This is a genomic window from Amycolatopsis sp. NPDC004772 (assembly GCF_053601215.1).
The window spans coordinates 1-49,352 of record NZ_JBSGBK010000068.1 but is presented as its reverse complement, the minus strand read 5'-3'; the positions used below and the strand labels follow the sequence as shown (position 1 = coordinate 49,352).

Sequence of the window (49,352 nt, the reverse complement as noted above, 5' to 3'; positions counted from 1 at the left end):
CGGCCCAGGCGGCCTGGCTGGCCGCGGCGGCGGCTTCGCGGGCCGCGTTGGTCGCCTCGATGGCCGGCCGGGCCGCTTCGAACGCCCGCAACGCGGCCGCCGCCGCGGCCACCGACCGGGGCCAGGCCGACCGGGCGACGCAGGCCGCGAAGGACGCGCGGGACGCCGCCAACGGTGCGCAGAGCGCCGCCGACGCGCTGACCCACGCCATCGACGCCGTGCACGCCGTCGCCGTGACCGTGCAGGCGGCCGCCGCCGCGGCCAACGACGCCGCCGCGGCCGCTGCGGCTTCGTCCGAAGCCGGTGGCTACGCGCAGCAGGCCGGGGCCAGCGCCGCCGAGGCGAAGAACGCCGCCGCCCGGGCGCAGCGCAACGCCAACGAAGCCAGCCGCGCGGCCGCCGCCGCGCTGTCGCTGGCCAACGACGCCGCCGCCTGGGCCGGCCAGGCGCGGCAGGCCGCGCTGGACGCCGTCGCCCACGCCAACGCCGCGGCCGCCGCGGCCGACGACGCGGCGAAGCACGCCGGTGAGGCGGCCGGGGCCGCGCAGCGCGCCAAGGACGCCTCGATCGAGGCGAAGAACGCCGCCGACGCCGCGCAGGGGGCCGCCGACCAGGCCGAGAACACCGCGAGCCTGGCCCGCCGCGCCGACGCGGAGCGGCTCGCCCAGCAGCAGTCCCAGGCCATGCGCGACGCGCAGGACGCCAAGCAGGCCGAGGACTCCCGGACGGTGGCGGCGCACTGGAGCGCCGGCCAGCCCGAGCAGCTGAGCCAGCAGGCGGCGACCCTGCTGGCCGCGGCCAAGGACCCGGCGGCTCCGCCGGCGACGGCGATCGCCAGCGGCCGGAAACTGGCCGCCGAGCTCATGCACACCGGCGGCCCGAAGCTGTTCGCCGCGGCGAGCACCGCGCTCGCGGGCACGGACGCCGAACTGACCGCCTTCGTCCAAAGCGGCCTGAACGGGGCGCTGGAGCAGGACGACCGGCTGAGCCTCAGCATCGTGGGCGGCGCCTCCCTGGTACCGGCCCAGCGCACCGCGGCCGTTACCGCCGCCGCGGGCAGCCACGACCAGGTCAAGCAGTTCCTGACGACCCGCGACTACCAGGGCAAGGTGACCAACGACCGGCTCGAGGCGCAGCGCATCTCCTCGCTCGGCGGGCCGGCCACCAAGGACGCGGCCAACCGCGCGCTCTCGGGGACCCCGGCCGACGTCGCCGCGTTCCTGAAGACCGGGCAGTACACCGCGGCGAAGAACGACGACCGGATCGCCGCCCAGAAGATCCTCGACAAGGGCGGCCCGGAGGTGAAGGCCGCGGCCAACGCCGCGCTGTCGGGGCCGTGGACCTATGTCCGCCAGTTCCTGCAGTCCGGGCAGTACAGCGCCGCATGGCGGGACGCCGACGCCGCGCAGCACGTCGCCCAGATCAACGGTTATGTCGCCAACGCGAAGGAATCCGCGGCGCTGGCGCATCAGCAGGCGGCGCTGGCCGCCGAGTACGCGGCCAACGCGGCGGGCTCGGCCGCCGAAGCCGCCGCGGCGGCCCAGGCGGCGAAGGATTCCGCGGCCGAGGCGCAGCAACACGCCGAAGCCGCGAAGGCCTCCGCCGACCAGGCCGAGAAGTCCGCAGCCCAGGCGGCGCAGTCGGCCGAGACCGCCCGGTGGGCGGCGGCGAACGCCCAGGCGGCGGCGCAGGCCGCGCAGCGCTCGGCGGCCCAGGCGGCGCAGTCGGCCGCGCTGGCCAACGAGTACGCCGCGGAGGCCCGTGAGGCGGCGGCCCGGGCGCAGGCCGACGCGGACGCGGCGGGCAAGGACGTGCTCGAAGCCAGCCAGGCGGCCGCGGACGCGTACAACGCCGTCAGCGTCAAGCAGTCCGAGGAAAACGCCAAGCAGCAAGTCATGGACATGCGGGGCACCGTCCAGCAGGTCCGGGACGCGGTGGCGCAGATCATCCAGGACCACCCGGAGCTGCAGGGGCTCTTGGACACGGCGAACCAGCTGCTGTCCATGATCGACACGATGGCCGGCGCCACCCTCGACTACGTGCGCGACCACGCGGGCGAGCTGCTCGCGCTGATCCAGCACCTGGCCGAGGTGGCCGGGGGTGTCGGAGCCGCGCTCGGCGGTGCGTCGGTCGCCGGTGGCGCGATCGCGGCGTGCGCCGAAGAGGTCGGTGCGGGTGCGGCGATCGGCGCCGGTGGTGGCGCCGCGTTCGCCGGCATCGGCGCGGTGCCCGGCGGCATCGGCGGCGCGCTCGTCGGGGCGATCGCGTGCATCTTCACCTCGGGCCCGGCGGTCTACGCCGGGATCGCCGAGATGATCGGTGGCCTGGCCATGGCCATGCACGGCATGGAGGGCATGGCCGACGACATCAAGAACCTCGCCGAGAACCCGGGCAACAAGCTCGGCAACGAGCGGGAGGCGAAGGTCGCGGACATCGTCGGGGGCAAGCGCACCAAGGAACTCACCAACAACGGCCAGGACTTCGAGATCGTGATGCCGGGTGTCAACCGGACCGGGGTGGATGTGTTCGGGCCGAACGGCGAGTACATCGCGGTCGGCGGGCCGGGCAAGTCGCTGAAGATGAACAAGCTGGGCGAGCAGATGAAGATTCTCAAGTGGGGCGCCGACCAGGCAGGCGTGCGGGCCATCGCGTACTTTGAGGAAGGCACTCCGCAGGAGGCGCTCGACCTCGCCCGGAAGTGGCTCGGCGACGGCAACGTCCTCACCTTCCCGAAGTAGGCACCGAATGTCCGACGGATTCGTCCGGCTGTACCGGCGCGACTGGTCACCCGAGCAGGCGCGCCGGCGGGTCGACTCGCTGGCGGAGAGGGGGATGGTGCTGCGCCATCCCCGCACCGGCCGGATCACCGCGATCAGCGGCGAGTGGGAGACCCAGGGCGAGCAGGTCGAGATGGATCGCGAGGGCCTGCTCGCCGCCATGGCCGCGCTGCCCGAGCGCAAGCAGTTCACGTTCCAGTACTGGGTGACCGACGACGAGGACGCCGGCGTCACCTGCACGCTGGGCCGGGTCGGCGCCGACGTGGTCGTCGAGGACTACGACCTCGACGGCTTCGGCGGTCCGGTCTACCGGAAGGGACAGGACACGGTGATCCGCCGGATCCTGGCCGAGTTCCGGGCGACCGGGCCGGCCGCGGTCGGCCTGGTCGTCGACCGCTGGGGGCCGTCACTGGACATCGATCTCGACGACATCGTGACCGGTGGCCCGACGCCGGTGACGATCACCCCGGAACTGATGGTGCTGCGGCCCGAGGTCGCCGGCCGGCACCCGGAACTGCGGAACCTGGTCCCGTTCGGCGACTTCCTCGCCCGCGACACGGACGGGATCCTCGCGCTGGTCCCGGACTAACCGAGCGAGCGGCCGCCGTCGACGAGCAGACGTTGCCCGGTGATGAAGCCGGCTTCCTCCGAGGCGAAGAAACTCACCGCGGCGGCCACCTCCTCCGGCGTGCCCAGCCGCCCGGCCGGGACCGAGGCCCGGTACTCCTCGCGCTCGGCTTCCGGGACCTCCGCGTGCCGCTCCACCGGGATGAACCCGGGCGCGACCGTGTTGACCGTGATGCCGTCCGGGGCCAGCTCGCGGGCCCACGCCCGGGCCAGGCCGATCTGGGCGCTCTTGGCCGTCGCGTACGCCGAGCGGCCGGGTGGCGGGCGGTCCGCCACTTCCGAGTCGACGTGCACGATGCGGCCGTGGCCGCGGGCCCGCATGCCCGGCAGCACGGCGTGGCCCAGCAGCACCGGCGACCGGACGAAGAAGTCCAGCTGGGCCAGGTGGTCCGGCCAGTCGACGCCCGCCACCGGCGCTTCCGGCTGCGGTCCGGTTGCGTTGAGCACCAGCACCCCGATCGGGCCGAGCACCGCCGTGACCGCGTCGACCAGCTCGCCGGCCTGGCGCCGGTCCGTCACGTCCGCGGCGAACGCCGCCGCGCGGCCGCCTTCGGCGAGGATGCTCTCCGCGGCCGTCTTCAGATCCGCGTTGTCGTGGCGGCCGTTGACCGCGACGGCGAACCCGTCTCTGGCCAGCCGGCGAGCGATCACGCGGCCGAGACCCCGGGAACTGCCGGTCACCAGTGCAACACCCATACGCCCGACGCTAGGGGACACCTCCGGACACGACAAGGCCCCCGGGACAGGTCCCGGGGGCCTCGAACGGGTGACTCAGGCCGACGCGGCCGCGAGGTTTTCGGTCGCGGCGGGCGGTACGGCCACGACCTTCTTGTTGCGGCGGTTGCGTCGCTCCAGGTACGTCGCCAGCGCCGTCAGCAGCAGGCACATCACGACGTAGATGGCGGTCGCCACGATCGTCGACGGCACGATCGGCCGCCCGAAGGCGCCCTGGGAACCGATGTAGCGCGCGTAGTACAGCAGCTCCTGGTAGGTGATGATGAACCCGAGCGCGGTGTCCTTCAGCAGCACGACCAGCTGGCTGATGATCGTCGGCAGCATCGCCCGGATCGCCTGCGGCAGCAGCACCAGGAACATCACCTGCGTCTTGCGCATGCCCAGCGCGTACGCGGCTTCGCTCTGGCCCTTCGGCAGCGACTGGATGCCGGCGCGGAAGACCTCCGCGAGCACCGAGCCGTTGTACAGCGTCAGGCCGAACACCACGCCGAGGAACGGCGTCATCGGCACGCCCAGCGTCGGCAGGCCGAAGTAGAACAGGAACATCAGGATCAGCGCCGGGATGGCCCGGAAGAACTCGACGACGAACCCGGAGATCCGGCGGATCCACCCGTGGTCGGACAGCCGGCCCGCCGCGAAGATCGCGCCGAAGATCACCGCGAGCACCGCGGCGGCGGCGAACGCCTCGACCGTCGCGAGAACCGCGTCGGCCAGGTCGCGCTGCACCTGCGCGTACTGCAGCCACTCCCACTTGCGGGCGGTGAACTGGCCGCTGTCGTAGAACCGCCAGCCGATGTACCCGACGAAGGCGAGGACCACGAGCGTGCCGATCACCGCGTACGTGCGGTACCGGAGCCGGGCCTTCGGGCCCGGGACGTCGAACAGGACGTTGCTCATCGGGCCACGCTCCAGCGCTTCTCCAGGCTGCGTTGGACGAACGACAGCACGGCGACCAGGATGATGAAGCCGAGCGCGACCCACAGCAGGCCGACCAGCTGGTTCTCCCCGCGTTCGGACAGGTACTGGCGGATCGCGCCGGCCTCGGCGACGGAGAAACCGGCCGCGATGGTGGTGTTCTTCAGCAGTGCGATCAAGGTGCTGATCAGCGGCGGCACGACCGAGCGCAGCGCCTGCGGCAGCACGACCTGGCCGAGGATCTGGCCGAAGGTCAGCCCCAGCGCCCGGCCCGCCTCGGCCTGGCCGACCGGCACGGTGTTGATGCCCGAGCGCACGACCTCGCAGATGAACGCCGAGGTGTACACGGTCAGCGCCGTCACCGCGGCCGGGAAGTAGTCGAGCTTGACGATGTCGAGCAGCGGGTAGGCGAACACGAAGAACGCGAACACCAGGGTGAGCGGCGTGTTCCGGGCGATCGTCACGTACGCCGCGCCGACGGCGCGGAAGACGGGGACCGGACTCACCCGCAGCATCGCCAGGATCGTGCCCCAGATCAGGCTGCCGACGGCGGAGAGCACGAACAGTTCGATCGTGCGCAGGAAGAACGGACCGAACAGGTCCAGGTTGTTGAGCAGGACGTCCATGGAGCCTTCCCCGCGTCCGTGGTCAAGGAGTGGATGTGAGAGGGCCGGTGAACCGGGAAACCCGATCCACCGGCCCCGGTGTCACGTCAGTACTTCTCGAGGGTCGGCTTGGTCGCGGTCGAGCCCGACTTGCCGAGGGTGGCGTCGTAGATCTTCTGCCAGGTGCCGTCGTCCAGCGCCTTCTGCAGGATCTCGTTGACCTTGTCGCGCAGCACCTTGTCGTCCTTGTTGAGGCCGATGCCGTACTTCTCGGTCGAGAACGTCTTGCCGACGACCTTCAGGGTGTCCGGCTCCTGGGCCGCGTAGCCCTTGAGGATCGCGTCGTCGGTCGTGACCGCGTCGACGTCCTTCGACTGCAGCTTCTCGACGCACTGCGAGTACTTCTGGAACTCGACGATGTTGGCCGGCTCGGTCAGGTTCTGCTGCCGGACCTTCTGGATCGGGGTCGAGCCGGTGACCGAGCAGACCTTCTTGCCCTTGAGGGTCTCCGGGCCGGTGATCGAGGTGTCGTCCTTGCGGACGAGCAGGTCCTGGCCGGCGACGAAGTACGGGCCGGCGAAGGAGACCAGCGCCTTGCGCTTGTCGGTGATCGAGTAGGTGCCGACGTAGTAGTTCACGTCGCCGTTCGCGATCGTCTGCTCACGCGCGCCGGAGTCGACCGTGCGGAAGGTGATCTTCTCCGGGTCGAAACCGAGGCCGGCCGAGACGAGCTTCGCGATCTCGATGTCGAAGCCGCCGAACTTGCCCGTCGTCGGGTCCTTCTGGCCGAGGCCCGGCTGGTCGTCCTTGGCGCCGACGGTCAGTGCGCCCGCCGACTTCATCTTGGCGTACACCGGCGAGCCGGCCAGGTCGACGCCCTGCGCGACCGGGTAGCTCAGCGCCGCGGGGGCGTTCGTGCCGCTCTGGTCACCGGAACCCGGCGAGGTCGGCGTGCCTTCCTTGCCACAGGCGGTCAGCGTGGTCAACGCCAGGCCACCGGCGAGCAGTCCCACCGCGAGGGTGCGGATCCTCATGTGAATCTCTCCTGTGTGTCGTCACCCGGACGCCGACGGCGCCGCGGAACGTTTGTTCTCAGTGGGTCAGGATCTTGCCGAGGAAGTCCTTCGCGCGCTCGCTCTTCGGCGCGGTGAAGAACTCTTCCGGCGTCGTGTCCTCGACGATCTCGCCGTCGGCCATGAAGATCACCCGATCGGCTGCCCGCCGGGCGAAGCCCATCTCGTGGGTGACGACGAGCATCGTCATGCCGTCCTTGGCCAGGCCCGTCATCACGTCGAGGACCTCCTGGACCATTTCCGGGTCCAGCGCCGAGGTCGGCTCGTCGAACAGCATGACCTTGGGCCGCATGGCCAGCGCCCGCGCGATGGCGACGCGCTGCTGCTGGCCACCCGAAAGCTGCGCCGGGTACTTGTCGGCCTGGTTGGCGATGCCGACGCGCTCCAGCAGCTCCATCGCCGTCTTGCGCGCTTCGGCCTGCGAGGTCTTGCGGACCTTGACCGGCGCGAGCATGACGTTCTCGACGATGGTCTTGTGCGCGAACAGGTTGAACGACTGGAACACCATGCCGACGTCGGCCCGCAGCGCGGCCAGCGCCTTGCCCTCGGCGGGCAGCGGGACGCCGTCGACGGCGATCTCGCCCGAGTTGATCGGCTCCAGCCGGTTGATCGCCCGGCACAGGGTCGACTTGCCCGAGCCCGACGGGCCGAGCACCACGACGACCTGGCCGCGAGGCACCTCGAGCGTGATCTCCCTGAGCACGTGCAGGTCGCCGAAGTACTTGTTCACGGCGGACGCCTTGATCATCGGCGCCGCCACCTCCGCGGTCATCTGGCCTCCCGGATCGTTCGTGCAAATCGGGCATGGGTCACCACGCGATGGCGAGAACCTACCGTTGCTTCCCCGGCTGGCAAGGCCGCTTGAGCAATACTTAGGGTTTCAACTGAGTATCGATGTCCCTTTTGGGGGGTGTCCACCCGGAGTCACGGAGTGTGACCGTCCGGGTGGCCGGTGCGGGAGCCGCCGGGACGTCCTAGAGTTCGCCGTACCGGCCGGTGAAGCAGGTCACCATGGGAGGCGGACGGGTGCGGGTGCTGCTGGTGGAGGACGACGACCGGGTCGCGGGCGCGCTCATCCCGGCGCTGACCCGCCGCGGCCTGGCGATCGCCCGGCTCGCCACCGGCGCCGGCGTGCTCGACCGGGTGCACGAGGTCGACGTCATCCTGCTCGACCTCGGCCTGCCGGACATCGACGGCGTGACGCTGTGCCGCCAGATCCGCGCGGTGAGCGACGTCGCGATCATCGTCGTCTCGGCGCGCGGCGAGGTCGACGACCGGATCCAGGGCCTGCGCGCGGGCGCCGACGACTACCTGGTCAAGCCCTACGACGTCGAGGAGCTGCTCGCCCGGGTCGAGGCCGTGCGCCGCCGCCGCGGGGAGCACCCCGCCGCCGAGCCGGTGGTCATCCGGGTCGGGGACGTCACCGTCGACGTCTCCCGGCACGAGGTGCTGGTCGACGGCAAGGCGGTCGCGCTGTCGCGCAAGGAGTTCCAGGTGCTGGCGCTGGTGGCGGGCGCCCGCGGCGCGGTGTGCTCGCGCGAGCACGTGCTCACCGAGGTGTGGGGCCACCGCGGCGCGGCGGAGAGCCGGTCGCTGGACGTCCACGTCGCGACGCTGCGGACGAAGCTGGGCCGCCCGGCGCTGATCGAGACCGTCCGCGGGGTCGGGTACCGGCTCGGCGGCCAGGTCGCCCGGAGCTGAGGCGGCGTGCGCGTCCGGCTGCAGGGCATCGTGCTGACGCTGGTGGCGTTGCTGGTGTTCGGCCTGGGCATCCCGCTGGCCAGGAGCATCGCCGCGGGCGCGCAGCAGGACCTGTTCCTGGACCGGCTGACCGACACGGCCCGGTTCGCGTCGCTGGCGCAGCGGCCGCTGCTGGACAACAAGCCGGGGCTGATCGAGCCCGACCTGATCCGCTACACCGACGTCTACGGCGTCCAGGCGCTGGTCGTCAACCAGGACGGCAAGCTGTTCGCCTCGTCGCTCGGGCAACCCGCGCGGATCGACCTGAAAGACGACCGGATCAGCGGGCCGGTCCACGAGGCGCTCGCCGGCCGCCGGTCCCAGCCCACCGGCGTGCTGATGCCGTGGGATTCGACGCCGCTGGTGCTCGCCGAACCGGTGCTCGCGGACGGTGAGGTGCACGGCGCGGTGCTCACCGTGTCCGACACCGGCGCCGAGCGGGCGGACGTGCTGTGGTGGTGGCTGCTGCTCGCCGCGGGCGGGATCCTTGCGTTCACGCTCGCGCTGGCCGTGGCGATCCCGGTGGTCCGCTGGATCCTGCGGCCGGTGCACCGGCTGGACGACGCGACGGGCGCGCTGGTGGCGTCGGTGGTCAGCGGCCGGGAAGCCGAGCCGGTGGGGGAGAGCGGCGGGCCGCCGGAGCTGCGGCAGCTGGGCCGCTCGTTCGACCGGATGGCGTCCAGCGTGTCGGGCGCGCTGGCGGCGCAGCGGGCGTTCGTCGCCGACGCGTCCCACCAGCTGCGCAACCCGCTGACGGCGTTGAAGATCCGGCTCGGCAACCTCGAAGGCCACGTCGACGACGAGCCGGCGGCCGCCGACCTGGAAGCGGCGCGGGTGGACGCGGGCCGCCTGCACCAGATCCTGGACGGGCTGCTGTCGATGGCCCGCGCCGAGGCCTCGGGCGGCGAGCTGGACCCGGTGGTGCTGGACGAGGTCGTGGCGGACCGGGTCGCGGACTGGTCGGTGGTCGGCGAGGCCCGCGACGTCCGCTTGGTGGTCGAGACGTCCGGCGACGGTGCGCGCGTGTGCATGCCGCCGCGGGGTGCGGAGACGATCCTGGACGCGTTGCTGGACAACGCTTTGAAGTTCACGGCGGCGGGGACGGAGATCCTGGTCGCGGTGGCGCGATCGGGCGACCGGGTGCGGTTGTCGGTGCGGGATCACGGGCCGGGCCTGCCACCGGAGGAGCTCGACCGGGCGCTGGACCGGTTCTGGCGGAGCCCGGCGCACCAGAACGTGCCGGGGTCCGGGCTGGGGCTGGCGATCGTGAGTGAGATCGTCGCGCATTCGGACGGGGAGCTGGTGCTGGAGCTGCCCGACGGGGGCGGGCTCCGGATCTCGATGGTGTTCCCGGTGGCCTAGGTCTTCTGCGACCGGTAGTACCGCAGCGCGCCCGGGTGCAGCGGGATCGGCTGGGTCTCGATGCCCGGGTGGACGTCGATCGACAGGGCCGCCGAGTTGGCGTTCGCCAGCTCGCGGCGGGCGTCGAAGAGGCCGCGGACCAGGGCCTCCGCCACGTCGTCCGGCATGGACTCCGGGACCACCAGGAAGTTCGGCACCACCAGGGTCGTCACCGGGAAAGCCTGGTTGTACGTGCTCGCCGGGATCGTCGCGGTGCTGTAGACCTGGCTGCTCGCCTGCACCCTCGGCATGACGTCGGCGAGGTCGAGCAGGTGCAGCTTGCCCCGGTTCTCCGGCTCCAGCAGCTTCGGCGTGGGCAGGCCGCCGGACCAGAAGAACGCGTCGACCTCGTGGTTCAGCAGCGCGGTGACGGACTGGTCGAGGCCGCGGGTGCTGGTGCTGACCGAGTCGCGCAGCCCGATCGTCTTGAGCAGCCAGTTGGCGATGAACTCGACGCCGGACTGCGGTGAGCCGATCGCGATCCGGTGGCCGCTCAGCTGCGACACCGACCGGATGTCGGAATCGGCCCGGACGACGATGTGCAGGTAGTCGTCGTGGATCCGGGCGAGCGCGGCGAACTTCGACTTGGCCTGGTACTGGGCCGCGGCGACGTCGGCCGCGACGAAGGCGACGTCGGCCTGGCCGGCGAGGACCTTGTCGACGTTGTCGGGCGAGCCCTGCGTCTCGAGCACCTGGGGCCGGTCGATGCCCAGGCCGCCCTGCCAGGCCGTGGCGAGGGTCTGGGCGAGCTTGTAGTAGACGCCGCTGGAGGTGCCCGCGGCGATCCGCAGTTCGAGGCCGCCGAAGCCGCTGGTGCAGGCGGCGAGCACCAGCAGGAGGGCGGCCGCGATCGCGAGTCCGCGGGTCCTCCTCCAGCCGGTCACCGCCTGATCGTGCCAGACGGCGGGCGCCGGAGGGAATTCCGGGACCCGCCGATTCCGCGGGGAATCCGGAAAGATCGGTTTCGGCCCGGTTTGTAACAGGCCGCTTCGCGCGACGGACTTCAAAGCCATGAGCTCCTGCGCGGTGTGCGAACGAGAACTCGAACCCCAGGCCCGATTCTGCGGAACCTGCGGGACGCCGGTCGACACTCTTTCCCCGGCGCCGTCCGGTTCGTCGTCGCGGAAGCCGCTTCCGTTGCTGGCCGCGGGATCGCTGGTGGCGCTGGCCGCCGCCGGAGCGGTGATCTTCGCGGTTTCCCGTTCGCCCGGCCCCGCCGCGCCCGCTGCTCAGCCCGGAACCGGACCGGTGGAGGCGCCCACCCAGCCGTGGGCGCCCGCGACGAGTCCGGACCTCCGCACGACCTGGTCGCCGCCGTCCGCGGCCACGTCGAGCACGACGGTCACCGAAGCCGACCTGCGCGACCAGGTTTCCCGCGACCACGACGTCGCGGAAAGCCTGATCGGGCGCTGGCTCCCGCAGTTGTCGTCGAAAGCCGCCGGTCTCGTGGTGAACGGCGTGACCTACGACGACGCCGCCGTGCTGGCCGATTTCCGGCGGTTGCGGGAAAAGTACCCGGACGCTTTCATGGTCGATTCCGGTGATTACCGGAACTTCAGCCGCAGCGGCTACTGGGTCACCCTGGAAGGGCAGGCTTTCCCCAGCGCCGACGACGCCAACGCGTGGTGCGGGCAGCAGGGGTTCGCCCGGCAGGACTGCCACGCGAGCCGGCTCACCCACACGGGTGGGCCGAGCGGCAACTCCAAGCCGCGGTGACGAGGTCTCGTCACCCGAAGAGCTTGAGGACGAGCTCGGTGATCTTCGTGAGCGGTGCGCTCAGGTCACCGATCAGCGTGGTGACGGTTTCCCAGCGGTTTCGCACCACCTTGCCGCGCGGCTCCTCCTTCTTCAGCTCCTCCTCGATCTTGTCCACTTCCGCCTGCACTTCGGCGCGGTCGGCCGCGGGGGCGGCGGCGACGATGTCCGGCCGCACCCGGGCGAGTGCCTCGAGCAGGTCCTCGACCGGCACCGCCGGGCCGGACGTGTAGTGGTTCACGCTGGCGTGGGAGCCGACGGCGCTGCCTTTGAAGTGTGCGCCGCGCAGGTCGAACCGGTCGCCCATGATCACTTCTCCTTTGCGGGCTTGGCGCCCTTGTTGACGCTGCTGTGCGAGCCGACCGCCGAATCGACGAAGGTGCTGCCGCGCAGGTCGTAGGTGTTGTAGACGGGATCGGCCAGTTTCGTGAACTCGACGACGGAGTAGCCGCGCTCCTGCAGGTAGGCGCCGACCGCGCGGAACAGCGTCGAATCCATGATCCGGACGTACCGCTCCACGTCGACGTCCTGGAAGTAGCTCTGCACCAGCTCGGCCTGCGCCAGTTCGCGCAGGCTCCGGCCGGCCCCGTACTTGGCCGGCTCGATCTTGTCGGGGCGCTGCTGCAACGCCTTGAAGCCGCGGAACACGGTCTTGGCGCGCCGGAGGATCGTCGCCGGCAGCAGGCACCACTCCACGGCCGCGGCCCGCAGCGGCGCGAGCACGGGGGACCGGTGCCGGTCGATGGTCCGGTAGCGCGGATCGATCGGCAGCAGGGCCAGGAACTGCCATTCGAGGAACAGCATCCGCTGGTTCGTCCCGACGTGGAGGTAGCACGACGTGGTCAGGTCGCGGTCCCACGACTCGATGCGGTAGCAGCGGTAGTACCGCGCCCACTCCACCGAAGCGTCGGCGAGGTGGCGGGCCGCTTCGGGGTCCAGCTGCGGAGCCGGGCGCCCGGCCAGGCTCGGCAGGACGCCGGGCACCGCCGCCCGGTCGGCCACCAGCCGGTCCGCCGGGATGAGCACCTGCTCGCGCAGCACCAGGTCCTCGAGGCGCCGGCCGGGGCCCAGCGACGACGTCCCGCGCAGCCGCGCCATCGCCGCGCTGACCTGGTCCTGCAACCCGGTGACGTTGATCGTCTCCGGTTCGGCGTCGTCGTCGGCCGGTTCGAGCGGCAGGGTGATCACCTGCTGGTGCAGCGGGATCCCGGCGCCCACGAACGGGGAGAACCCCCGGTGCACGACCACGTCCACCTTGTCGGGGTGGCGCGCCAGTTCCTGCTCCACCCGGGCCAGATCGCCCAGCGGCCCGGCGAACTGGTCCAGGCCGAGCCCGCGCAGCCGCCGCTCCTGTTCGTCGGCGCTCATCTCCCGGTTGGGGACGAAGGTGCCGGTGCGGAACCGGTCGAAGACCAGGAAGTGCACGGCGAACTCGTCGGCGCCGAGGACGACGGCCATCATGACGATCAGGACGAAGGGAACGACGATGACGCCCACGCCCAGGCCGGCGCTCACGCTCGAAGCCGCCGTGCCCAGCTCGGACCCCGATGACCCGGACCCGAGGCCGAACACCGTCCCCAGTGCGTAGCCGATGACGCTGATCCCGGCCAGCGGCAGGACGACGGCGACCGCGAGGACCGTCCCGATCGCCGCGCCCCGCTTGGTGGGCGTGAGCTTGCCGGTGACGAAGGCCAGGACGGTGGCGGCCACCAGCCACGCGATGAACCACAGAGGGTTGAGGACCAGCATCACCAGCAGCAACCCCAGCAGCACCCCGTCGCGGATGCGCCGCCGCGCGCGGGCGGCCACCGCCTCGCGCAGCACGGCGGTGGTGTCCACGCCGGGTGTCTGCGGAACGGCGCGGAACGGTTCGACGAGGAATTCCTTGATCGCCTCGTCGGCGAATTTCTCGTCGAGCTGCGCCGCGGCACAGAGGTATCGCGTGGTGATGTCCCGCCTCGCCAGGGAAGCGCCACACTGCTGGCAGTATTTGTCCCCGGTTCGGTTGACCGACCGGCAACGCCGGCACCGTCTGCTCTGTTCGGTTTCGACACCGACAGCCATGGATTTCCCTTTCCGGTCCGATCCCACCCGGGAGTCGTCCGGCCGGCCGTGCGGTGTTACAGGACCGGAACCGCGTGCACCGGTTCCGGCCGTCGGGAAGTCAAGGTCGTGCCGTCAATCGCAAGATCGGTTCCCCGGCCGCGTCACCCGCGGGATCGCCGACGACCACCGAGAATTGCGGCGAATCGATCACCAATCCCGCCGCCGATGCACGCACCTCGACCGTAAAAGGGACATCGCCCTGCGGCCCGTACCGCACGGCGAAAACCGACGAGCCCGGCGCCGACACCAGCGGCGACGGCGTGCCCGTCTTCGTGCTCAACACGCTGTCCTGGACGCGCGCCGCGATCACCTCGGTGACCGTGACCTCGGCGGCCACCGGCGTGCGGGTGGCCGACCCGGACGGCCGTCCGGTCCCCGCCGTCACCGACTCGGTCGTGCGCAACCCCGACGGCTCCCTGGAAGAAATCACGCTGACCTTCCTCGCCACGGCGGTGCCCGCACTCGGCTACCGGGTCTACCGGGTGCTCGACGCAGCGGACGTCCCACCCGGGTGGACCGAGAAGCCGGGCCCGCTCACGATCGAGAACGACGTCTTCGCGGTCGAAGCCGACTCGGCGCGCGGGGGCGCCCTCAAGCGCGTCCGGGACCGGCGAAGCGGCCGGGACCTGCTGAAGGACGGCGGGCTCGCCGCCGGGCTGGTGGTCCAGGACGAGCACGCCGAGCACCCGGTCTGGGGCGAAGGCCCGTGGCACCTGCTGCCGAAGGGACCCGGCCACGGCTCGGGCGCGGCGGAAGTCGTCGTCGAGACCAGCCCGGTGGGGGAGCGGCTCGTCGCGACGACGGCACTGGACGACCTGCGGATCACCCAGCGCACGACGCTGTGGCGCGGAGTGTCCCGAGTGGACGTGCACACCGACGTCGACGGGTCGCTCGGGCAGGACCGGCTGCTGCGGGCCCGCTTCGACTTCGCCGTGCCCGGCGCGTTGCCGGTGGCGGAGGTCGGGTTCGGCGCGATCGGCCGGTCGTTCGGCTTCCCGGACGTCGACGCGGCCGAACACCTCTGGACGCTCGACACGCCGGCCCACACCTGGGCCGGGCTGTCGGCGACCGCCCGCGTCGCGCTCGTCCGCGACGACGGCACGCGGACCGCGCACGCCATCGGTGTCGCCGAAGTGGTCGAGCCGCTCACGTCCGGGCTCGAGGTCCGGGCGCTGGTCGCGGCCCTGGCCGCAAAGGGCGTGACGGCGACCTGCACCCGCCCCGGCGGCCCGCGCTACGGCGCCCTCGACGCCGATTCGAACCTGCCCGACGTCCGGTTCGTCGTCGGCGCGGACAACCCCTGTGCCGCCGAAGTCCTCGCCTCCGCCGACCCCGGTTACCGGGACGCTCTGAAACGGCACGGCCGGGTGTTCGTCCCGGCCACCCGGACCCGGCGCGAAGCCTGGGTGCCCGACGCCGACCTGCGCGGCCTCCGCGACCTGCCGGTGGTGATCATCGACGACGTCAAGGCGGCCATCGCCGAACTGCGTGCGGCGGCCGCCCTCGACGTGCGGGTGCCCGACGGGCTGGCCGGGACGGCCGAACCCGCCGACAGCTACTCCGTCGCGGTCGTCAACCACGGCACGCCCGGATTCGTCGTCGACCCGGGCGGCACGCTGCACCTGTCGCTGATGCGCTCGTGCAGCGGCTGGCCCAGCGGCGGGTGGATCGACGGCGAGCGCCGGACCGCACCCGACGGCTCGAGTTTCGCCTGGCAGCACTGGACCCACACGTTCGGCTTCTCGATCGTCGCCGGAGACGGGGACTGGCGGGACGCCGGCTTCCCGCGGCACGCGCAGGAAGCCGCCCATCCGCTCCGGACCCGTCCGGTGCCGGCCACCGAAGGCGCGTTGCCGCCCGCGCTGAGCTTGATCACGGTCGAACCCGCCGAAGTCGTGCTGACCGCGGCAAAACCGGCGGGCAACCCGCTGGCGTCGGGCTCGGTGATCCCGCCCGCGGACGCGATCACGCTGCGGGTGTACGAATCGACCGGGTCCGCGGCCACGGCGGCCATCGCGCTGCACGGCGGGATCCGCTCGGCCTGGCGCACCGATCTGCTCGAAGAACGCGGCGAGCCGGTCGACGTCGACGCCGGACGCGCGCGCGTCGAACTGGGCGCCGCGGACGTGGCCACCGTGCGGCTGGAACCCGTCATGCGGATGGGAACCGGGCAGGAAATCGCCACGGAACCCGTGCAGCCGTTCCCCACGCGGTACTGGCTGCACAACGAAGGCCCGGCGCCGGCCGGCAACCTGCCGGTGAGCGTGCACGTGACGCCGACCCGGCTGAACCTCGGCGACGGACCGGCCCGCTTGGACGTCACCGTGAGCTGCAGCGGGCGCCCGGCCCGCGGGCGCGTCGAGTTCGCCCTGCCGCCGGGGTGGCGCACGGAAGGGGAGCCGGACTTCGAATACGACCTCGCGCCGGGGGGTCACGCGAAAGCCACGGTCGAAGTGCGGGGGCCGGACACACCCGGCCGGTACCTGCTCGCCGCCCGGATCACCGACGACCGCGGGCACCTCCTCGAGGACACGGCCGAAATCCTCGTCGGGCCCCCACCACCCCGCGACGACCTCGTCGCGGTCGGCTTCACGGGCGCGGTCGTCGTGCGACCGGGCGGGTGCGCCGAGCTGCCGGTGTCGCTGGAAAACCTGGCCCAGAGCGAGATCCGGGGCGCGGTCGCGGCGATCAGCCCGTTCGGCACCTGGGGCACCGACGTGACGATCGGCCCGCGGCTGCAGCCCTTCCGGCTCGCTGCCGGCGAAACGGCGACGGTGCCGGTCACCGTCCGGGCGAGTCACCGCGCCCGGCCGGGCGCGCACTGGTGGGTGCTGGTCCGCGTGGCCGCCCACGAACGGCTCGTCTACAGCCCCGCCGTCGAAGTCCGGATCGAGTGAATTCGTCGAATTCGCAGGAGCTCCGCAAAAGATCAGGTTACTGACGGGCGAATTACTCCGGACGCTGCTTGACCCGGATCTCCCCGGCGCTGATCATTCCCGCAGCGATTCCCCGCGCGCATTTCCCGCGCGCCTTCCCAGGAGAACCCATTGAGCCTCGCGCCCTTGGACCGGCGGGCCTTCCTGCGCCTGTCCGCGCTCGTCCCTGCCGTCGCCGTCCTGCCCACCGTGCTCAGCGTGCCCGCCTGGGCGGAGGCGACGACGGCCTTCGTCGACTCCTACCGCACGAACATCCCGGCCAACCACACCGCGGAAACCAACGCGGCGGTGCGGATCCTGAGCGGGATGCAGCGGGTCTGGCGCACCGGGTCCACTTGGGACAGTGGGGTCGTGCTCGACGCCGCACTGCTGCGCGCGAACGTCCGGCACTGCGTCGCCGTCACCCGCGCCCGGACCGGCGCCGAAGCCAAGCGCTCCTTCGTCTACGACCGCCAGCACCAGTCCTACGCCGCCATCGGCGGCCTGGGCCCCCTCGCGGACCTCTACCGCCGTGGCGCCAAGGCGGTCACCAGCATCACCAGCGCCCCGGACGGCACGCCGCCGGCGAAGATCGACGACGCCGTCCCGGCGGACGCCCCGGCGGGCTCGGCGCTCGGCGCCGGTTCGCACGACTCGGAACTGGGCCTGGTGGCCACCCTCGTGGACACCGTCCGCGGCACCTGGGCCTCGGGCAACCCGAGCAAGGCCGCCTACCAGTACCCGCGGCCGTGGCGGATGACCGCCGACAGCCGGGTCGAGGACACCGGCCGGGTCGACGCGCTCGGCTTCCCGGTCTACCGGTCCGACGTGGTCGTCGCGCCGCAGCTGCTGCGCCAGCGCAGCACGACCCCGGCCGAGGACGGCGGCTTCCCCAGCGGCCACACCAACGCGTTCCACCTCGCCTGCCTCGCGCTGGCCTACGCGGTCCCGGAACGGTTCCAGGAGCTGGTGGCGCGGGCCTACGACCTGGCCGACACGCGGATCGTCGCCGGGATGCACTCGCCGGTGGACGTGATCGGCGGCCGCACCCTGGCCACCGCGCTCACCGCCGCGACCCTCGCGGACCCGGAGAACGCGGCGCTCAAGGCGGCGGCCCGTGAGCAGGCGCTGAAGTACTTCACCGCGAAGACCGGTACAACCCCCGACACGCTCTTCGCCCGGGCGCACACCGGCGCCGACGAGTACGGCGACCGCCGCGCCAACGCCGCGATGGTCGCCCGCCGGGCCACCTACGGCCTGCCGGACCGCGGGGCCCGCACCGCGATGCGCGTCCCGAAGGGCGCCGAGGTGCTCCTCGAAACCCGCCTGCCGTACTTGGACGCGGCGCAGCGGCGGGAAGTCCTGCGCACGACGGCGTTCCCGGGCGGCAACCCGCTGCTCGACGGCCCGGAGCTGTGGGGACGGCTGAACCTCTTCGCCGCGGCCGACGGCTTCGGCGCGTTCGACACGGGCGTCCGCGTCACGATGGACGCCACCCGCGGCGGGTTTTCCGCGAACGACAGCTGGCGCAACGACATCGGCGGTGACGGCGGGCTCGTCAAGGCGGGCACCGGGACGCTGACGCTGGCCGGGGCCAACCACTACCGCGGCGGCACCCGCGTCGAGGCGGGCACGCTGGTCGCGGCGACGGCCGGCGCACTCGGCACCGGCACCGTCGAACTGGCCGGCGGGGTGCTGCGCGCGGCCGGCCTCCGGATCGGCGCCTACCACCAGACCGGCGGCACGCTGTCCGCCGCCGCCGGGCCGGCGCTGGTCGTGCGCGGCGAGGCCACCCTCGACCGCGGCAGCGTCCTGGAGCTGCGGATCGACGGCTCCTGCCCGGGGCACGAAGTCGACGTGCTGTGCGCGCGGCGGCTGCGTGGCCGGTTCGCCGCCGTCCGCGCCGACCGCCCGGGGTACCGGGTGGTCCCGCGCTACACCTCCACCGGTTTGTCCGTCCGAATCCAGCGGGAGTTCTCGTGAGAAAACGCATCGCCGCGGTGGCACTCGCCGTCATGGTGTCCACAGTGGTCAGTCCGGCGGCCGCGCGGGCCGCCGACGGCGGCAGCTTCTCGGTGCTGGCCTACAACGTCGCCGGCCTGCCCGAGAGCATCTCGAGCGCGCCGACCCCGCGTGACCCCGCCACGACGGCGATCGGGCAGCGGCTCGGCCCCTACGACGTCGTGCACGTCGAGGAGGACTTCAACTACCACGCGAAGCTCTACGCGGCCGACCAGCACCCGTACCGCACGCCGACCAGCGGTGGCGCGGGGATCGGCAGCGGGCTGAACACGCTGTCCTCGCTGCCGTACGACGCCGACGACTTCGAGCGCGTCCGCTGGACGTCCTGCCAGCTCGACTCCGGCGACTGCCTGACCCCGAAGGGCTTCACCTTCATGCGGGTGCGGCTGGCCGAAGGCGTGTACGTCGACTTCTACAACGCGCACACCAACGCCGGGACGAACGACGGCGACGAAGCCTCGCGCGCGTCCAACCTGGCGCAGCTGACCGCGTTCATCCGGTCGCACTCGGCGGGCAACGCGGTGGTCGTCATGGGCGACACCAACACGCGCTACACCCGCGCGGCCGACACGATCGCGCAGTTCGGCGCGGACAACGGCCTCACCGACGCGTGGGTCAAGCTCGTGCGCGGAGGTGTCGCGCCGGCTCCGGGCAGCCCCGACCTCGTGTGCGACAAGCAGGCGCCCACCAACGACTGCGAGGTCGTCGACAAGGTGCTCTACCGCAGCAGCAAACTCGTCTCGCTCGATGCGACCTTCTACAACAACGAGCACTCGAAGTTCCTGTACACCGACGGCAACATGCTGTCCGACCACGACCCGATCACCGTGCGCTTCAGCTGGCAGCGCAACCCCGCGCTGCAGCTGTCGGACCAGTTCGGCGGCCCGCACGGCGACTACTTCACCGACGTCCCGGCGGTGCCCGCGAACGCCCGGGTGCGGACCTGGTCGCTGCGCAGCGGCAACCGCGTCGACCAGGTCGGCGTGACCCTGGAGAACGGCACCACGCTGACCCACGGCGGCACCGGCGGCACGGCGGCGTCGCTCACGCTCGGCACCGGCGAGTACGTCACGACGGCGACCCTCTGCCAGGGCAAGTACAGCAACACGACCCGGATCTTCTCGGCCCGGTTCACCACCAACCTCGGCCGCGTCCTCGCCGGCGGCTCGACGACCGGCGACTGCGTCACCCGCACGGCCCCGGACGGCTGGCAGCTCGCCGGCTTCCACGGCCGCACCGGTGCCGAGGTCGACAAGGTGGGCTTCGTCTACACGCAGCGGTAGTCGCCGGCGAGCCCCCGAGGCGCCCCGCGGTCCGGAGCAGGTTCCGGACGGCGGGGCGTCACGCTGTTCAGCAGCTCTTCGGCGACGGCCATGGTGGGCCGGGCCGCGGGGTCCGGGTGCAGCAGCCGCAGCACGGCTTCGGCGAGCGGGTGCCGGACCAGGCCGAGATCGCCGCCCAGCGCGGCGTAGAGGGTGGCGCCCAGGGAGTACACCTCCGCCGGGAAGTCGGGGAAGCCGCCGTCGAGCACCTCGGGGGCGAGGTAGCTGCGCAGCGGGCTCCCGCCGCCCACGATCGCGGCGCGACCCTGGGCGGAGACGACGACGTGGTCGGGATCGACGGCGGCGTGCAGCACGCCTTCGTCGTGCGCGGCGGCCAGCTGGGCGGCCAGCTGAAGCCCGAACCGGGCGACCAGCCCGGCGGCGAGCGGACCGTGCTCGCCGAGCAGTTCGGTCAGCGTCCGCGCCCCCGGGTACTCGAGCACGAGGTAGGTGGTGCTGTCCTCGTCGACGACGTCACAGATGGCCGCCCGCGGCGCGGGGATGGCAGGCACCGCGGGCGGCTCGTCGAACAGCGGTTTGACGGCGACGATCCGGTCGAGCCGTTCGTCCTGGGCGTGCCAGACCACGGTGCCCGCCCCGGCCGGGCCGAGCAGGCGGTACCGGTCACCGATCAGTGTTCCTTCGCTCGCCACGTCGCTGTCCCTCCGCGTCGTCCACCGTCCTACCGGGAGATACGGCCGGAACGCGAATCCGGTTCGCTTGATCGACTCGATTCCCCGTTCGTGACAAAACAACGGCCGGTCACTGCGGCTTTTTCGACAACTTGTTCACCCCGGCGGGGGAGACCGGCCCGAGCGCGGGTGGGCGGTTGCCCGGCCAGGCTCGGGCCGGTTGGGGACGCCCACTTCCGGCGGGTCGGCGCGAAAGGCACGACCCCAGCCGACCCGGCCGAGCCCGGCCCGGCGGCTGCGCTGCCGCCCGGCCGGGCTCGGGTCCCGGTGCCTACCTCCGCTTGAGCGGCGGCACGCTCCCCAGCGTCGGCACCACCTTGGCGATCGTCCCGTCCGGGCCGAACCGCAGGCGGTCGATCGTCACCTCGCGGTGCGTTCCGTCGCCGCCCGGGATCGCGAAGCGGTGGTAGGCGATGTACCACTCGTCCTTGCCCGGGACCTGGACGATGCTGTGGTGCCCGGGGCCCAGGATCCCCAGCGACGGGTCCTTCTCCAGGATCACGCCCCGGTTCACCAGCCCCGCACCCAGCGGGCTCGTCGCCGTCGCGTAGCCGACGCGGTAGTTCTCGCTGCCCGTGTCGTCGATGGACCACGTGAGGTGGTACATGCCCGCGCGCTTGGTCATGAACAGCCCCTCGCGGAAGGTGTCGAGGCCGGTCAAGCGGGTGATCTTCGCCGGGTCGTACGACGTCAGGTCGGCGTTCAGCGGCACCACGTAGGCGTTGCCGTTGCCCCAGTACAGGTACGTCTGCCCGTCGTCGTCGGTGAACACCGCCGGGTCGATCGCCTGGCCACCCGCCGGGTTCGCCGCGATCAGGGGCTTGCCCAGTGCGTCGGTGAACGGCCCGGTCGGTGAAGCGGACACCGCGACGCCGATCTTGGCGTCCGCGCAGAAGTAGAAGTAGTACTTCCCGTTCTTCTCGGTGATCGTCGGCGCCCACGCCCGGCTGTCCGCCCAGGACACGTCCGGGCCGAGGTCGAGGATCTTCGGGTGCCGCGTCCAGGTGACCAGGTCCCTGCTCGACCACGCGTCGAACGTCGTCCCCGACCAGCCCGGGTAGCCGTCGGTCGTGGCGTAGATGTAGTACGTGTCGCCGAAGCGGACGATGTTCGGGTCGGCGTTGAAGCCGGGCAGGACCGGGCTGTTCATCACCACTGCGGTGACCGTCCACGTCCGCCGCTGCCGGCCGGCGCCGACGACCGAGTAGCCCACCGGGCCGGTGAAGTCCTGCCGCGAACCGTTGTGGGGGAACACCTGTGTGCCGTCGGCGACCTGCAGCACCGGCGCCAGCCGCCGCACGTCCGTGCCCGGCTTCACCGGCAGGACGATCGTGCCCTTCGCGCTGTCGACGATCGCCGGCACCCGCAGGGCATCGAGCGTCACCGAGCCGACGGCCGTCTCGTTGCCCGGCGCGCCGAGCACCTCCTTGGCCGTCAGGCCGCGGTTCCACACGGTGAACCGCCGCATCTTGCCCTGGAAGTACTCGTCCGCACCGTAGGCCGACCGCCCCAGGTAGTTCGATGTCGTGATGCCCGCGCCGAGGTCGCCGGGCTTCGCCGTGACACCGTCCACATGGGCCACTTCGACGCCGTTGTCGTACAGCCGCGCGGTTCCGTTCGCCAGGGTGTACGTCAGCGTGTGCCAGGCGCCGCGGGACAGCGCCCGCTTGCTGTCGGCGTTCTGCTCGGTCGACCAGTTGCCCGCGGCGATCGCGGCCCGGTAGGTGTCCCCGGTCGCGAACAGGTAGCCGTCCCCGGCGTTGTCCGTGCTGTTGCCCAGGTTCCACAGGAAGTACGGCGTCTGCTGGCCCGGATCGACCCACACCTGCGCCGACACCGTGATCCCGCTCAGGCCGCTCATCAGGTTGTTCGGCAGGGCGACGTAACCGTCCTTGCCCGCGAAGGCGAGCCCGTCCGCCGAGCGCGTGACACCGCCGTGCACCGTGGCGTCCCGCCCGTTCCCCGAGACGTCGGTGACGGTGTCGCCCCGGCCCGCCGCGGTGAGGTCGTAGTCGGCGACGACGCCCTTCTTGTCGGCCGTCACCGGCGGCGGCCCCTGCCGCAGCCGGGCCAGCTCGGCCTTGGTCACCGGCAGCACCGTGCCGTGGCGCGGGCTCTTCGGGAGCTGGTACTCCGCCGGGATCGTCCAGTTCGGCTTCGCCAGCGAATCGGTGACGAACGGGACGTACCCGCGCCGCGGCGTCTCGTCCATGAACGCGTAGACCTTGGTGCTGTCGTTCGCCTTGAACACCGTCGGGCCTTCCACCCAGTCGGTGCCGAGCTTGGTGCGGATGCAGTCGGAGACCAGCTCCCAGTTGCGCGGCTTGGTCGTCGGCAGGTCCACCGCACGCAGGTTCTTCGACCGCTCGAGCACGATGTCCCGTTCGCAGGACCCGATGACCTTGCCGTCGGTGGTGAGGCGGTAGTAGTAGTCGCCGTCCTTGAGCACGGTGGAGTCGATGACGCCCTCACCGGGGTCGTTCCACACCTGCGGCTTGCTGAACGTCCGGAAGTCCCGCGTGGTGGCGTACATCATCCGCGGGTACGTCGAGCCGGTGTGGTCGACGTCGGTGGGGGCGTAGGGGCTGGTGGCCCAGTAGACGACGTAGGCGCCGATCGCCGGGTCGTAGGTGGCCTCGGGCGCCCACGTCATGCCGGCCGTGTCGTCGGAAACCCGGACGTGCCGCTGGTTCGACCAGGTGACCAGGTCGGTCGACTCCCAGATCTCCAGGTACTGGCTGCCGTGGCGCTGCGCCTGGTCCCAGCCGCGGCCGTCGTTGATCTGCAGGTCGGTGGCGACGATGTAGAACCGGTCGCCTTCGGGGGAGCGGACGATGAACGGGTCGCGGACACCGGTTTCGCCGTAGTTCGAGCGCAGGACGGGCTTGCCGCCGTTGAGCTCGTCCCAGTGCAGCGGGTCGTTGCCGCGGCTGGCCGCGAAGTGGATCTGCTCGGTGTCCTGCGTCGCCTCGCCGGTGAAGTAGGCGAACATGTACCCCTCCAGCGCTTCCTTCTTCGGCAGCGGCAGGACGGTGAGCGTGAAGGAGCGTTCGGCCGTCGCGTGGCCCTTCGCCGCGCGGACCGTGAGCCGCGCCTTGGCCGGCCGCGCACCGGTCGCGGGCCGGGTGACCTCGCCGGTGGCGGTGACGACGCGGGGGTCCTGGCTGCGCCAGGTCAGCGTGACGTCGCGGGCGCCCTTGACCGGCAGCGTGATGTTGCCGCGGATCGCGTCCTGGTCCGGGATGACGAGGTCCTCGAGCGCGTTGTCGACCTTCTGCCGGTCGGTGATGTCCTGCAGCACGGTGACGGTGAAAGAGCGGCTCGCGCTCTGGCCGGCGTAGGAGACGGCCGCGGTCAAGGTCACCTTCGCGTTGCCGGCGCCGGGCGCGGGCCGCGTCACCACGCCCGCCGGGGACACCACGGCCGGGTTGCTCGACGTCCAGGCGATCGCCGAGCCGCCTGCGCCGGACTTGGGCAGCGTGAGGTTGTCCGTGACGGCCGAGGTGTCGCCGAGGTCGAGGGCGGCCGCGTCGGCCGTCGCCCGCCCGGCGGCGGTGCGCTCGCCGAGGGCACGGGCCTCGTCGGCGGTCACCGCGCGGTCGTAGACGCGGAAGTCGCGGACGTTCCCCTTGAGGTACTTGTCGGCGTCGTAGACCGACCGGCCCAGGTAGTCGGCGGTCGTGGTGCCGCCGCCGATCGAACCGGGCGTGATCGTGATGCCGGTGGTGCGGGCGACCTCGATCCCGTCCTCGTACAGGACCGCGGTCCCGCCGCCGAGGGCGTAGGTGATCGTGCGCCAGCTGCCGCGGGAGAGGTTGCGGCCCGCGCTCGCGTTCTGTTCGGTGGACCAGTTGCCGGAGGCGATCGAGCCGCGGAAGGCGTCACCGGTGGTGAACAGGTAGCCGTTCCCGGCGCCGCCGCTCGTGTTGCCGAGGCCCCACAGGAAGTACGGCGTGCCCTGGTCGGCCGCGATGTTCACCTGAACCGAAACCGTGATGTCCGTGAGACCCCGCATGAGGTTGTCGGGCAGGCGCACGTGCCCGTTGGTGCCACCCAGGCGCAGGCCTTCGTCACCTTGCCACGTGGCGTCACCGCTGACGCTCGCGGTGCGGCCGTGGCCCGAGGCGTCGGGCACCGTCGTGCCGGAGCCGCCGGTGAGGTCGTAGCGGACGACCAGACCGTCGTCCAGGGTTGCCGCGTGGCCGGACGTGGCCCACACGGTCGTGGACGCCGCGGCGATGGCGAGGGTGGCGAGGATCGCGGTCAGCGGGCGGGGCCGCCGGGAGAACTTCGGCGACGACGGCGTCGCCGAGAGTCGAACGGGCATACCGGCTCTCCAGGAAGTGGGCGCCGACGGCGCGGGAAGAAGGACCTCGCGCGGGGAGGGGTCCGGAGCCGCAACCTGGCTGCCGGGCGCGAAGTGAGCGCTAACATAGCTCCCGATCCGCACGGGGTCAATCGACTGTTTTGCCTGGTGGCGTCGAACCTCCCGCCGATCGGACCCTTGACACCTTGTGGCGCGGGTCACTTACACTACGACCGCTTGTTAGCGCTAACAATTTCTGCTGTGCCCGGCACTCGACGACGAGATGGGGACGAGACCATGATCAGTCGGCGTGGACTGATGGCGGGCACGGCGGGCGCCGTGGTCGCCGGCGTGCTCGGCAGCAGGGCCTCCGCCCAGGCCGCCTCCGGCGCCTACGTCATGGCGTACTTCACCGAGTCGCCGTCCATGACCGGCGCCGGCTACGGGCTGCACCTGGCGGTCAGCGCGGACGGCCTCGACTGGATGCCGCTCAACCAGAACAACCCCGTCGTGACGCCGACCGCCGGCACCGGCGGGCTGCGCGACCCCTTCGTGCTGCGCAAGCAGGACGGCCGGTTCGTCGTGCTGGCGACCGACCTCAAGGGCACCGACTGGTCGCTGCAGAACCAGTACGTGCACGTCTGGGATTCCGCCGACCTGCGCGGGTTCAGCGGGTACCGCCGGATCAAGCTGCACTCGATGGCCACGCACAGCTGGGCACCCGAGGCGTTCTGGGACCCTTCGCGCAGCCAGTACGCGATCATCTACTCGGCGGCCTCCGGCGGCCACGACGTCATCATGGTCAACTACACCACCGACTTCGTGACGGTCAGTGCCCCGCAGGTGTTCTTCGACCCCGGCCACGCCACGATCGACGGGACGATGGCCTCGATCGGCGGCGTCAACTACCTGTACGTCAAGAACAACACGAACAGCACCCTGGTCGGCCAGCGTTCCGGAGCACTGGCGCCGGGCGGTTTCACCACGTACAAGACCGGAATATCCCCCGGGCGGGGGGTGGAAGCGCCGCAGATCGTCCCGGCGCCGTCGGGGAGCCGCTGGTACCTCTGGGGCGACACCTGGAGCCCCAACGGCCGGTTCTTCTGCTGGGAGACCACCGATGTCGCCGCCGGGACCTGGACACTGCTGAACGATCGCGCCTACACCCAGCCGCTGAACTCCAAGCACCCCGGGATCACGCCGATCACGGCCGCCGAACGGTCCGCCCTCGTCGCGCAGTGGGGCGCCCCGGCGTGGCGGCGGCTCAAGTCCTACAACTTCCCGGACCGCTACGTCCGGCACGCCGACTCCGTGGGCCGCATCGACGCCTACCCGTTCGACCCGTACGCCGACCAGCTGTGGAAGCTGGTGCCCGGTTTGGCGGACGCGACCGGCGTCTCGTTCGAGTCCGTCAACTACCCGGGCCGGTACCTGCGGCACTACAACTACGAGCTGCGCCTCGCCGCCGACGACGGTTCCGCGAACTTCAAGGCGGACGCCACCTTCCACCAGACGGCCGGGCTCGCCGACGCGAGCTGGGCGTCCTTCCGTTCGCACAACTACCCCGACCGTTACCTCCGGCACCACGACTACGTGCTGCGGATCGACCCCCTGGGCAGCACGTCCTCCACTGTGGACAAGCAGGACGCGACTTTCCGCGTCGGCTACTGAACCGCTTCCGAAGGAGCCGCCATGCTACGACGACGTGGCCCGGTTTTGTCCTTGTTCGTGCTCGCCGCCCTGCTGCTCGGCGCGCCCGGTGCGCACGCCGCGCCGGTGACGGTGACCAGCGGGAGCCAGCTCACCGACACCTCCGGCGCCCTGGTGCACGCGCACGGCGGCGGGATGCTCAAGGTGGGGGCGTACTACTACTGGTTCGGCGAGAACCGCAACGCCGACGACACCTTCCGGGCCGTCTCGGCCTACCGCTCGACCGACCTGAAGACCTGGGAGTTCCGGGGCGACGTGCTGACGCAGTCGTCGGCGGCGGAACTGGGCCGGGCCAAGATCGAGCGGCCGAAGGTGATCTACAACAGCTCGACCGGCCAGTACGTGATGTGGATGCACAAGGAGAACGGCGACGACTACGCCGAAGCCCGCGCCGCTGTGGCCACTTCGTCGTCGGTCGACGGCAATTACAGCTACCGCGGCAGCTTCCGGCCGCTCGGTGCCCACATGTCGCGGGACATCACGCTGTTCAAGGACGACGACGGCACCGCGTACATGGCGTCGGCGGCCCGTGAGAACGCCGATCTCAACGTATACCGGCTCACCGCCGACTACACCGGTGTCTCGGCGCTGGTGCAGACGTTGTGGCCCGGCTCGTACCGCGAAGCGCCGGCGATGTTCAAGCGCAACGGCGTCTACTTCCTGCTCACTTCGGGCGCCACGGGCTGGCAGCCGAACCAGCAGAAGTACGCCACGGCCACGAGCGTCACGGGCACCTGGAGCGGCTTGGCCAACGTCGGGGACTCCACCGGTTTCGGCAGCCAGACCGCGTACGTCCTGCCCGTGCAGGGCTCGCAGGCGACTTCGTACCTCTACCTGGGTGACCGCTGGGCGGGCGCCTGGCAGCGTCCGGTCAACGAGTCCCGGTACGTCTGGCTGCCGCTCGGTTTTCCCAGCAGCAAGACGATGTCGCTGAGCTGGTACCCGAAGGTGAGCGTCGACACCGCGACCGGCGTGGTCGCCGGGGCCGGCTCCGGCAGCGCGTACGAGACGATGGTGGCGCGCCACAGCGGAAAGTGCGCCGACATCCCGAGTTCGTCCCGGACCGACGGCGTGGCGCTGACGCAGTACACCTGCAACAACGGCGCGAACCAGCAGTGGAGCGTGCTCGACCTCGGCGACGGATACGTCAACCTGATCGCCCGGCACAGCGGGAAGTGCCTCGGCATCGCGGGCGGTTCGACGGCGGACGGCGCGGCGGCGGTGCAAACGACGTGCACTGCAGGCACGAACCAGCAGTGGCAGGCCCAAGCCGTCAGTGGCGGGTACACCCGGTGGGTGGCGCGCCACAGCGGGAAGTGCCTGGACGTCGTTTCCGCGTCCACGGCCGACGGTGCCGCGGTGAAGCAGTACCCGTGCACCGGCGTGACGAACCAGCAATGGCAGCGGAAGGCGGCCTGAACGGCTCCGTTCGGCCCTTGACGACCGGGTGGCGGCTCGCTAGCTTTTGCGAAACTCCTTCATGTTTGGGGCCGCCATCATGCGCATGCTCGTGGCTTTGCTCACCGCCGTGGCGCTGACTTCCGGCGTCGTCGCTTCCGCTGTCGCCGAAGACGTTCCTGCCCACCGGCTGACCGTGCGCGGCTCGGCGTTCGTCGACGAGTACGGCCGCGAAGTGGTCTTGCGCGGCTTCAACGTCTCGGGCGAGGTGAAGCTGGCGGAAAACGGTTTCCTGCCGTTCGCCACCGCGGCCGACGCGCGTCGCTCGGCCCAGGCGATGAAAGCGCTCACCGGCGCGAACGCCGTGCGGATCCCGATCGCCTGGGCCGGGACGCAGCCGGTGCGGGGGCCGGTGAACACGCAGTACCTGGCGAAGCTGACCGAGCAGATGAAGGCGTTCCTGGACGAAGGTTTCACCGTCCTGCCCGACTTCCACCAGGACCTGTTCTCCCGCTACCTGTTCAACCGCGGCAGCTGGTACACCGGCGACGGCGCGCCGAAGTGGGTCGTCGACCTCGGCGGCTACCCGGCGGAGAGCTGTGGCATCTGCGCCCACTGGGGCCAGAACATCACCCAGAACGGCGCGGTCCAGGACGCCACGAAGGACTTCTGGCACAACGCCCGCGGCGTCCAGGACGAGTTCGTCGGCATGGCCGGCCAGACGATGACGTACTTGCGGACGAACCTGAGTGCCGCGCAGTTCGCGGGCATCGCGGGCATGGACCCGTACAACGAGCCGTTCGCCGGGCGGTACGACTCCGGCCAGGACAGCAAGGCGTGGGAGCAGAACGTCCTGTGGCCGTTCTTCAAGCGGTTCCGCGACGCGATGGATGCCGCCGGCTGGCAGGACAAGCCCGCGTTCGTCGAGCCGAACATGTTCTGGAACGCCAACATCTCCTTCCAGCTCCACCCCGGCGGCTTCCAGGACACCGGCGTCATGGGCCCGCGGTACGTGTTCAACACGCACTTCTACGACCAGCTCGCCCAGTCCGGCGTGTTCATGCCGGGCAAAGCGGGTGACGGCCAGTACAGCGGCGCCTTCGGCACGGTCCGGGACCGCGCGGCCGCGCTCGGCACGACGGCGATCGTCACCGAGTTCGGCCACCCGATGACCGGGTACACCTCGGACAAGACCCCGACCGTGGACAAGGCGATGTACCAGGCCCTGGACTCGCGGGTGCCCGGCGCGAACTGGTGGCGCAGGCCGGCGGACTCGGGCCCGGTGCTGTCGGCGACGCAGTGGCAGTGGGACATCTACAGCGGCCGCCACCACGAGCTGATGAACGACAACCCGGACAAGGTCAAGACGGACGGCGACGCCTGGAACGGCGAGGACTTCTCCTCGGCTCGTACGGCAGACGACGGAACGGTCCAGCTCCGCCAGGACGCCCGGCTCCTCGACCGCCTCTACCCGGCCGCGGTGGCGGGCCACACGCTGGCGTTCACCTACGAGGACCGCTCGCGAGATGGCAGCCGGACGCTGACGTGGAACCAGATCCCGTCGACGTTGCCGGCCACGGCGGCACTGACCGGCGCGGGCCGCTACGGCGTCCTGGTGTGGCAGGGAACCGACGCGGGCGCGCCGACCGAGCTGCACGTCCCGGCGGGGATGACGCCGACGGTGGTCACCGACGTGGCCTCGCCGACCCGGGTGGGCGACCGCCTGCGCCTCCCGGCGACACCGGGCCTGCACTACGCCCTGATCGCGGAACCGGCGTCGGCGCCGACCGCGGCCCAGGTGGCGGCGGTCCGGGCGGAGCTGGCGGCCTGGGCGCCGACGGCGGTCCGCTAGCCATGCCGGCGCCTACCCGGCCAGCATGGCGACCATGCCGTGCGGGGCGTCGTCGCCGAACATGAGTGCGTAGACGTCCTCGTCCGCCGCTTCCGCGGCCGCGCGCGTGAACATGGCCTGCTCGTATTCGGCCAGCGCCGTCTCGACGTCGTCGTGGGCGGCGAGGGCCCGGCCGAGTTCGGCGCCGTCCAGCATGGCCAGGTTCGCGCCTTCGCCGTTCGGGGGCATCAGGTGGGCCGCGTCGCCGAGCAGCGTCACGCCCGGCACGCGGTCCCAGCGGTGCCCGGCCGGCAGGGTGTGGAGGCGGCGCAGCACCGGCGGGACATCGCTTTCGGTGATCAGGGCGGTCAGTTCGGGCGCCCAGCCGGCGAACTCCTCGGCCGCCCCCGCCGTCACGGCCTCGGCGTCGGCCCCGGCGAGCCAGTCCTGCGGCTTGAACAGCTGCGCGTACGTGTGCAGTGTGCCGCCGCCTTCGCGGTGCGCGACGATCCCCTTGCCCGGCGCGAGCGCGTAGAGCGCCCCCGCCCCGACGACCTTCGCCGCGGCGGGGTGCCGGACGTCGCCGTCGAGGAGAAAGGTCTCGACGACCGACACGCCGACGTACTCCGGGACTGCGTCGGAAAGCAGCGGACGGACTTTCGACCACGCGCCGTCCGCCCCGACCAGCAGGCTCGTGGTGAAAGCGCTTCCGTCGGCCAGGCGGACTTCGTGGCGGCCGTCGCCGATGGCCCGCGCGCCGGCGACCTTGTGTCCCCAGTGGACGGTGCCGGGTGGCAGCGCGTCGAGCAGTAGCTGCCGCAGTTCGCCGCGCTGGACTTCGGGCCGTTCGCCGGTGCCGTCGTCGGGCCGGTCGAGCAGCACGGTGCCGTGGCGGTCGACGACGCGGGAGGACTCGCGGCCCGGCAGGACGAGCTCCCGGAAGCCGTCGGTCAGCCCGGCGGCCTCCAGCGCGGGCTGGCCGTTCCAGGGGTGGATGTCGAGCATCCCGCCCTGGCGGCGCGCGGACGGTGAAACTTCGGCCTCGTACACCTCGGCCGGGATGCCGTGCCGGTGCAGGACGCTGGCCAGGACGAGCCCGCCGAGGCCGGCGCCGATGATCGTGACAGTCATGGTTACCTCCGATTGGATTGCCGTTCCAATCGCCAGGCTAGCACGGGTTTGGATCGGCGTTCCAATCATGCGATGATCGACCCATGGCGAAACGGCGCACGGACGGGCTGTCCAAGGAAGTGATCGTGCAGGCGGCGGCCGCGATCCTGGACGACGGCGGCGAAGCCGCGCTGACCTTCCGCGCGCTCACCGCCCGTCTCTCGACCGGTTACGGCGCGATCTACCACCACGTCGCCAACAAGAGCGACCTCCTGGCCGCGGCGACCGACGCCGTCATCGCGCGTGTGATGGGTGACGCCGTGGTCGACGGCGAGCCGCGGGAGGCGCTGCGCACGGTTTCGCTCGGCCTGTTCGACGCGATCGACGCCCACCCGTGGGTCGGCGCCCAGCTGTCCCGCGAGCCGTGGCGGCCGGCGCTCCTGCAGGTCTACGAGCGCATCGGCGGGCTGCTCGTCGCGCTCGAAGTGCCCGAACGGGCGTTGTTCGACGCCGCGGGCGCGCTCGTCAACTACGTGCTCGGCGTCGCCGGGCAGAACGCCGCCAACGCCCGGCTCCTCGCCGCCGACCAGGGGGACCGCTCGGCGTTCCTCGCCACCGTGTCGGCGAAGTGGGCCTCGCTCGACCCGGGCGAGTACCCCTTCGTGCACCGGGCCGCGACCCAGCTGCGGGAGCACGACGACCGCGAGCAGTTCCTCGCGGGCGTCGACCTCTTCCTGGCCGGGATCGCGACCCTGCGCGGGTAGGGCCTACGCGCGGCCGATGCCCGCCGCGATGCCGTCGAGCAGGAAGTCCAGGCCGATCCGGAAGGTCTGGTCGGCGTCGAGGTGGGCGGCGTCGCGGACGACCGTCTCCAGCGCGGGGAAGCGGCCGGTGGCGAACATCCGCACCAGGTAGGGCCCGTGGGTGCGCTGCCACTGCCGCTGGTCCAGCCCGCTGGCGCGCTCGGCCCGCCGCTCGGCGATCTCCCGGCGGACCGCGCCGATCACGTAGGCGTCGACGGCGGCGGCCATCGGCATGACGGCGTCGACGTCGACCCCGTCCAGTGCGGCCAGCACCGCTTCGCCGCGGGCCAGCGCGTTCGGGCCGAGCTGGGGCCGGCCGCCGATCAGGTCGGCGAACCACTCGTGCCGGTGCGCGGCCTGCCGGGTGGCCTCGGCCACCGACGTCAGCACCGCCCGCCAGCCGTCCCCGGCCGGCCGGATCTCGCCGTGGACGGCGTCGACCATCAGGTCGAGCAGCTCGTCCTTGGTGTCGATGTAGCCGTAGAGCCGCATCGGCCCGACGTCCAGCGCGCCGGCGATCTTGCGCAGCGACACGGCTTCGAGGCCGGCTTCGTCGGCCAGTTCGACCGCGGTCCGGACGATCAGGTCCCGGCTCAGCGGAGCCGGCGCCGGTCGGTTCGCCGGCTCCGGCCGTTCCCACACCAACATGGGGGTGACAGTACAGCGCCCGCCGCGATACAGTGTATCGAGACGTACGGCGTATCGGAGGGGAGTCATGACCATCGCGATCGTGGGAGCCGGCATGGGCGGCCTGGCGCTCGCCCGCGTGTTGCACGTGCACGGCGTCGAGGCCGTCGTGTACGAACGCGATGCGGCGCGTGACGCCCGCCACCAGGGCGGCATGCTCGACATCCATTCCGGCCAGCGGGCGCTGCGCGAAGCGGGCCTGCTCGAGAAGTTCCTGTCCGTGGCCCGCGGGGAGGGGCAGGACATGCGCCTCCTGGAACCGGACGGCACGCTGCTGCTGCAGGAGGACACCCCGGACGACGCGCCACCCGTGCGGCCGGAGATCGACCGCACGGACCTGCGCAACCTCCTGCTCGACGCCCTCCCGCCGGGGATGGTCCGGTGGGGTCGCGCGTACGACCACGCGGAAGACGGTGTCGTGCATTTCGCGGACGGCACGAGTGCGGACTACGACCTGCTGGTGGGCGCGGACGGCGCGAACTCCCGCGTGAGGGCGTTGCTGACCGACGCCCGCCCGGTGCACCTCGGCCAGAACGCGGTCGAGCTGGCCATCCCGGACATCGACCGCACCTATCCGGACTTGGCGGCGATGGTCGGCCGAGGCAATTACTGGGTGTTCGGCGAGGGGAAATCCCTGTCGGCCCAACGCAACGGCGACGGCTGCGTCCGCATCGGCGTCAGCTTCTACAACACGGGTGAAGACTGGTTCGCGGAGAGCGGCATCCGCTTCGACGACCCACCGGCGGTCCGGGCGCGCTTGATCGAGCTCCTGGCCGGGTGGGACCCCCGCATCACGGCCCTGATCGCCGCAGCCTCCGACGACACGGTGGCCCCCCGCCCCCTCGCCAGCCTCCCGGTCGGCTTGACGTGGCCATCGAACCCGAGCGTGACCCTCGTCGGCGACGCGGCGCACCTGATGCCCCCGGTGGGCGAGGGGGCGAACATGGCCCTCCTGGACGGCGCAGTCCTGGGGCTGGCGCTGGCGGAGCACCCGGACGATGTCCCCACGGCGGTGGCGGAGTACGAGCGGGAGATGTTCGACCGCACCAGCGCGGCGGCCCGCATGTCGGCGGACATGCAGGAGCTCCTGATGTCCCCGGACGCCGGCCGGCGGTTGCTCGAGTTCTTCCAGCCGGGGTGAGGGGCGCCCATGCCCGCCGAGCCGACCTCGCCCGGGGTTCCGGTTCAGCCGAGCCGGTCCGGTTCAGCCGAGCCCAAGGCGCACACTTGCCGAACGCAGCCCAACCGAGTCCGCGCCGTCCGGCCCAGCCGAGCCCAACCCGGCCTGGCCCGCCCGGTCGAGGCCAAACGGACCCGCCCGGCCCACCCCCGCCCGTCCGCCAAACCGAGCCCGGTCCCGCCCACCTCGAGTCCGCGCTGCCCGGCCCAGCCGAGCTCAAACCGACCCGGCCCGCCCGGTCGAGCCCAACCGAAGCCCGCCCGGGCCACCCCGCCCGGGCCACCCCGCCCGCCCGTCAAACGCAGCCCGGCCCCGCCCAACCCAAGTCCGCGCCGCCCGGCCCAGACCGCCCAGCCGAGCCCGGTCCGCCAGCCGAGCCCGACCCGGCCCGCCAAACCCAAACCCAACCCCACCCAACCCAACCCGGCCCGGCCGGGCCCGGCCCGGCCCGCCCAGCCGAGCCCGACCCGGCCCGGCCCGGTTGGGCCGCGCGGCGAACAGCACGCCGCTGCCCGGTACCTCCGCACACGAGACCCGGCCGCCCCGTCCGCGCGACCCAGGGCACCGCGGAACCGCAGGCGGCGGCCGGTCTACCCTGGAGGCCGATGACCGAGAACCAGGCACCCAGGGCGTACCAGATCCGCACCTTCGGCTGCCAGATGAACGTGCACGACTCCGAGCGCCTCGCCGGGCAGCTCGAGGACGCGGGCTACGTGCCGGCCACCGCCGGGGCCAAGCCTGACCTGATCGTGTTCAACACCTGCGCCGTGCGGGAAAACGCGGACAACAAGCTGTACGGCACCCTCGGGCACCTGCGCCCGGACAAGGTCGCCAACCCCGAGCTGCAGATCGCCGTCGGCGGGTGTCTCGCCCAGAAGGACCGCGGGGAGATCGTCAAGCGGGCGCCGTGGGTCGACGTCGTGTTCGGGACGCACAACATCGGGTCGCTGCCCACGCTGCTCGAACGCGCCCGGCACAACGCCGAGGCCGAGGTCGAGATCCTCGAATCGCTCGAAACCTTCCCCTCGACGCTGCCCGCGCGGCGGGAGTCGTCCTACGCGAGCTGGGTGTCCGTTTCGGTCGGCTGCAACAACACCTGCACCTTCTGCATCGTCCCGGCCCTGCGCGGCAAGGAACGCGACCGGCGGCCCGGCGAGATCCTCGCCGAGGTCGAGGCGCTCGTCGCGGAGGGCGTGCTCGAGGTCACTTTGCTCGGCCAGAACGTCAACTCCTACGGCGTCGAATTCGGCGACAGGCTGGCGTTCGGCAAGCTGCTGCGCGCCTGCGGGACCGTCGACGGCCTCGAGCGCGTCCGGTTCACCTCGCCGCACCCGGCGGCGTTCACCTCCGACGTCATCGACGCCATGGCCGCGACCCCGAACGTCTGCCACCAGCTGCACATGCCGCTGCAGTCCGGCTCCGACCGGGTGCTGCGCGAAATGAAGCGCTCCTACCGCTCGGCGCGTTTCCTGAACATCCTCGACGAGGTCCGCGCGGCCATGCCGGACGCCGCGATCACCACCGACATCATCGTCGGCTTCCCCGGCGAGACCGAGGAGGACTTCCAGGCGACCCTGGACGTCGTGGCGCAGGCCCGCTTCTCCAGCGCGTTCACCTTCCAGTACTCGAAGCGCCCCGGCACGCCGGCCGCGACGATGGCGGGCCAGCTGCCCAAGGAGGTCGTGCAGGAGCGCTACGACCGGCTGGTCGAGCTGCAGAACGCGATCTCCTGGGAAGAGAACAAGAAGATCGTCGGCCGCACGGTCGAGCTGCTGGTCGCCGCGGGCGAGGGCCGCAAGGACGCCGAGACGCAGCGGATGAGCGGCCGCGCCCGCGACGGGCGCCTGGTGCACTTCACGCCGACCGGCGCCCACGTCGACCGCGCGGTCCGCCCGGGCGACGTCGTCGAGACGGTCGTCACCTACGGCGCCCCGCACCACCTGGTGGCCGACGGCGACCTGCTGTCCCACCGGCGGACGCGGGCGGGCGACAACGCGGAGGCCGGGCTGCGGCCGAAGACGAGCGGTGTCACGCTGGGCCTGCCGGGCTTCGGTGCCCCGGCCGCCCAGCCCGAACCGGTGAGTGGGTGTGCGCTGTGACCGAGTCGCGAGGCAACGGCGAGCTGGCCGAGCTGGCGGCCGAGATCGACGAAGCGGGTGCGCGGGCGTCCCGCACGGTGGAGCTGGGCCGCCGCGGGTTCACCATCGCGGTGTTCACCTTCGTGCTCCTGATCTGCCAGATCCTCCCGTGGGTCGGCGACCACGCGGGCTGGCAGGTGCTGGCCGGCGAGGGCGGCGGCATCCCGCAGCTGTTCGCGGCGACGTCGACGGGGGTCGGCATCCTGGCTTCGGCGCTGGCCCTGGTGACGCGCCGCTGGTGGCTGTCCTGGGTCTGCGCGGCGGGCGGCTGGTTCGCCTCGGTGGACGGGCTGCTGGCCATCTGGTCCCAGCAGTCGTCCCACGCGCCGGGCTCCGCGGGCGGCGGCCCGGGGATCGGCATGGTGATCGCCTGGATCGCGATGATCTGCCTGGCGGTCTCCTGGATGCGCACGGCGTTCTCGCGCACCTGAGCACCGGTGGGGACCAGGCTCAGCCGACGCGCAGGGTGAGCGTGCCGGCCGAGTAGGCGGCGGCGTACAGCGTGGTCTCGGGGTGGTAGAGCCGCAGCGAGACGGTGGCGCTCAGGCTGAAGCTGAGGCGGAGCGAGAACCCGCCGTTGGGCCGGCAGGTCGTGTCGGCGATGTTCACCCAGGCCCCGGCCTGCAGCTGCTGCACGACGACGGTCTCGACGCTCCCTTCGGAGCGGGCGGCGTCGAGCACCTTCAGGTTGCCCTTGAGATCGACCTTCTCGCCGACCTCGACGTGGTCCTTGCCCAGCTTGCCCTCGACTTTCACCTTGCCCTTGCCGGCTTCGGTGGCCGCGGCCAGGGGAGCGGCCGGGGCCGCGAGCGCCGGCCCGGCGAGGGCGAGGGTGACGGCCAGAGCGGTGAGGATCCTGCGCGGTGTCCTGATCATGAGCCGAGTGGAGCACCGGGAGCGGAGCGCGGCGCGCGGTGACCCCCGGTCGGGGCGCCGACCGGACCTCTTCGGGTGCTTCCGCTTGCCGGCAGCGCCGTGAACGCCACGAAGGCCGCATCCGGGGGACGCCCCCGGATGCGGCCTTCGGCGACTTCAGCGGTCGGCGACCGCCGCCTCCGCGGCCTGCAGCCACTCACGCCACTGCGCGGCCTGCTCGTCGGCCTTCTTGGCCCGGCGCTCGTCCCCGGCCGCACGCGCCTTCGCCGCCTGCGACTCGAACTGCTCGACCCGCTCGCGGAACTGGGCCGCGCGGGCCTGGGCCTCCGGGTCCGTCCGGCGCCACCGCGAGTCCTCCGCCGCCTTGACCGCGTCCTGGACCGCCTTCAGCCGGCCGTCCAGCTCGCGGATGCGCTCGCGGGGGACCTTGCCGATCTCGTCCCACTGCTCCTGGATCCGCCGCAGCGCGCTCTTCGCCGCCTCCAGGTTGGCCGCCGCGTCGATCTTCTCGGCCTCGACCAGCAGCTCTTCCTTGCGGGCGGCGTTCGCGCCGAACTCCGCGTCGCGCTCGGAGAACACCGCGGACCGGCGGGCGAAGAACTTGTCCTGCGCCGCGCGGAACCGCTGCCACAGCGCCTCGTCGCTGTCCTTCGGCGCGCGGCCCGCCGCCTTCCACTCGGTCATCAGGTCCTTGTAGCGGCCCGCCGTCTCGCCCCAGTCCTCGGACTCGCTGATGGCCTCGGCCTCGGCGATGAGCTCTTCCTTGCGCTGCTTGGCCGACGCGCGCTGCTTGTCCAGCTCGGCGAAGTGCGAGCCGCGGCGGCGGTTGAACGCCTCGCGAGCCTTCGAGAACCGCTTCCACAGCTCGTCGTCGGTCTTGCGGTCGACGCCCTTGACCGTCTTCCACTCGTCCAGGATCGCGCGCAGCCGGTCGCCCGCCGCCTTCCACTGGGTGGAGTCGGCCGCGATCTTCTCGGCCTCCTCGGCCAGCGCCTGCTTGCGCGCGACCGCGGCCGCCCGCGCCTCCTCGCGCTCCGCCTTCGCGCTGGCCAGCGCCTTCTCGGCGTGCCCGATGACGTACTCCAGCCGCGCGGCGAGCGCGGCCAGGTCGCCGACCACGGCCGCCTCGGCCAGGCCGTCGCGGATCTGGGTGGCGCTCGACAGCGCGTGCTTCGGGTCGCCGGCCCCGGAGATCAGCCGGGTCTCCAGCAGCTCGACCTCGGTGCGCACGTCGTCGAACCGGCGTGCGTAGTGCACCAAGCCCTCGTCGGGGCTGCCGGCCTGCCAGACGCCGACGGCGCGCTCGCCCTCGGCGGTGACGACGTAGACGGTGCCCTCGTCGTCGATCCGGCCCCAGGTCGACGGGGTGGGTTCGGCGGGCGGCACGGGCGGGGCGGCGTGCCCGGCGTGCAGCGCGTGCGGCACCGGGTGCGGGGCCGGGGTACCGGTGGAAGTGTTCTCCTGGGCCATCGCAGGCTCCTTATCGCCTGTACGCCCGCGGGTGCGGGCGCCCCGCCGCGAAGCGGGGCCGGGTAATGCGGTCGTCACGGGCCGTGCTCGGATGCTACGGCCCCACGCGGCATTCAAGCAGCTCAGCGCGCACCGTGGTACTGGATGGGCCACCTGAAGCTCGTGATCCTACTTCCGGTGGACGCTCTCGATCGGCCCGCAGGTATCGTCAGCCGCCGTGAACAGCCCCGTCGTCCCGCTCGCGGTGGTCGGGCCGACGGCCACCGGGAAGACCGCGCTGGCCGTAGACCTGGCCCGCGAGCTCGGCGGCGAAGTCGTCAACGCCGACGCGATGCAGCTCTACCGGGGCATGGACATCGGCACCGCCAAGGCCACCGAGGCCGAGCGCCGCGGCGTCCCCCACCACCTGCTCGACGTCCTGGCCGTGACCGAGACGGCGTCCGTCGCGGCCTACCAGCGGCACGCGCGGGCCGAGATCGAGCGGCTGCTGGCGGCCGGGACGGTCCCGGTGCTGGCCGGCGGGTCCGGTCTCTACGTCCAGGCCGTGCTCGACGACCTGCGGTTCCCCGGCACCGACCCGGCCGTCCGGGCCCGGCTCGACGCGGAGGCGGAAGAACTCGGCACCCCCGCGTTGTACACCCGGCTGGGTGAGCGCGATCCGGTCGCCGCGGCCAAGATCCTGCCGACCAACACCCGCCGGATCGTGCGCGCCCTGGAGGTCATCGAGATCACCGGCGAGCCGTTCTCTGCGAACCTGCCGGCGCCGGGGCCCGCCCGCTACGGCACGGTCGTGCTCGGCGTCGATCGCGCGCCCGAGGAGCTCGACGAGCGGGTGAACGAGCGCGTGGTGCGGATGTTCGAGGCCGGGCTGGTCGACGAGGTCCGCGAGCTCGAAAAGCGGGGCCTGCGCGAGGGGAAGACGGCGTCGCGGGCGCTCGGCTACCAGCAGGTGCTCGCCGCACTGGACGGCGACGGCGACTTCGAGGCGGCCGCCGCGGCCACGGCGCAGGCCACCCGGCGCTTCGTCCGCAAGCAACGTTCCTGGTTCCGGCGCGACCAGCGGATCCACTGGTTCGACGGCGCCGATCCGGGGCTGGCCGCGCGCGTCCTGGATACCCTGGGCCGGTAATCTGGCCCCATGGGCGGAATCGAGTTCCTCAAGGGGCACGGCACGCAGAACGACTTCGTGCTGCTCCCCGATCCGGCGGGCCGCCTCGAGCTGACCGAAGCCAGGGTCGCCGCGTTGTGCGACCGCCGGCGAGGTCTCGGGGCGGACGGCGTGCTGCGCGTCGTGCGCGCCGCGGCGATCGGCGAACCGTCCGCGGGCGAGTGGTTCATGGACTACCGCAACGCCGACGGTTCGATCGCGGAGATGTGCGGCAACGGCGTGCGCGTGTTCGCCCGCTACCTGGTCGACGCCGGCCTGGCGGCCGAAGGCGAGTTCGTCGTCGGCACCCGCGCGGGTGATCGCCCGGTCGTGGTGCACCCGGATCGCTCGGTGACCGTCCGGATGGGACCGGCGACGATCACCGGCACGTCGGTCACGGTGGTGGCCGGCCGCCCGTTCTCCGGCGTCGCGGTCGACGTCGGCAACCCGCACCTGGTCTCGCTGCTCGACGACGACGTGGCCGGCCTCGACCTGCGCGACCAGCCGGATTTCGACCACGACGTGTTTCCCAACGGCGTGAACCTCGAATTCATCAACTACCTCGGCGAGGGCGCGCTGCGGATGCGCGTGCACGAGCGCGGCGTGGGGGAGACGCGCGCGTGCGGCACCGGCACGGTCGCCGCGGTGGCGGCCGCCTTCCATCTGGCGGGCACGGACACCGGAGCCTCCACAGTGGACGTCCCGGGCGGCCGTGTCGCGGTCACGGTGTCCCGCGGCGCCTCCACGCTGTCGGGCCCGGCGGAGATCGTGGCCCGCGGCGAGATCGACGAAGCCTGGTGGGCCGCCGCCGGTTCGTGACGCCCTAACCGGCCAGGATTTCGCCGAGGACGCGACGTCCTTCCGCGGCCTCCTCGCCGTCCCGGGTACAGGCGACGAGCGTCTTCCACAGCGCCCAGCCGCAGCCGCGCGTCCAGGTGGCGTCGTCGACCGACAGGAGTTCGCGGAACACCCGCCTGCCGTCGGCCGTCAGCAGGGTCCAGGCGATCGCCAGGTCGCACGCCGGGTCGCCGACCCCGCAGGTGCCGAAGTCGATGACGGCCGCCAGTTCGCCGTCGCGCAGCAGGAGGTTGCCCGGGGCCAGGTCGCCGTGGAACCAGCGGTCCACGCCGTCCCAGGGCGCCGCCAGCGCCGCCTCCCAAAGCGCCCCGGCGTCGCCGGCGCCGTCCAGCTTCGCCAGCGCGCGCCGGGCCTGCCCGTCGTAGGTGCGCAGGGTGGCGCCCCGGAACCAGTTGTGCTTCCCCGGCTGCGGGCCGTCCGTCGCGTCGACGCCCTGCATCGCCGCCACGAACCCGGCCAGGTCCCGCGCGAAGCGGACGGGGTCGGCCACCCCGTCCGCCGTCGCGGGTTCGCCGTCGAGCCACCGGTACACCGACCAGGCGAACGGGTAGCCCTCCCCGGGACGCCCCGCCGCCAGCGGGGCCGGGACCGGCAGCGGCAGCCGGGGCGCGAGCGCCGGCAGCCACCGCTGCTCCTTCTCGACGGCCAGCGCGTACTCGGCGGCGCTGGGCAGCCGGACCACCATCGTGTCGCCGAGGTGGAACGTGAAGTTGTCCCACCCGCTCGTCCGCACCGGCCGGACCGGGAGCCCGGCCCACCGCGGGAACTGGCCATCGATCAGCCGCCGCACCTGATCGGTGCCGACGCTGACCCGCCGCGGCAGCGGGCCGAGGTCCCGGGGCGCGTCAGACACTGGCTTCGACCGCGAAGTCGCCTTCGCGCGTGGTGATGCCGGCGACGGCACCCGCGACCCGGATGTCCGACTGGACGTCCGCGAACCGCGCCAGCAGCTCGGCCGGGCCGGTCACGGTCAGCGTCTCGACGGCCGCCCGCATCGACACCTTCGCGTCCGTCTTCGCCCGGCGCACCGCGGCGATCACCTGGCTCGCCAGCGCCAGCAGCTCCGGGTCGCCGTCGGACGGCGTCGCGGCCGGCCAGGCGGCCCGGTGCACCGAACCCCCCTGCCACCACGACCAGACCTCCTCGGTCGCGAACGGCAGGAACGGCGCGAACAGCCGCAGCACCGCCGACAACGCCGTCACCAGCGCGACCTGCGCGGACTCCGCTCCAGAAGGACCGCTGTCGCCGTACGCGCGGCCCTTCACCAGCTCGACGTAGTCGTCGCAGAACGTCCAGAAGAACGTCTCGGTCACCTGCAGCGCCCGCGCGTAGTCCAGCGCCTCCAAGGCCGCGGTCGCCTGCTCGACGACGACGGCCAGCGACGCCAGCAGCGCCCGGTCCAGCGGCTCGGTGACCACCGCGGACGGCGAAGGCACACCGAGGCCGAGGACGAACCGGCTCGCGTTGAGCAGCTTCGTCGCCAGCCGCCGCCCGACCTTCATCTGGCCTTCGTCCACGGCCGTGTCGACGCCGGGCCGCGCACTCGCCGCCCAGTAGCGGACCGCGTCCGAGCCGAAGCGCTCCAGCAGGTCCACCGGCGTCGTCACGTTGCCCTTGGACTTCGACATCTTCTTGCGGTCCGGGTCGAGCACCCAGCCCGCGATCGAGGCCGCCCGCCACGGCAGCACGCCGTGCTCCAGTTCCGCGCGCACCGCCGTCGAGAACAGCCAGGTGCGGATGATCTCGTGCGCCTGCGGCCGCAGGTCCATCGGGAACACCCGCGCGAACAGGTCGTCGTCCAGGCTCCACCGCCCGACGATCTGCGGCGTCAGCGACGACGTCGCCCAGGTGTCCATCACGTCGGGGTCGGCGGCGAACCCGCCCGGGACACCGCGCTGCTCCTCGGTGAACCCCGGCGGCACGTCGCTGCTCGGGTCCACCGGCAACGCGTCCGGCAGCAGGCGTGCGTCGTAGTCGGGCTCGCCGTGGTCGTCGAGCCGGTACCACAGCGGGATCGGCACGCCGAAGAACCGCTGCCGGCTGATCAGCCAGTCCCCGGCCAGGTTCTCCACCCACGACGAGTACCGGACGCGCATGTGCTTCGGCACCCAGGTCAGTTCTTCGCCGCGGGCGAGCATCTTCTCCCGGAAGGCCGCGTCGTTCCCGCCGTTGCGCAGGTACCACTGCCGGCTGGCGACGATCTCCAGGGGCTTGTCGCCCTTCTCGTAGAACTTCACCGAGTGCGTGATCGGCCGCGGTTCCCCGTGCAGGGCCCCGGCTTCGCTCAGCAGGCGGACCAGGATCTCGCGTCCCGTGTGGACGGTCTTGCCCACCAGCGGCGCGTACACCTCCGCGGGCACCCCGGACGGCGCGTCCGGCAGGAACCGGCCGTCGCGGCCCAGCACCACCCGCGTCGCCAGCCGCAGCTCCCGCCACCAGGTGACGTCGGTGGTGTCGCCGAAGGTGCACACCATCGCGATCCCGCGGCCCTTTTCCGGATCCGCGAGGTGGTGCGCCACGACGGGCACCTCGACGCCGAACACCGGCGTCCGCACGGACTTCCCGAACAGCGGCTTGAAGCGCTCGTCGTCCGGGTGCGCGACCAGGGCGACGCAGGCGGGCAGCAGCTCGGGCCGGGTCGTCGCGATCACCACGTCTTCGCCGTCCGGGCCGGTGAACGCGAGGTCGTGGAACGCACCCGGGCGTTCGCGGTCCTCCAGTTCGGCCTGGGCGACGGCGGTGCGGAAGCTGACGTCCCACAGCGTCGGCGCTTCGGCCTGGTAGGCCTCGCCGCGGTCGAGGTTGCGCAGGAACGCGCGCTGCGAGATCAGCCGCGAGTCGTGCCCGATCGTCTGATAGGTCATCGTCCAGTCGACCGACAGCCCGAGCTGCCGCCACAGCTGCTCGAAGACCTGCTCGTCGGTCTCGGTCAGCGCCTCGCACAGCTCGACGAAGTTGCGCCGCGAAATCGAGACCACGTCCTTGCCCGGCTTCTCCGGGGCGCGGAAGCCCGGGTCGTAGGGCAGCGACGGGTCACAGCGCACGCCGAAGTGGTTCTGCACCCGGCGTTCGGTCGGCAGGCCGTTGTCGTCCCAGCCCATCGGGTAGAAGACCTCGCGCCCGCGCATCCGCTGGAACCGCGCGAGGACGTCGGTGTGGGTGTAGGAGAAGACGTGCCCGATGTGCAGCGACCCGCTGACCGTCGGCGGGGGAGTGTCGATCGAGTAGATCTCGTCCCGGGTCTTGGTGCGGTCGAAGCGGTAGGCGCCGGTGGACTCCCATACGGGTACCCACTTGGCCTCCAGACCGTCGACACCGACCTTGTCCGGGACTCGCGGGCGTTCGTACGGGGTACTCATGAAGCAACTCTAGGGTGCGGCGGAACCGGTTTTCGCCTCGGTCGGCAGGTCGCGCATGTGCCGCAAGGGCGAGCAGACCACCCACAGCACCGACGCGGCCTCGCCGGCCACGGCCACCCACAGCGCGCCGCGCAACCCGAGCCCTTCGCCGAGCGCGCCGCCCAGCAGGCCGCCGAGCGGGATCGTGCCCCAGACGACGAACCGCACGCTCGCGTTCATCCGGCCGAGCAGCCGGTCGGGGCAGATCACCTGCCGGTAGGAGACCGAGGCCACGTTGTAGACGATGATCCCGAACCAGCCGAGCGCCGACCCGAACCCGGCGAGGACGAGCCGCCAGCCCGGCGCGGCCAGCGGGAGCAGCAGGTGGCCGGGGAGGGTGCACAGGGGAACCAGCCAGATCGACCGCGCCTGGCCGATCCGGCGGGTGAGCGCGCCCGAGCAGACTGCGCCGAGGATCCCGCCGGCACCGCCGACCGCCAGCAGCACGCCGACCGCGGCCGGGGCCAGCCCGACGGTCCGGGTCAGGAACAGCACATACACGGCGGTGAACGCGCCGCCGAAGAAGTTCGCCGTCGCCGTCGTGCCCACCGTCGCCCGCAGCGGCTTGTCGGAGAACACGAACCGCAGTCCTTCGGTGATCTGCGGGAGCAGCCGGGCGTGGCCGTCGCGCTCCGGCGCCGGTTCGACCGCGCGGATGCGCAGCAGGAACAGGGCCGACGTCAGGTAGCCGAGGCTGGTGACCAGCACGGTGTTCGCCGCGTTGAGGACCTGGACCAGCACGCCGGCCGCGCCCGGTCCGGCGATCTGCGCGGTCGACTGGACGGCCTGCAGCTTCGCGTTGCCCTCCAGCAGGTGCTCCCGCCCCACGAGCGACGGCAGGTAGGACTGGTACGCGACGTCGAAGAACACCGTCGCGATGCCCACGAACAGCATCACCACCACGAGCTGGACGAGCGTCAGCACTCCGGCCCACCACGCGAGCGGCACGGTGAGCAGCAGCGCGAAGCGGGTGAAGTCGGCGGTGAGCATGACCCGGCGGCGGCTCAGCCGGTCCACCCACACCCCGGCGGGCAGCCCGATCAGCAGGAACGCGAGCGTTTCGGCCGCGGTCAGCAGCCCCATCTCGAACGGCGTCGCGGCCAGCGTCACGGCCGCGAGCAGCGGAATCGCGGTGTACCCGACGGCGGTGCCGAACTGGCTGGCCGTGTCGCCGGCCCAGAGCCGCCGGAAGTCCGCGTGGCGGAAGAGTGACCCCCTATGCATGGCTCCCGAGTCTGGCCCGAGTGATTGGAAAGTGTCAATCACTGTTCGCTCTAAGCTGTGCGCGTGTCCCCTGAGCAACGACGTGCCGCCACCGAAGCCGAGGCCGCCGCGCTGGCCTCCGGAATACGGCTGCGCATCATCCGGTTGACCTTTTCGGAGGCGCTGACGAACAAGGAGCTGGCCGAAAGGCTGGGCCGGGACCCCGCGACGACCCTGCACCACGTGCGCAAACTCGTCGACACCGGCTTCCTCGCCGCGCAGCCCCCGCGCCGCGGGACCCGGGGCGCCCGGGAAATTCCGTATCTTTCGACGGGGCTTTCGTGGACACTCGACTCATGCGGTGACAAGGGCTTGGACCAGGCGATGCTCGAGGCTTATCTGGCCGAGATCGCCAAAACCGGTTTCGAGGGCGTGCACCAGACGCGCCTCGTCGTCCAGGTGGCCCCCGAGGAGCGGGCAGAGCTGGAAACGCGGCTCAACGCCCTGCTCGAGGAGTTCCGCGCGCGCCCGCGGCGCCCCGGCGCCGAGCGCACCGCGATCTACCTCGCCACCTATCCCAGCACGTAAAAGTTCGGTTCCCGCGGCGAATCGTGGGAACATGGAGGCACGATGACAGAACTGACACACACCGAAGACCACGACGACGACCTGTACGACCCGTCGACCGGCGAGATGGAGCTCGAAGACCGCGCGTCGCTGCGCCGGGTCGCGGGGCTGTCCACGGAGCTGGACGACGTCACCGAGGTCGAATACCGGCAACTGCGGCTCGAACGCGTCGTGCTGGTCGGCGTGTGGACCGAGGGCACGGCCCTGCAGTCCGAGGCGTCGCTGGCCGAGCTCGCGCGCCTGGCCGAGACGGCGGGCTCGGAGGTCCTCGAAGGCCTCATCCAGCGGCGGACCAAGCCGGACCCGGCCACCTACATCGGCTCGGGCAAGGTGCGGGAGCTGCGGGACATCGTCGGCTCCACCGGCGCCGACACCGTGATCTGCGATGGCGAGCTTTCGCCGGGCCAGCTGCGGCAGCTCGAGGAGAAGGTCAAGGTCAAGGTGATCGACCGGACCGCCCTGATCCTCGACATCTTCGCCCAGCACGCCCGGTCCAAGGAAGGCAAGGCGCAGGTCGAGCTGGCCCAGCTGCAGTACCTGATCCCGCGGCTGCGCGGGTGGGGTGCGTCGCTGTCCCGGCAGGCCGGTGGCCGCGCCGGTGGCGCGAACGGCGGCGTCGGCCTGCGCGGTCCCGGTGAGACCAAGCTCGAGACCGACCGGCGGCGGATCAACAAGCGCGTGGCGAAGCTGCGCCGGGAGATCGCGGCCATGGACACCATCCGCGAGACCAAGCGCGGGCGGCGGCTGGCCAACGAGGTGCCCAGCGTGGCGATCGTCGGTTACACCAACGCCGGCAAGTCGAGCCTGCTCAACGCCCTGACCGGGGCCGGGGTGCTGGTGGAGGACGCGCTGTTCGCCACCCTCGACCCGACCACCCGGCGCGCGCAGACGCCGGACGGCCGCGGCTACACGCTGACCGACACCGTCGGGTTCGTGCGGCACCTGCCGCACCAGCTGGTGGACGCGTTCCGCTCGACGCTGGAGGAAGCCGCGGACGCGGACCTGCTCGTGCACGTGGTGGACGGGTCCGACCCGGCACCCGAAGAGCAGGTCAGCGCGGTGCGCGAGGTGCTCGGCGAGATCACGCGCAAGCGCAAGGAGCCGCTCCCGCCGGAACTGCTGGTGATCAACAAGACCGACGCGTCCGACGAGGTCAGCCTGGCCCGTCTGCGGCACGCGCTGGCCGGGTCGGTCCAGGTCTCGGCCCGGACCGGGGCGGGCATCCCGGAGCTCGTCGAGGTGATCGCCGACCGCCTGCCGCGGCCGGAGGTCACGGTCGAGGTCCTCGTGCCGTACTCGCGCGGCGAGCTGGTCGCGCGGGCGCACGCGGACGGCGAGGTCCTCGAAGAGGAGCACGCCGAGGAGGGCACGCGCCTGCTGGTGCGGGTCCGCCCGGACCTCGCGGCGGCTTTGCGCGAGTACGAGACCAACTCGACCAGGGCCTGACACGTCTCCGTAGTGTGCGACCGGAGTGGTCGCACACTACGGAGGTGGCTGGGTGCGCTGGGCTGTCGTTCTGGTCTTCACGATCGTGCTGGGCGGGGCGGCCCCCGCTTGGGCGGCTCCGGCGCCGGAGCCGTTGTGCACGATGAAGGACTCCCGGATCGGCGAGCTGTCCGGCCTGGTCTCCGACGGCTCCAAGCTGTACGCGATCAACGACGGCGGCAGCAAGGTCCAGGTGTTCGTACTGGGCCGGGACTGCAAGGTGCAGAAGGTCCTCACGGACAAGACCGACCCGTTCGACGTCGAGGACCTGGCCCGCACGCCGGACGGGACGCTGTGGCTGTCCGACACCGGCGACAACAAGAAGGGCCGGCTGACGGTCGCCCTGCTGGAGATGAACCCGCAGGGCAAGGTGACCCTGCACCGGCTCACTTACCCGGACGGCCAGCACGACACCGAAGCGCTGATCATGGACAAGGCGGGCACGCCGTACCTGATCACCAAGGACATCCTCGGCGAGGCCCGGGTCTACCGGCCGTCGGGGCCGCTGGCGAGCCCGGGCCCGACCACGCTGGAGAAGGTCGGAACGGTGAAGATCGCCACCACGGACACCCAGGGCGGCCCGGTCGGTTCGATCGGCTCGGTCCTGGTGACGGGCGGAGCCTCGATGGCCGACGGCAGCGCGGTGGCCTTGAGGACGTACACGGACGCGTACGTGTACGCGGCCCCGGACGGCGACGTCCTGGCGGCCCTGCAGCGCAACCCGGTGCGAATCCCGTTGCCGGGGGAGAAGCAGGGCGAGTCGATCGCGTTCGACCCGGACGGCACGCTGATTTCGGGAAGTGAAGGAGTGGGCCAGCCGCTGCGCACGGTGAAGGGCGCGGCGGCGTTGGCTGCTTCGGCAGCGCCGGCGTCGGACGGAACCCCGGCATCGAGCACGGCCGGCGGCGGATCTTCGGACGGCGGCGGAGTGCCGATCCTCCCGGCAGCGGGAATCGCGGTGGCGGTGGCGGGCTTGGGCTGGTTCGGGTTCAGCAGGCTGCGTCGCCGCCGAGGCTGAGCGGCGGGCGAGCCCCTCCGCGCGGTGCGGGGCGCGGCGGCACTGGCCGCGCAGTCCGTCGCACCGGCGGAGGGAACGACCTTGACCGGCACGAGCGCGTCGTCCGGCTCGGCGGAGGACGGGGCCGGGCTCCCCGTCCTGCCTGCCGCCGGGATCACGGTCGCCATGGTCGGTCTCGGCTGGTTCGGCTCCCCACGGCCGAAGATCATCCGATCCGGTGAATCTCCCGGGCCGTGCGAAAGCCCGGAAGCCAGTTCCTAGAGGCGGCGGAGCACCGCCACGACCTTGCCGAGCACCGTGGCGTCGTCGCCGGGGATCGGCTCGTACGCCTCGTTGTGCGGCATCAGCCAGATGTGGCCGCCCTTGCGCTTGAACGTCTTGACCGTGGCCTCGCCGTCGATCATCGCCGCGACGATCTCGCCGTTGTCCGCGTCCGGCTGCTGGCGGACCACGACCCAGTCGCCGTCGGTGATGGCCGCGTCGACCATCGAGTCACCGGTGACCTTCAGCAGGAACAGCTCGCCCTCGCCGACGATCTCCCGCGGCAGCGGGAAGACGTCCTCGATGGCCTGCTCGGCCAGCACCGGGCCACCGGCGGCGATCCGGCCGACCAGCGGCACGTACGCCGCCTTCGGCATGACCGGCTGCTGGTCCATCTCGATGCCCATGGGGTTGTCGTCGGTCGCCGCGAGCACGCCGACCGCGCGCGGACGGTTCGCGTCCCGGCGCAGGTAGCCCTTGCGCTGCAGCGCGCGCAGCTGGTGCGAGACCGACGACGTCGACGTCAGCCCGACCGCCTCGCCGATCTCGCGGACGCTCGGCGGGTAGCCGAACCGGCTCACCCACGTGCGGATCACGTCGAGCACCTGCTGCTGGCGGACGGTGAGGGTCTCGTCCACGTCGTACACCTCGGGCATGGCGTGCACCTTGCCCGAGCCGCCGGGGGACCCGCTGGTCCTGCCCGCCTTGTTCTCCTTCGCCACTGCGTCGCCTCCCAGACGTTCGCTGCACGTATCTGCGCGCCGGCCGCCGCCCGCGGGGTTGCGGGCAGGCTCGCCGGCGGCATCTGCCCGGCAGATGCCCTGGTCACCGACGTTAGCCCCCGGGCACGACGATTTCAAACATCTGTTCGATCGACACGCCGTGTCCGCTCGATTTTGTCGGTGGCAGGTGGTAGACCTTCGCACGGGCGTTCGATAGAACGCCTGTTCGACCTTGATCCACGGGCCGCTCCCGGCCCCGGAAACGGGCGGACATCAGGGTTTCGAGGAGGTTCGGATGTCCATTCTGGCCGAACGCGGACACGTTCGCCCGGCGACCCCGGTCCCGGCGCCCCTCCGTCCCGTGCGCGTCCTGCGCGGGCGCCGCGGCGAGGTGCACCGCCCGCCGACGCGCGCGCGGGTCGTGGCGGGCCGGCGCCCG

Annotated in this window: 39 protein-coding genes; 20 read left to right on the top strand and 19 right to left on the bottom strand. The window is 72.0% G+C overall.

Annotation, left to right across the window (positions count from 1 at the left end):
- Window positions 1-2,738 (top strand): ALF repeat-containing protein (locus ACWEF6_RS31475; RefSeq protein ID WP_449686268.1); only part of this gene is annotated, 2,738 nt, incomplete at its 5' end.
- Between the two features lie 7 nt (window positions 2,739-2,745).
- Complete coding sequence (locus tag ACWEF6_RS31470) at window positions 2,746-3,366, top strand: hypothetical protein (protein WP_449686267.1); 621 nt, start codon at window positions 2,746-2,748, stop codon at window positions 3,364-3,366.
- On the opposite strand, the gene ACWEF6_RS31465 is transcribed toward ACWEF6_RS31470, so the two are convergent.
- From ACWEF6_RS31465 to ACWEF6_RS31445, 5 genes are all read right to left on the bottom strand, one after another.
- Window positions 3,363-4,100: an SDR family NAD(P)-dependent oxidoreductase gene (locus ACWEF6_RS31465; RefSeq protein WP_449686266.1), complete on the bottom strand. Its 738-nt coding sequence runs from the start codon at window positions 4,098-4,100 to the stop codon at window positions 3,363-3,365. The genes ACWEF6_RS31470 and ACWEF6_RS31465 overlap by 4 nt on opposite strands.
- Window positions 4,101-4,175: 75 nt before the next feature.
- Window positions 4,176-5,036: an amino acid ABC transporter permease gene (locus ACWEF6_RS31460; protein ID WP_449686265.1), complete on the bottom strand. Its 861-nt coding sequence runs from the start codon at window positions 5,034-5,036 to the stop codon at window positions 4,176-4,178.
- Window positions 5,033-5,680, bottom strand: coding sequence for an amino acid ABC transporter permease (locus ACWEF6_RS31455; protein WP_176175880.1), 648 nt, complete (start codon window positions 5,678-5,680; stop codon window positions 5,033-5,035). The genes ACWEF6_RS31460 and ACWEF6_RS31455 overlap by 4 nt, the downstream gene beginning before the upstream one ends.
- Before the next feature lie 86 nt (window positions 5,681-5,766).
- Entirely contained in the window at window positions 5,767-6,693 is a 927-nt protein-coding gene (locus tag ACWEF6_RS31450) for a glutamate ABC transporter substrate-binding protein (protein ID WP_449686264.1), read from the bottom strand.
- A gap of 58 nt (window positions 6,694-6,751) precedes the next feature.
- The gene (locus tag ACWEF6_RS31445) at window positions 6,752-7,480 is read right to left on the bottom strand and encodes an amino acid ABC transporter ATP-binding protein (protein ID WP_003054447.1); all 729 of its coding nucleotides are present in this window, start codon (window positions 7,478-7,480) and stop codon (window positions 6,752-6,754) included.
- Between the two features lie 278 nt (window positions 7,481-7,758).
- Between ACWEF6_RS31445 and ACWEF6_RS31440 the strand changes: the two genes are divergently transcribed.
- Window positions 7,759-8,433 carry a response regulator transcription factor gene (locus tag ACWEF6_RS31440; protein WP_310976527.1) on the top strand — a complete coding sequence of 225 codons (675 nt, stop codon included), beginning with the start codon at window positions 7,759-7,761 and terminating at the stop codon, window positions 8,431-8,433.
- A 6-nt stretch (window positions 8,434-8,439) separates the two neighbouring features.
- The gene (locus tag ACWEF6_RS31435; protein ID WP_449686263.1) at window positions 8,440-9,834 is read left to right on the top strand and encodes a sensor histidine kinase; all 1,395 of its coding nucleotides are present in this window, start codon (window positions 8,440-8,442) and stop codon (window positions 9,832-9,834) included.
- On the opposite strand, the gene ACWEF6_RS31430 is transcribed toward ACWEF6_RS31435, so the two are convergent.
- Window positions 9,831-10,757 carry a TAXI family TRAP transporter solute-binding subunit gene (locus ACWEF6_RS31430; protein ID WP_449686262.1) on the bottom strand — a complete coding sequence of 309 codons (927 nt, stop codon included), beginning with the start codon at window positions 10,755-10,757 and terminating at the stop codon, window positions 9,831-9,833. The genes ACWEF6_RS31435 and ACWEF6_RS31430 overlap by 4 nt on opposite strands.
- A 127-nt stretch (window positions 10,758-10,884) precedes the next feature.
- Here ACWEF6_RS31430 and ACWEF6_RS31425 point away from each other — a divergent pair, with 127 nt between their 5' ends.
- Window positions 10,885-11,589, top strand: a complete 705-nt coding sequence (locus tag ACWEF6_RS31425) for a zinc ribbon domain-containing protein (protein WP_449686261.1) — start codon at window positions 10,885-10,887, stop codon at window positions 11,587-11,589.
- A 10-nt stretch (window positions 11,590-11,599) separates the two neighbouring features.
- Here the strand turns inward: ACWEF6_RS31425 and ACWEF6_RS31420 are convergent, their stop codons facing one another.
- From ACWEF6_RS31420 to ACWEF6_RS31410, 3 genes are all read right to left on the bottom strand, one after another.
- Window positions 11,600-11,935, bottom strand: a complete 336-nt coding sequence (locus ACWEF6_RS31420; protein WP_449686260.1) for a hypothetical protein — start codon at window positions 11,933-11,935, stop codon at window positions 11,600-11,602.
- Window positions 11,936-11,937: 2 nt separating this feature from the next.
- Window positions 11,938-13,692 (bottom strand): hypothetical protein, encoded by a 1,755-nt coding sequence (locus tag ACWEF6_RS31415; RefSeq protein WP_449686259.1) that lies wholly within the window; start codon window positions 13,690-13,692, stop codon window positions 11,938-11,940.
- Between the two features lie 100 nt (window positions 13,693-13,792).
- Window positions 13,793-14,071 carry a hypothetical protein gene (locus ACWEF6_RS31410; protein ID WP_449686258.1) on the bottom strand — a complete coding sequence of 93 codons (279 nt, stop codon included), beginning with the start codon at window positions 14,069-14,071 and terminating at the stop codon, window positions 13,793-13,795.
- Between ACWEF6_RS31410 and ACWEF6_RS31405 the strand changes: the two genes are divergently transcribed.
- The 3 genes from ACWEF6_RS31405 to ACWEF6_RS31395 all read left to right on the top strand — a co-directional run bounded on the left by ACWEF6_RS31405 (window position 14,049) and on the right by ACWEF6_RS31395 (window position 19,954).
- Window positions 14,049-16,631: an NEW3 domain-containing protein gene (locus tag ACWEF6_RS31405; protein WP_449686257.1), complete on the top strand. Its 2,583-nt coding sequence runs from the start codon at window positions 14,049-14,051 to the stop codon at window positions 16,629-16,631. The two genes, ACWEF6_RS31410 and ACWEF6_RS31405, sit on opposite strands and share 23 nt — an antisense overlap.
- 150 nt (window positions 16,632-16,781) lie before the next feature.
- Window positions 16,782-18,632, top strand: coding sequence for an autotransporter-associated beta strand repeat-containing protein (locus ACWEF6_RS31400; protein ID WP_449686256.1), 1,851 nt, complete (start codon window positions 16,782-16,784; stop codon window positions 18,630-18,632).
- Window positions 18,629-19,954, top strand: coding sequence for a jacalin-like lectin (locus ACWEF6_RS31395; RefSeq protein WP_449686255.1), 1,326 nt, complete (start codon window positions 18,629-18,631; stop codon window positions 19,952-19,954). Before ACWEF6_RS31400 ends, ACWEF6_RS31395 begins: the two co-directional genes overlap by 4 nt.
- Here ACWEF6_RS31395 and ACWEF6_RS31390 read toward each other — a convergent pair.
- On the bottom strand, window positions 19,939-20,646 hold the full coding sequence (locus ACWEF6_RS31390) for a protein kinase domain-containing protein (protein ID WP_449686254.1): 708 nt from the start codon (window positions 20,644-20,646) through the stop codon (window positions 19,939-19,941). The genes ACWEF6_RS31395 and ACWEF6_RS31390 overlap by 16 nt on opposite strands.
- Window positions 20,647-20,956: 310 nt before the next feature.
- Complete coding sequence (locus ACWEF6_RS31385; RefSeq protein ID WP_449686253.1) at window positions 20,957-25,012, bottom strand: family 43 glycosylhydrolase; 4,056 nt, start codon at window positions 25,010-25,012, stop codon at window positions 20,957-20,959.
- Window positions 25,013-25,288: 276 nt separating this feature from the next.
- On the opposite strand from ACWEF6_RS31385, the gene ACWEF6_RS31380 reads away from it, so the two are divergent.
- The 3 genes from ACWEF6_RS31380 to ACWEF6_RS31370 all read left to right on the top strand — a co-directional run bounded on the left by ACWEF6_RS31380 (window position 25,289) and on the right by ACWEF6_RS31370 (window position 29,951).
- Entirely contained in the window at window positions 25,289-26,662 is a 1,374-nt protein-coding gene (locus ACWEF6_RS31380) for a glycoside hydrolase family 43 protein (protein WP_449686252.1), read from the top strand.
- Window positions 26,663-26,683: 21 nt separating this feature from the next.
- Entirely contained in the window at window positions 26,684-28,120 is a 1,437-nt protein-coding gene (locus ACWEF6_RS31375; protein WP_449686251.1) for an RICIN domain-containing protein, read from the top strand.
- 79 nt (window positions 28,121-28,199) lie between these two features.
- Window positions 28,200-29,951 carry a cellulase family glycosylhydrolase gene (locus ACWEF6_RS31370; protein WP_449686250.1) on the top strand — a complete coding sequence of 584 codons (1,752 nt, stop codon included), beginning with the start codon at window positions 28,200-28,202 and terminating at the stop codon, window positions 29,949-29,951.
- Window positions 29,952-29,963: 12 nt separating this feature from the next.
- Here the strand turns inward: ACWEF6_RS31370 and ACWEF6_RS31365 are convergent, their stop codons facing one another.
- The gene (locus ACWEF6_RS31365; protein ID WP_449686249.1) at window positions 29,964-31,061 is read right to left on the bottom strand and encodes an FAD-dependent oxidoreductase; all 1,098 of its coding nucleotides are present in this window, start codon (window positions 31,059-31,061) and stop codon (window positions 29,964-29,966) included.
- 83 nt (window positions 31,062-31,144) lie between these two features.
- Here ACWEF6_RS31365 and ACWEF6_RS31360 point away from each other — a divergent pair, with 83 nt between their 5' ends.
- The gene (locus ACWEF6_RS31360) at window positions 31,145-31,804 is read left to right on the top strand and encodes a TetR/AcrR family transcriptional regulator (RefSeq protein WP_449686248.1); all 660 of its coding nucleotides are present in this window, start codon (window positions 31,145-31,147) and stop codon (window positions 31,802-31,804) included.
- A gap of 3 nt (window positions 31,805-31,807) precedes the next feature.
- Here the strand turns inward: ACWEF6_RS31360 and ACWEF6_RS31355 are convergent, their stop codons facing one another.
- Entirely contained in the window at window positions 31,808-32,491 is a 684-nt protein-coding gene (locus ACWEF6_RS31355; RefSeq protein ID WP_449686247.1) for a TetR/AcrR family transcriptional regulator, read from the bottom strand.
- Window positions 32,492-32,558: 67 nt separating this feature from the next.
- Between ACWEF6_RS31355 and ACWEF6_RS31350 the strand changes: the two genes are divergently transcribed.
- From ACWEF6_RS31350 to ACWEF6_RS31340, 3 genes are all read left to right on the top strand, one after another.
- On the top strand, window positions 32,559-33,671 hold the full coding sequence (locus tag ACWEF6_RS31350) for an FAD-dependent oxidoreductase (RefSeq protein WP_449686246.1): 1,113 nt from the start codon (window positions 32,559-32,561) through the stop codon (window positions 33,669-33,671).
- Between the two features lie 644 nt (window positions 33,672-34,315).
- On the top strand, window positions 34,316-35,809 hold the full coding sequence (gene miaB / locus ACWEF6_RS31345) for a tRNA (N6-isopentenyl adenosine(37)-C2)-methylthiotransferase MiaB (RefSeq protein WP_449686245.1): 1,494 nt from the start codon (window positions 34,316-34,318) through the stop codon (window positions 35,807-35,809).
- A complete protein-coding gene (locus ACWEF6_RS31340; protein WP_449686244.1) occupies window positions 35,806-36,279 on the top strand; it encodes an Rv2732c family membrane protein in 474 nt (157 codons plus the stop codon). Before miaB ends, ACWEF6_RS31340 begins: the two co-directional genes overlap by 4 nt.
- A gap of 19 nt (window positions 36,280-36,298) precedes the next feature.
- Here the strand turns inward: ACWEF6_RS31340 and ACWEF6_RS31335 are convergent, their stop codons facing one another.
- On the bottom strand, window positions 36,299-36,724 hold the full coding sequence (locus ACWEF6_RS31335; RefSeq protein WP_449686243.1) for a hypothetical protein: 426 nt from the start codon (window positions 36,722-36,724) through the stop codon (window positions 36,299-36,301).
- A 156-nt stretch (window positions 36,725-36,880) separates the two neighbouring features.
- Window positions 36,881-38,194, bottom strand: a complete 1,314-nt coding sequence (locus tag ACWEF6_RS31330) for a DUF349 domain-containing protein (RefSeq protein ID WP_449686242.1) — start codon at window positions 38,192-38,194, stop codon at window positions 36,881-36,883.
- 217 nt (window positions 38,195-38,411) lie between these two features.
- Here ACWEF6_RS31330 and miaA point away from each other — a divergent pair, with 217 nt between their 5' ends.
- Together miaA and dapF are read left to right on the top strand one after the other, a co-directional pair.
- Entirely contained in the window at window positions 38,412-39,323 is a 912-nt protein-coding gene (gene miaA, locus ACWEF6_RS31325; protein WP_449686241.1) for a tRNA (adenosine(37)-N6)-dimethylallyltransferase MiaA, read from the top strand.
- Between the two features lie 9 nt (window positions 39,324-39,332).
- Entirely contained in the window at window positions 39,333-40,160 is an 828-nt protein-coding gene (dapF, locus tag ACWEF6_RS31320; RefSeq protein ID WP_449686240.1) for a diaminopimelate epimerase, read from the top strand.
- Window positions 40,161-40,164: 4 nt separating this feature from the next.
- Here dapF and ACWEF6_RS31315 read toward each other — a convergent pair whose 3' ends face one another.
- From ACWEF6_RS31315 to ACWEF6_RS31305, 3 genes are read right to left on the bottom strand one after another with little or no spacing between them, the layout of a single operon-like run.
- Window positions 40,165-41,052 carry an aminoglycoside phosphotransferase family protein gene (locus ACWEF6_RS31315; RefSeq protein ID WP_449686239.1) on the bottom strand — a complete coding sequence of 296 codons (888 nt, stop codon included), beginning with the start codon at window positions 41,050-41,052 and terminating at the stop codon, window positions 40,165-40,167.
- Window positions 41,045-43,558, bottom strand: coding sequence for a valine--tRNA ligase (gene valS, locus ACWEF6_RS31310; protein WP_449686238.1), 2,514 nt, complete (start codon window positions 43,556-43,558; stop codon window positions 41,045-41,047). The genes ACWEF6_RS31315 and valS overlap by 8 nt, the downstream gene beginning before the upstream one ends.
- Before the next feature lie 9 nt (window positions 43,559-43,567).
- Complete coding sequence (locus tag ACWEF6_RS31305; protein ID WP_449686237.1) at window positions 43,568-44,821, bottom strand: MFS transporter; 1,254 nt, start codon at window positions 44,819-44,821, stop codon at window positions 43,568-43,570.
- Window positions 44,822-44,884: 63 nt separating this feature from the next.
- Here ACWEF6_RS31305 and ACWEF6_RS31300 point away from each other — a divergent pair, with 63 nt between their 5' ends.
- Genes ACWEF6_RS31300 through ACWEF6_RS31290 form a run of 3 tightly spaced genes read left to right on the top strand, consistent with a single transcriptional unit; the run spans window position 44,885 to window position 47,930 of the window.
- A complete protein-coding gene (locus ACWEF6_RS31300; protein WP_449686236.1) occupies window positions 44,885-45,388 on the top strand; it encodes an ArsR/SmtB family transcription factor in 504 nt (167 codons plus the stop codon).
- Window positions 45,389-45,430: 42 nt separating this feature from the next.
- Window positions 45,431-46,873 (top strand): GTPase HflX, encoded by a 1,443-nt coding sequence (gene hflX / locus ACWEF6_RS31295; RefSeq protein WP_310976394.1) that lies wholly within the window; start codon window positions 45,431-45,433, stop codon window positions 46,871-46,873.
- A 52-nt stretch (window positions 46,874-46,925) separates the two neighbouring features.
- Window positions 46,926-47,930: an esterase-like activity of phytase family protein gene (locus tag ACWEF6_RS31290; protein ID WP_449686235.1), complete on the top strand. Its 1,005-nt coding sequence runs from the start codon at window positions 46,926-46,928 to the stop codon at window positions 47,928-47,930.
- A 257-nt stretch (window positions 47,931-48,187) separates the two neighbouring features.
- Here the strand turns inward: ACWEF6_RS31290 and lexA are convergent, their stop codons facing one another.
- The gene (gene lexA, locus ACWEF6_RS31285; RefSeq protein WP_167384977.1) at window positions 48,188-48,847 is read right to left on the bottom strand and encodes a transcriptional repressor LexA; all 660 of its coding nucleotides are present in this window, start codon (window positions 48,845-48,847) and stop codon (window positions 48,188-48,190) included.
- Between the last annotated feature and the right edge of the window lie 505 nt (window positions 48,848-49,352).

Excerpts from the sequence above, each read along its gene's own strand:
- ACWEF6_RS31470 (WP_449686267.1), top strand. The coding sequence starts at position 2,746 with ATGTCCGACGGATTCGTCCGGCTGTACCGGCGCGACTGGTCACCCGAG.
- ACWEF6_RS31465 (WP_449686266.1), bottom strand. The coding sequence starts at position 4,100 with ATGGGTGTTGCACTGGTGACCGGCAGTTCCCGGGGTCTCGGCCGCGTG.
- ACWEF6_RS31460 (WP_449686265.1), bottom strand. The coding sequence starts at position 5,036 with ATGAGCAACGTCCTGTTCGACGTCCCGGGCCCGAAGGCCCGGCTCCGG.
- ACWEF6_RS31455 (WP_176175880.1), bottom strand. The coding sequence starts at position 5,680 with ATGGACGTCCTGCTCAACAACCTGGACCTGTTCGGTCCGTTCTTCCTG.
- ACWEF6_RS31450 (WP_449686264.1), bottom strand. The coding sequence starts at position 6,693 with ATGAGGATCCGCACCCTCGCGGTGGGACTGCTCGCCGGTGGCCTGGCG.
- ACWEF6_RS31445 (WP_003054447.1), bottom strand. The coding sequence starts at position 7,480 with ATGATCAAGGCGTCCGCCGTGAACAAGTACTTCGGCGACCTGCACGTG.
- ACWEF6_RS31425 (WP_449686261.1), top strand. The coding sequence starts at position 10,885 with ATGAGCTCCTGCGCGGTGTGCGAACGAGAACTCGAACCCCAGGCCCGA.
- ACWEF6_RS31420 (WP_449686260.1), bottom strand. The coding sequence starts at position 11,935 with ATGGGCGACCGGTTCGACCTGCGCGGCGCACACTTCAAAGGCAGCGCC.
- ACWEF6_RS31415 (WP_449686259.1), bottom strand. The coding sequence starts at position 13,692 with ATGGCTGTCGGTGTCGAAACCGAACAGAGCAGACGGTGCCGGCGTTGC.
- ACWEF6_RS31385 (WP_449686253.1), bottom strand. The coding sequence starts at position 25,012 with ATGCCCGTTCGACTCTCGGCGACGCCGTCGTCGCCGAAGTTCTCCCGG.
- ACWEF6_RS31380 (WP_449686252.1), top strand. The coding sequence starts at position 25,289 with ATGATCAGTCGGCGTGGACTGATGGCGGGCACGGCGGGCGCCGTGGTC.
- ACWEF6_RS31375 (WP_449686251.1), top strand. The coding sequence starts at position 26,684 with ATGCTACGACGACGTGGCCCGGTTTTGTCCTTGTTCGTGCTCGCCGCC.
- ACWEF6_RS31370 (WP_449686250.1), top strand. The coding sequence starts at position 28,200 with ATGCGCATGCTCGTGGCTTTGCTCACCGCCGTGGCGCTGACTTCCGGC.
- ACWEF6_RS31365 (WP_449686249.1), bottom strand. The coding sequence starts at position 31,061 with ATGACTGTCACGATCATCGGCGCCGGCCTCGGCGGGCTCGTCCTGGCC.
- ACWEF6_RS31360 (WP_449686248.1), top strand. The coding sequence starts at position 31,145 with ATGGCGAAACGGCGCACGGACGGGCTGTCCAAGGAAGTGATCGTGCAG.
- ACWEF6_RS31355 (WP_449686247.1), bottom strand. The coding sequence starts at position 32,491 with ATGTTGGTGTGGGAACGGCCGGAGCCGGCGAACCGACCGGCGCCGGCT.
- ACWEF6_RS31350 (WP_449686246.1), top strand. The coding sequence starts at position 32,559 with ATGACCATCGCGATCGTGGGAGCCGGCATGGGCGGCCTGGCGCTCGCC.
- miaB (WP_449686245.1), top strand. The coding sequence starts at position 34,316 with ATGACCGAGAACCAGGCACCCAGGGCGTACCAGATCCGCACCTTCGGC.
- ACWEF6_RS31335 (WP_449686243.1), bottom strand. The coding sequence starts at position 36,724 with ATGATCAGGACACCGCGCAGGATCCTCACCGCTCTGGCCGTCACCCTC.
- ACWEF6_RS31330 (WP_449686242.1), bottom strand. The coding sequence starts at position 38,194 with ATGGCCCAGGAGAACACTTCCACCGGTACCCCGGCCCCGCACCCGGTG.
- dapF (WP_449686240.1), top strand. The coding sequence starts at position 39,333 with ATGGGCGGAATCGAGTTCCTCAAGGGGCACGGCACGCAGAACGACTTC.
- valS (WP_449686238.1), bottom strand. The coding sequence starts at position 43,558 with ATGAGTACCCCGTACGAACGCCCGCGAGTCCCGGACAAGGTCGGTGTC.
- ACWEF6_RS31305 (WP_449686237.1), bottom strand. The coding sequence starts at position 44,821 with ATGCATAGGGGGTCACTCTTCCGCCACGCGGACTTCCGGCGGCTCTGG.
- hflX (WP_310976394.1), top strand. The coding sequence starts at position 45,431 with ATGACAGAACTGACACACACCGAAGACCACGACGACGACCTGTACGAC.
- lexA (WP_167384977.1), bottom strand. The coding sequence starts at position 48,847 with ATGCCCGAGGTGTACGACGTGGACGAGACCCTCACCGTCCGCCAGCAG.